Below are 57,671 nucleotides of genomic sequence, written 5' to 3' on the forward strand. Positions count from 1 at the left end.
TGTGCTACAAAAATTAAGGACGTAGCTAACATTAGTTTAAGTAATACCATTGTTTTTAATCCTCCTATGGAGTATAAAGAAGCCTCTTTTAGAACTTTAATTCAAAATAATCTTAATAGAAATTCCTGGGGAAGTTTAGGTATAGATATAGCCCTTGGATCGGTTATAGACAAAAAAGCAACTGCAGAAGAACATATGTTTTTACCAGAAAATATATTCAAGTTTTTCGAAAATGCATCAATAAACAACAATGACATACCTTTAGTTAAAGACAGTCGCATTTTATATTCTAAAAAAGAAACTCCAAAGCCAAACACTTTTTTTACCAGTCCTCTTTTCATTTTAAGCATTATAGGAGGGGTAATTCTTTTTATAACCTATCAAGATTTCAAAAAAAAGAAACAGAGTGTCTGGCTGGACACTGCACTCTTTAGCATCACAGGAATTATAGGTATCTTACTATTACTTCTTTGGTTTGCAACCGATCATAAAGGAACGCATCAAAATTACAACTTGCTGTGGGCCTGTGTTCTTAACATTTTTATTATTCGACAATTATTTAAGAAAAAAGTAAGTACTTGGTTTATTAAATATTTAAAATTTTTAATAATCTTATTATGTCTATTAACACTGCATTGGATTATTGGTATTCAGGTATTTGCTATTGGATTAGTTCCCTTATTATTAGCCTTATTTATTAGATATTTATATTTAGTTTCTTACTACAATAGTCAATAATTTTATCTAGAGAAACTAAACTGCTATCTACCATAAGATAATTTAAAAACTGAATACCATAACAGTAAACTGAATACTGCAAACTAAGCTACTGCCCTCTAAAGTAAATCATTGTGCTTATCGTTTTAACTAAGATATTTATATCTAAGAAAAAGCTTTTGTGTTTTATATAATATAAATCGTATTGTAGTTTTAGTAGGCTATCATCAACACTAGAGCCATATCTAGTTTTAACTTGTGCCCAACCCGTAAGACCAGGTTTAACAATATGACGCGTTTCATAAAAAGGTAATATTTGTGATAGTTCTTTAACAAAAACAGGGCGTTCTGGTCTGGGACCAATCAAACTCATTTCCCCTTTTAATATGTTAATGAATTGAGGCATCTCGTCTAATCTAGAATGCCGCAAAAATCTGCCAAAAAGAGTGACTCTTGCATCCTTTTTTTCAGCCCAAACTGCTCCAGCTTTTTCAGCATTTCGAATCATGGTTCTATATTTCAAAATTCTAAATACTTTTCCATTTTTTCCTATTCTATTTTGAGAATAAAAAAGTGGTCCCCGATTAGCGATAACATTACCTAGCAAAATTATTGGTAAAAATAGAATGCCAATTATAACTCCTGCAAAGGAAATAGTAATATCAAAAATCCGACGAAAAAATAAGTATAATTTATTTTTATTACTTCTACTAAATGGAAAATACTTGTAAAAATCTTTCCCAACGAATTGTACGGGAATACGCTGTGCCATTTCTTCGTATACCTGCGTATATTCTTTTATTGGAAACCCCTCCTCTAAAAGTGAAATAAGGGAATAATAAATTTCTGAAGTAATAGATTCTGAGTTATAACTTGCTATAACGATCTCCGAGATATTTTCGTCTTTAATTACCTGACGTATTTCATCTGGGTTATACTCCAAAACGCCACTAAATCTAACAGATTCAAGACTATTTAATTCACAATTAATAAAACCTACTATTTTATAATTAGGGTCTGAATTATTAAAAGCTTCAACGATGGTTTCAATATTAGATGTTTCCCCAATAATTAAAACTTTTTTATAAAACCTTGGCGAAACAACAAAGGTTATATATGCTAATCTCCATAGAAATAAGGCAATAAACATTGCAAAATAGAAGTATACTATTTGCAAACGATTATCTGGTAATATAGGTGTGAAAAATGGTGTTAAAAAATAAAACAGAACAGTTATTGAAACTGTAAAAACAATACTCGCAGAAATCTTTTCAATTTTGCTGGATTTCTGCAAATCGTAAAGCTCAAAGATGGTTCCAAATATTGAGACGTATAAAATAAGTATAAAAACCCATGTCCAATTCTCTTTTGTTATAGTAAAATAATCAAAATCAAATGTATTACTAACAAAATATAGCACAATCAATATTGAAATAATATCGAAAATGCGTAGCAGAATTTTACGTTCTGAAATATTAAAATGAATGCTTTGGTTAGACATTGTTTAGAACAAGTTGACAGCGTATAAAGATAATAAGTATATTCAAATGTTAAAATTATTTCAACACTTTATTCCATTGATTTTTAATGATTTCCCAATCTAATTGTTCTACTCTTTTTCTAGCATTTAAAGTCATAATATTTGATTTTTTTGGTGAATTTAGCAACTTTTTAATAGCCACAATAAACGCTCTTACTGAATCTGGTTCTACTAAAACACCAGTCTCCCCATCTTCTATTAGAAAAGGCATACCTCCTACATTAGTAGATATAACCGGTAATCCTAAGGCCATAGCCTCAATAACACTAACAGGCATATTGTCAAAATTCGTGGTATTAATAAAAATGTTATAATCTTTAGATATTTCTATCCATTCTTGTTTTGATAATTTTCCTGTAAAGCTTACTTCCACTTTTAACTTCTTTGCATAATCCATACTTTCCTGCATGCTTCCATCACTATCTGGGCCAACCATGCAAAGTTCTGCTTCTATATTAATGTCTTTTAAGCTTTTTAAAAGCTTAATTGCTAATATAGGGTTATATATTTTCGAGAATGAGCGCACCCATAATAATTTTACTTTATCAAAAGACCTTTCTTTAAACACATAATTACTAAGCTCTATTGAATTTGGGATGCAAACTATATTAGTATAGCCTAAATTTTCAAAATTTAACTGCATATATTTTGATGGGGCTATATTTTTATAGGCATGATTAAATAGTGCTTTACATAACCTAGAAGACTTTTTTAATCGAGCTGGTAGATTCCCTCCATGTAGAATAGGTATATATTTTAATTTAAGAAGTCTACACAATTGACTTACAAAAAATGCGTAATAAAAATTTAATGTGCTGTAGGTATCAATTAATACAAAGTCTGTATTTTTTCTATGCTTAAAACATGTCCAAAGCATTTCTAAAAGCCTTAATACTATGTTTTTTTTATTTGAAACTGAAAGAATTTTATACCCTATATTATTAAGTAACGATCCTAAAACATCTACAGAAGACATATTAGTATTACTTTTTAAATTAGATTTATTTCCTATATAAATTAGGTGTTTCAAATGCTAAAATTTCATTAATTATTAATTCGTTGATGTTTTATGTTTTGCTCTTGATTGATTTTTTTTATCTAAAATTCTTGTATTATGAATTGCATATTTTACATCCAACAAACACAGACCATATAAAAATGCTGGTGCAGCAATACGCATAGAGGAATGATTAATAGTCAAAAACCAGAAAAAATAGCACGAATAAAAAAAGACGTTTGATTTATTTTGTATTCGAAATATCAAAGGTGTTAATAATAAAATTAATAAAGCCATCATACCAAACAAACCATGTTCAGACAAAATACGACTCATCTCATTATGCGATGCAGCTAGAACCCCCTTATTCTTTAGCCTTAACTCCTTTATTTTCCCAACACCAACACCTAAAATTGGATTTTTAAAAAACTCATCTAACTCAAAAGAAATTAAATTACTTCTACCTGTAGAAATATCTTCCTTTGCTCTCCCTAAAGCATCTTGATTTGCATATCGTTTTTCAATAAATCCGCTTGTTTGTAAAGAAGAAAAGGACCAAATTAACAAGCCAAGGGCAATGAATACAAATAGCATTCTACTAATTCTAAATTTGCTTTTAATATTTACTTTCTTAAAATAAAAATATATAAAAGCTATAATCATAAACAAAGCTGTAATAATACCTCCTCTGCTAAAAGTAACAATACCTCTATAGCTTACCACAGCTAACAATACTCCATTTATTATTTTAAGAAATAACGACGGTGAGAGCATAAAAAATCTAATAGTAAAAACAAACATTCCTAAACCTAAAACAGTAGAAACTTGATTAGGACCAAAGCCTCCTGAAGTAGCAAAATTAGACCCTGTACCTGTTATAACGTCTCTAATATCTGGAGTGAATAGAAAAAGGTAAGTTGTATTCGCTATTAATGGGAGTGCCATTACAAAAAACATTTTATGAAAGTCTTGATACGCTATTTTTCTCTTATAAAAAAAAATAGCAACGACACCTAAACACACAGGGCCACTTAAATTAAATGCAATTGCAGTTCTTATAGTAGTTTCTTCTGTTATGTTAAATCCAGCAACTAATATACCTGGAATTAATAAAAAAACATATAGTATGTATGGTATGGGTTGTTTATACGATTTAACATTAAACATACCTATCAAACAAAATACGATAACAAGATATTTTGAAGTTTCGTATAAAAAACTACCTCCTGTCATCCTGAGAAAAACCTCAGAGCCTACTGTATAAGCACAAGCAATTAAAACTTGTAATACTTTTTGCGATGGTTTAGCTTTAAATATGGCATTAACAAAATAGACAAAAATAGCTATTAGGTAAACTTTAGATAGTACTGGTAGAACATATATTAATATCCCTATTACAATATGTAAAACTATTAGTTTTATATAATTTAAGTTTTTCAATTTTAGCTAATACAGTTTATGTAGGTTTTTAAAATAGTTTGTAATTGTACTTTTTCAGAATAATTTTTCAGAATATGTTTATTATAATTACTTGCATGAGTATGCCTCAATTCTACATTTTCAATATACAAAGATATAGCTTTAGACAATTCATCTGGTTTTGTTGCTTCAACTAATAACCCATTATCATTATTTGTAATAAGTGTTTCACATTCTCCAACTTTAGTTGATATAACTGCTAAGTTAGACAAACCATATTCTAATAATGCTAATGGTAAGCCTTCAGACTTTGAAGACAATATACCTATCTCGCATTGACTTAAAATATTAAAAACATCTGATTTACTACCATATATAGAAACAGAATCATTTAAATCAAGTTCATCTATTTTATTTTTTACTGATTTGGAATAATCATCATTAAAATCTTCACCAACACAATGTAGCGTCCAATCTGGATACAGTTCAACCACTTTTTTAAAAGCATTAAGTAAGGTGAAATGATCTTTTTGAGGTCTTAAATTTGCTAAACAGACTATGCGTTTGCCTGAAAGGTACTTTAAATCTGTAACCGCCAAAGTTTTATTCATTATGGCGAAATTTGGTAAATAAGAAACGGCTTTAATTTTAAGTTTTTGTTTTGCCCACGCTTCTAAACTCCTATTAACACTAAAAATATGCGAAAAATATTTTGAACAAAACTTTAAGGTATCGAATTTGCGATTCTGTAAGAAATCGCTATTACCATAATGATCATGCCAAATAATAGAAATATCCCTATTAAATAACTTCATTATTGCTGCTAGAAAAAACGACGTTGAATGCGCATGAATAATTTGTATTTTATTTTCTTTGATAAATTTATTCAATCGTTTTATTGCCCCTACATCAACCGTTTTTGTTTTATTTAAAAACAAATAGTTAACAGTATTTGAAAGGTTTTCTTTTAAAAGGCCTTCCTTTCTGGTGGCACACAAAAAAGAAGCTTCAATTTTATTAGATAATGCATTCGCTAAATTTACTGCAACGCGTTCTGCACCACCAGCATTTAAAGAATCTATTAATTGTAATACGCGCATTTATGGCTTTAATAATTTAACTATTTCTGTTTCAAAAGCATCTAAAGTATAGGTTTGAGACCAGCTTGATGCTTTTTCAGACATCAATTTTAAATTCCCTAAATTTTGTAATTGTTTTTTAATGGTATTAACCGCTAATTCTAAATTAGGCTCTATTAAAACCCCTCTGGCTCCATAATCTAACATAAAAGGCACACAAGAAACTGATGTAGCAATTGGAATAGCACCAAAAAACATAGCTTCAGCAATTACTTTTGGCCAACCTTCAGACTTTGAAGGTAATATTAAAAAATGTGTTTCTTTTAATACTTCTTTCACGACTTCTTTTTGTTGATTCCCTAATATATTAACAATGGCTTCTAACTTATTAGTAATAACATAGTCTTGTAATTCTTCATTTAAAATACCATCTCCATATAAATCCAAATGCACCTTTTTTCCTTGCTTATATAATGCTTCAACAATTTTAATAGCTAATAAAGGACGTTTACCTATTACTAGGCTTCCAACAAAAACAAACTTTAAAGTCTCTGAATAATCTCGTGTTTTGGGAGTTACTATTTCTTGTTTTGTGTATGATGCCGTAAAAAAGGTTTTTATATTTTTAGTTTGATCTGGCCAATTTCCATAAACTAAAGTAGTTATATTTTTAGTAAAAAAAGTGCTACTTAACAACCACCTTTGAAATCGATAACTCATTGGTTGCTTTGCTTTTGGATCCCAATTTCCTGCATATTTAGCAGTTTTAACTTTTTTTGGAAATAAAACCTGAACTAAACAACCTAATAAGCCCATGTTACCAGGACAACGCAAGTGGATATGGTCTGCCTTTTTACAAACTTTGAAAATTGTATAAATTATTATGGGAAGTTTAAAAACCGATTTTATAAACTTTGATAGTGATGTAAATACGACTTCTGGTACCCTGTTAAAATTTATATTATTATGTTGGTAAGCACTATCAATAGTGCTTTTTTTAGAATTTAATAGCGGTGCTATAATTGTAACCTCATCAACATATTTAAACCAAATATTCATTTCCCGAACATAAGGCGCATAGGCAAAAAAATGTTCATCTTCCCTTATATGCTTAACATGAGTGATTATTACAAAATTCATTTTTTTAACGAATAGAATTCATTTAATAATTCTTTTGGCCTCCTATTTATCTCATCTTTTTTAAATGTAAAGGCATACCCTATTGGCATGGACACTGTTCTTCTATTAAGGCTTGTTCTCAGTTTATCTAAATATTTTAACCAACCAAATAATAGTCTTGTTAAGAATAAAAAACTGCTTCTAACTATTTTTTTTGAACTAAGGTTAACAAAATAATTTGAAACAGCTACTGCTACCATAGAGGCACTTCCTTCCGTTATTTCTGTTTTTAATACGTCACATTTTGGAAATAGACTTCTCATACCTGTATAAGTAAATCTAAAAAAGTCATACGGTTCTGCATGGTAAGGAAAATTTTGAGGTGCTTCAATTTGGAGTACCCCTCCAACTTTTGTTACTCTTTGCAATTCCTTACAAAACTTCCAAGGGTTTATAGTATGCTCAATAACCTGAGCTGCTAAAACAATATCGAAACAATCTGAAGCAAAAGGAATAAAATGACCATCAAAAATGTAATCGGGTTTAAACTGGTTGTGAACATCAGAAGTTACAATATCGCAATTGGGAAACATTTTTCTGTAATAAGCACTTTTTTCACCAACGCCTATAATTAACATTTTACTCTTTAATGGAAGCGATTTTGAAAGGTCTTCATACCGCTTATTCATATTAAAATCTTTATTAAGCGCAGGAAGTAATTGTCTTCTTATATAATTTTTTAGATTCGTTTTATCTAAATGAGCACTATTCTGAGTCGTGGTTTTTGAATTAACAATATCCGCTTCATCAAATATAGACTCATAACTAAACAAAATAGGAGTACTATTAAATACTGGTAATTTAGACTGATCTTCAAACAAATAATAACTCTCTGTGATTTTAATTAATTTTGACTGCGAGTCTGGATGTATTATATAATCAAACATATGTTTATTTAACTTATTAAAACTTTTAACCAACCTACTGTTCTTCCTAAAGCTTCACTAAATGCTTCCTTTTTTTTAGATGTAGTAAAGGTATTGGTAAATCTAATTATAATTAATAAAACAGTAATAACATGCCATTTAATTTTCGTTTTTAAAGTTGGTTTAGGGTTTTTAGTTCGCCAAATATAGTAACCATTCTTAACAACCATTTTACCATATTTATATTTATCAGGTCTTCCAGATTCTTCATGATAGTGGTACACTTTAGCCGCAGTATTTAAATATAATTTACCTGTTTTAGCTACGCGAATTGAAAAATCGGCATCTTCGTATAATCCATAGCCTTCAAAAAATGTTGAAAATTGATGTTTCTTAAAGACATCTTTCTTAAAAGACGAAACGCCTCCCATTAGTAATTCTACTTCATAAACCTTATTACTTGGCGGCAAAAAACTAACACTTCTTGCATGAGAGAATAATGGTGAAACCCCTGGTGGACAATCGCAATCTAAACCAAATTTCTTTCTGAGTACAAACCGTTTGCTATCTTTACGTTTCCATCCATCAAAATAAAACTCTTCAATTTTGGGGCGGTAATTATCCCCTACGAATTCAAAATTAGTTTCATTAATAATATAGCCTCCAACACCTAATGCCTCAGGATATGATTTGTACGTGTTTAATATATTTTCAAAATAGTCTGGTACTAAAACAGTATCATCGTCTAAAAAACAAACAATGTCAGACGTACTTGAAACTAAATTAATACCGTAATTACGCTGTTTCGTTAAACCTCTATCTGCATCTTCAACCCTAAAATATTTTAAGTTATCAAAGTTGTTTTTATCTAATAGTAATTTTGTTTCATTATTAGTAGAGCCATCAACAATTAATATTTCATTCGGATATAAAGATTGTATTTTTACTGAATTCAACAAATTCAGTAATGCTTCAGAACGCATGTAAGTACATACTATTAATGAAAAACTATGATAAACCATCGTCTTGTAATTTACTTATAAAAACATCATGAATATGTTTAAAGAAAAACTCCCTTCTTAAATATTTGTTCCATAAAAGTCTATTATTTTCTTGAAGTTTAATAAAATTTTCTTCATTAATTTTTTTATGAAAATTCAAAATTTGTTGTTCTAAGGTTTTAGTTTGCTCATCATCAATGATCAAACAATGCTTTTTCCAATCAATTTTATTAGACAACGGTAATTGACAATCTGTATTTATTAATACAGGAATTCTTCCTACTGCTAAAGTCTCATAAAACCTAACTGAAAAATTCCCTGCGCCTCTAATACAAAATGTATAAGGGTTTTTAACTATATTTTGATAAAACGTTTCAGTTGTTTTTTGCTTCTCTATTTCTGTTTTTACTCCTGCCCTATAGGTATCTCTTAAAATAAAATTGGTTTTCAGTTTATCACTTTTTTTTAAAGTCTTAAGATATTTTGCTCTTTTTATACTTGATGGATAAAAAGGCTGATAATCTTTAAGTTCTTTTTTTAAAATCCTTTTTAAATTTATTTTTATAAAAGCTAAAAACTCTTTGAGGTATTTTAAAACACCTGTTTTTGCATGACCAACAAAGCCTATTTCTGGGATTTTATTTTTTTGTAAAGGGCTAAAATCTTTTTCTAAATTAATCTGGTAAGGATCATTTATAAAAGAAGGTATTATAATAGTTCTTTCATTCAGTTTACTTTTAAAACCACCCAACCTAAAATTAAAAATACTTTTATCTTGTAATGTATAGCCAAAATCGCCTCCTGAATATACCCATATAGGCTTATCCAATTGTTTTGCTTTATCTAAAATATTATCTATAGTAGACTTATAAAACTTTAGTGAATACACATACTCTAAAGGCAATACTATAACGTCTGAATTATTTATATCGTTAACAATTTTATAATAGGTACTTAGGTATTCATTATTTCCATAGAATAAATCGAATAATAACGGAAAAACAAGCTTGCGATTTTGCTCTGTTAATAAATTTGTATCTGTATAAATCTTAAGCATTAAATCTTTCTTTTAATTTATCTGCCCAGAGAAGGCTTACATACCATTCTTTCTTCATATTAGCAATATACTTAAACGGGTTTTTAATGGATTGAGATTTATAGTATTTAATAAAAAGCAAGAGTTTGTATAGTTGGTTTTGTTGTTTTGTTAAATGCGTAAGATTAAATAACATAATTGTTGGAGAAGGTTTAGGTTGACATTTTTCATGATCCCAAGGATGTTCAACCTTAATTCTGTAGCCTCCAAAAGGCGCTTTTAAATGCGTTATTCTTATGTTAGAATAATATATAATATCTTCTCCTAAATTGCGTAATTGCATCCCAAAGTCTATATCTTCCCCATAATTATGCTCGTATTCCATACCGAATTTCACATCTTTTATTAAAGAGGATTTCATAAAACTATTTCCACCTCCAAAAACTGGCGTTTGAGACGTTTTAAAATAAGTTTGTTTCTCTTCTGGTTTTAAATATATGGTGGTACCTACTTTGGTTCCTGTTTTTTCAACTGCTTTTAATAAGTTTTTAATTAAATCTGGTTCAAACCTATTATCATCATCACCTAAAAGCGTCCATTCACTTTCCACTAAATCCAAAGCGATATTTCTTGCATTACAAACCCCACTCTGGTGAATAAATTTATGCTTTATATTAAATGGCCATTCTTCATTAGTTAAATAATCTAAGCTGGAGGTTGCATTCTCTTGAGGGTTTTGTTCAACTATGATTACATTCTTAGGCAAAATAGTTTGCTTAGATAAATCTTTTAATACATCATACAAATATTGTTTTCGACCTATTGTAGGTATAATGACATCCACTTCTTTTTTATCAATAACTTGTTTTGAGGATTTCAAAGGGATTGAAGTAAAATCAAAATTTACTTGTTGTTTTTTGATTAACAGGCTTTTTATAAACGGGATAAAAGGAATCTTTTTTAAATAAATTATAAAACACAAAAATAATAGATATCCCCAAACCCATTTATAATGAGTTTTTACAAATCTGAATAATTCTGACGTTGAAGCTTGATTATCTGCCATAGACTCAGGAACGTTTAACAATAACTGGGGTTCTGAATAACAAAACAAGCCTTGCGACATACCAGTTTTTGCCAAGGAGTTAATGAAATAATTAAAATTAGCATGCTTTTTAAAATCCTTAAAAACAGTATTTAAAAGTGCTGCATGTATACCTCCAACATCGCTACTCATCAACCAAGTAGGATAACATACTTTTTTATTAACTTTTAGGTAAACAGATTGATCTACAAAACCAATATGTTCTGGAATGTAATTTTTATGAAACACAGAATATGAAGCTAAAATGTGTTTATGGTGAAAAACATTAGGTATTTGTGCTTTATTTATATTATCAATATAAGCCTCATGACACCAAATAAGTATTTCTTCTGGAAATAATTTAGCTAATTCAAATAAAGTACTAGTAATAGATGATTTAACCTCAAAAGGAATTGTTTTAAACTCATTGTTAAGAATTCTGAATGGTTTATTATTTTGATGTATTAAATAAATCATGAAATGATGGATTTATAATAATCAATATTAATATCTGCATTCTTTTCAATATCAAAAAGTGTTTCTACTTTTTCTCTTGCCGCATTACCCATTTGGGCACAAAAAGTTTCGTCTCCGAGTAATTTAAGCAATTGGTTTGCATATGCATCAATCTCTGTTGGATGAACCAAGTAACCATTAATACCATCGTCTATCAGTTCTTGTGCCCATCCAATACTTGTATTAACAACTGGCTTTTGCATCGCCATAGATTCTATTGTTACCATACCTAAAGTTTCTGCAAAAGAAGGATAAGTACATACATGTGTGCGTTTTATATGCTCTTTAACTTCAGAATATGGAATCTTGCCTAAATAGTTAACACGTTCTTTGGCTTCTTTAGAAAAAATTTGTTCCATTAGTTTATAAGTAGACTTTTCTCCCGTTTTAATATCTGAAGCATCATTTCCAATAAGAGTTAATTTTGCTTTTGAATTTTGTTTTAATACCTTATTAAATATTTCTGCCAATTCTAAAACTCCTTTTTTTCTTATGATGGTACCAATGTATAATATAGTATTTCTATCATAAATTTCTGGAGTACTATTTACAAAATTTTCTAATTGTAAACCGTAATGAATGGTTTTTATCTTATTCTTATTTAACCCAAAGATTTTCGCAGTTTCAATACCAGCATAAGTTGTTGGAGCTATAAAAGCTGTTGCTTTATTTAAACCCATTTTTTCAAACATAAAGTTTTTAAACTTTTGTTTTCTGTTTTCTAATTTGCAAAAATAAGCATCGCTCCCATGAAACCTAATAACCAAAGGAACTTTAAAGTTCATAAAAGCAGTGATTCCTGTCCAATCTGCCGCTTCTAAAATCTCTATTTGTTTTTTATTTACTATTAAGTTTACATACTTCTGAATATGCTTTCTGTAATAATACCAAGTAAATAGTTTATAAGTTTCTTTTTTAATAAGATGAATTTCCACACCTTTATCATCAATGATTTCAGATTCGTTTTGGTGATATACAAATACCGTAACCTCAACACCTTTTTTAACCAAAGCAATAGCTAGATTTTTAATACTCGTTGCTATTCCTGCCGCATGCTTTACTTTAGGATGTGGATATTCGGATGTGATGAAGCCTATTTTTAATATTTCCCCCATATTATTTAAACAGCTAAAATTAAGTTTAATATACTTCTTAAATTAAAAAGAGTAATAACTATTAATGACATAGAAAAAACGGTGTTTTTGTACATAGTATCAACAGCAAACGGCTTTCGACTTATATAACTTAATACAGCTGCAGGTATTAAAATTTCATAGCCAATAAGCCATCTATGTTCTATAAAAGTAAAACATACAAAAGACAGCGCTAACGTAATAATCAAAAATAAATTTGAAGCTAAATTCTCTTTATTAATAAATGATTTCAATACCATTTTTTTGTTTAGTAATGGTACAAGTAATAAAAAGAACAAAAATCCCCAAAATCTAAAAAACCTCAATATGCTAAAACCAACATTATAGGCAAACATTTTTAGCACAATTACTGGATCCCTGCTAATGACTTCAAAAAAAGATTTAGGCAAACTATCCTCTCCATTTTCATCTAAATACTTTATGACAACATCAAATTTGGTATGCTTCCAAATGGCGTCTCTGTTGGGTGCTTCCTTACCTTGTTCAATTTTTTTTAATCCTAAATAATTTCGTTGCACCCAATTAGCATTAATATTTTTTGGTGCTTTATCATAACTACTCAATTTATTCTTTTCTATAAAGGAAGGATAATGAAAGGCACTCACCAATACTATAAATGATATAAGTGCAACGGCAATTTTTAATATCTTTTTTGGTATACTATCGTTTGAATCTACAAACCAAATAATAAAAGTAAAGGCAACTAATAGAATCCACAAAAGGGCAGTCATTCTAATTGAAATTCCTATTGCAAGTAACAAACCTATCAAAACAAAAGACATGTATTGATCTTTTTTATTGAATAATCTTTGGGTTAAAACATATAGTAAAACAATAATAAAAACACCTAAAAAGGTGTCATTTGAAGCTCCTGAATACGATTTTAAGTTGATCGTAAAAAAGAAATACAGACCAAATAGAATGATAAAGTAAATATCTATTTTTTTTGTTTTTTTTCTTAAAAAATAGAATCCAAAAACAATTAAAAATATTTGGCTTAAGAAGTTTAACAAGAAAAAAGAAATCTCCACATCATTTGTAAACCAGTATAATCCTTTTAAAAATAAATTATAAAGTATGGTCGTTCCTTCAGAAACCGCATCATAGTGGCCTAAATCTAAAAATCTTAAAAAGGCTCCTTTATAGTCGTCATTATTATGAAAAACAAAAATTTTTGGAGTATTTACTGCAATTAGAAATATATAAACTAATAAAGCTATAATAGACAAACCATATAATAGTTTCTTATTACCTGTTATTTTCCAGATTTTATCCATACATCAATATTTTACTTATAACCTCCGTTACATCCAATTCGTAAAACATTGGTAACCTTAATAATCTGTTGGTAAACATATCACTGTTGGTTAATTTCTTACCCTGGTATTTAGCTTGATAATATGGACTAGAATGCAAACTAATATAATGGAAAACGGCCAAAACGTTATTCGCTTTTAAATGTTTTATTATTTTAGATCGTTGGTCTTCAGACTTGCAAATAATATAAAACATATGGGCATTATTTGTCGCGTAATCTGGTATGCTCATGAGTTTGATATCATGCTTATCTGACCAATCTTTTAGTGATTCTTGATAACGATTCCAATGCTCTAATCTCTTTCTTTGAATATCTTCTAAATTTTCAATCTGTGCCCATAAAAATGCTGCTATAATTTCTGAAGGTAAAAATGAAGATCCTGTATCTACCCATCCATATTTATTTACTTCTCCTCTAAAAAACTCAGCTCTATTAGTGCCTTTTTCCCAAATAATTTCAGCTCTATTAACAAAACGGTCATCATTAATTGCTAATAATCCTCCTTCTCCAGAAATAATATTTTTTGTTTCATGAAACGAAAAAGTAGCCATATGACCAATTGCCCCTAATGCTTTTCCTTTGTATTTAGAACAAATTGCTTGTGCTGCATCTTCAATAACCAACAAGTTATGCCGTTCAGCAATACTCATAATTGTATCCATATCGCATGAAACTCCAGCATAATGGACAACAACTATCGCTTTTGTTTTAGAAGTAATTAAAGCTTCAATTTTAGTAGCATCTATATTTGGATTGTTAGAATAAGAATCAGCAAAAGTTATGGTGGCACCTTGGCGAATAAAAGCCAGTGCTGTTGAAACAAATGTAAAACTTGGTATGATAACTTCGTCTCCCTTTTCAATATTTGCTAATATAGCGCACATCTCTAAAGCATCTGTACAAGATGTAGTAAGTAAAGCTTTTTTAAAACCAAAAGTGTCTTCAAAGTAATTTTGACATCGTTTTGTGTAATCACCATTACCAGATATTTTGCCTAATTTTACAGCATCTTCTATATACTGCGTTTCTTTGCCTGTTAAATATGGTTTATTAAATGGGATCATCTTATAAATCTTGATGGATTACCTACATATAATCCTGATTTTTCTATTTGATTTATTACGACTGTGCCAGCTCCTATCTGCACATCATCAGCAACATTAATATTATCTATTATGGTTGAATTAATGCCTATATTACAACGCTTCCCAATATTTACAAATCCAGCAATTGCAACTCTTGGTGACAAAAATGTATGTTGAGCAATTATAGAATCGTGTGCAATGGTGCAACTTATATTAATAAAAACGTTGTCTTTTATAATCGCTTGCTGGTCAATAATAACTCCTGGAAATATACAAACCCCACTTCCTACAACACACGAAGCATCAATATAACACGATGAATGTATAAATGTAGCAAAGGGAACAACAGCTTTTAAAGAAGTATATAGCTTTTCTCTAAAACCTAAATGTTTATAGCCAATTCCAATGATAACTTCGTCAAATAACTTATTGGTAAAACCATTTTCTACATCTTCAACTTTACCAAAAACTTTGATTTGATTTATTATCGTATTCGGAGTAGCAAAATCATCAAAAAATCCTACGACTTCAAATTGATTATCTTGAGCAGCATGATAGGCTATTTGTTGTCCTAAATCTCCAGCGCCTATAATCGCTAATTTTTTCATGTGTTATCATTCAAATTAGTAAGTTCTTTAATTGAAAACAAAGGTCTCCCTTTAGATTCTTTATATATTTTACCTACGTATAATGCAGCAATACCTATAAAAAACAACTGTACTCCTGTTGCAATAATTAGCGAACCTATTATAGAGGGCCAGCCTGACTGAAAGTCTACTAAATATAATTTCAGAAATACAATAACTGCAAGTACTATAATCCCAATTAATATAAAAGCAACTCCTAATTTTACTGCCAATTTTAGCGGTAATTCAGAGAAATCAAAAATCGCATTAAAGGCCAATTCCATTTTTTTCTTAAAATTAAATTTACTGGTACCCGCATAACGTTCTCGCTGATCAATTTCTATAGTGGATTGTTTCATCCCAATATGCATAAAAATACCTTCAATAAACCTGTTTTGTTCTTGGTATTCTAAAAATTTATTTGCGAATTTTCGATTAAAAATACGCATAACCGCCAACCCTTTAGGTAATTTCAATCCTGTGAACTTTCTTAATACCCCCCAAAATATTCTCGAAAATATTCTATTTATAAATGAATCCTTCTTTTCTTTTCTAACGCCAAAAACTAAATCGTATCCCTTTTCAATTTCTGTAATAAAACGTCCAATCTCTGAGGGTGGATCTTGCAAATCAGGATCCATATACAATAAATAATCTCCTGAGGCATGCGTGATTCCTGCTGTTAAAGCTGCTTGCTTTCCATGATTATATGATAACTCAATAAGTTTTATACTGGAATTACTTAAGGCCTCTTGCTTAATAATTGAAACTGTATTATCGGTACTACCATCATCTATAAAAACTATTTCATAATCAAATGAAAACGTTTCAAGCACTTCTGTCATTTCTAAAATAAATCTGGAAATAACAGCTTCTTCAAAATAAACAGGAACTACAAATGACAATTTTTTATTCACAATAATTTTATTAAATAAGTATATCCTTAAACGATTCTATTCTATATTTTGAAGCGGTATAAATATGTTCCCGGTCTATTAAATGTACTTTAAACCCAACTTCTAATGCTGGCTTAATATCCAATTTTAATGAATCTCCAATAAATAAGATCTCATTAGGTTTTAATCCTATTTTTTTTAAAGCTATATTATAAAATTCAATACTAGGTTTCGCCACTTTTTCCTCTTCAGAAATAATGATATGTTTAAAATTCACATGGTGTATTTTTTCTTTTAAGACCTCTGTTAATCCTGAATTAAAATTTGACAATACGCCATATTCGCAGGAACTAAAATTAGATATATATTTAACATCTTCAAAAACTTCCCAAGGTAAATATTTGCAAGCATTAAATATACAATCTAACAACTCTGAAGTTTCAATTATTCCTAAAGCATTAATTAACTCTTTATTAAATGAATTGTAAAATTCTTTTGAGGTAATATCTGGAAACTTAATATATTCTGATAATAACTTATGTTTTTGTTTCAATTCCTTTTCTGAAACATTATAGCCAAAATCTTTAAGAACTTGCAAATATTTTGTCCACAAACTTGGTTTATGAATTAAGGTATTTGCAGCGTCAAATAATATGTATTTGATTTTACTCATTAAAAAATACGGTGTTTTGCTGTGCTATCTTGTGCATGAATAAAGTCGGTTACCTCAGTATAAATAACGTCCATTAAAACCCTGGTGGCTACACCTTTTTTTATATTAGGTTTTGAAGGCGGTTTTTTATACAACCATTCTTCAAGTGTATACTCTACATCTTTAAAACCAAAATTGGAGCGTATTGAATTGGTTCCTGAAATACGACAATTTATTTCGAATGGGACAATTTTGCCTTCTTTTGTAACGATAGATTGAACATTTGCTGATCCTTTTATTTTAGACACAGAAATGATTTCCCGAAGTAATTTTTTTATTTTTTCATCATAATTTGTTATAACCTTACAATGCGTTGTTGTACCATTTTCTAAAATACGTTCAAAAGTTATAAAACCATGTAATTTCTGTGATTTGGTTACATAAAAAGCTGTTGTAATCTCTATACCTTCGTGCAGTTCTTGAATCATATAGTCCTTATCTGAACATGTACTATATTCCTTTGGGTTTATTTGAATCCCACGCGAGCCTCTACCCTTCCTTGGTTTTAATATAATATTCTGAAATCTTGCATCGTATTCACTTGGTAAAAATGAACTGGCAAAAGGAATATTATATTTACTTAAATGTAAATAAGTATTGTATTTATCTAAATAGTTCGATGCTGTTTCTTCTTCTGACACAGCAATATCACAAGTAATTTTATTTTTATACTTTGCAAGATAATAAACCTCAAAATCTGTTGCTGGAAGAATTAAGTCTATAGCTTCTTTTTCTACGATCGATTGGATTGTTTTAATATAATCATTATCATATGCGTAGGGAACCTTATAAAAGACATCACACAAATGGTTGCCCGCAGAAAAGGCTTCAACATTTGCACCAATCACCTTTATATTAAATTGTGATGCTCTAATATTCCTTATAATGCCCTGACCAACATTACCTCCAATACCAGTAATTAATACATTTTTCTTATCCATTCAATACAATTTAATACTTCTTTTTTAAACACCTTTTCTGGTAGCATTTTTAATGTTTTATTAGTAAAACTATTGTCATAAAGATAAGATTTTGAGTTATCTATGCCTTTAAAATTAATTTTAATATCTGGCAAGTATGTTTTAATAAAGTTAACCACTTCAAAATTAGACAATTCATCTTTAGATGTTGCTAAAAAAACATCATTACCATTATATTCTGCAGCCGAATATAAATAATTAGCAACGTCACTAACATGAATATAATTTTGCTTTCTCTTACCGTCTCCAAACAATGTGATCGTATTTTTAATGATCGCATTTTTAATAACTAATGGCACGAAAGTCTCTACTTTCATATGAACCCCATAAATAGAAGAGATTCTAACAATAGCATACTTATCATGTTGTTTTACAATAGCTTCTCCTTTAAGCTTGGATTCAGCATATTTAGATTGCGATTCTAAAACACTTTTCTCTGTGATTAATTTCGTAGTATGTTTATATACTGAAACACTCGAACAAAACACTATTTTTGCACTTTTAAACTGTTTGCATAAATCATTTACCAGATCAACATTAACAGCTTTCAGCTTATTATCGATATTTACAGATGTGCCATTAGGGATAAACGCACTTATAATATAAACCACATCAAAATGATCTTCTAAATCTTTTAATTTAGTAATAGGTATGTGAGCTATTTTACTATATAAATTATCTATATTTTCATGATAGACACCAAGAACATCCATACCAAGCATGGCTATTTTTTTAGATAATACGCTACCTAAAAAACTATTTGAGCCAATTATAATATGTGATTTTTTTTTCACTGATCTATGTCCTTTAAAACAACCTTTGCTTTATTACCTTTCCATTTTATTGTACCTGCTTCTTTCCATGGATTACTCAAATTTTCTTTTAAAAAGTTTTCTTTCCATTCAAATGTTAAATTTACATCCTTCATATGTACCTTAAATTCTGCTGTATTTAGATCTATTCCATTTTTATGAGCCCAAAAGGACGCATATCTAATCAATCCACTCTTTAATACATCAAGTTTATCTAAAACATAAGGTCCATTTACTCTAAAATTATAATTTGCCCATATACCTCCTTTTAAATAATAATCTGGCATACCTTCCTGATCATATAACGGCAACAGTTCTCCCTGATAAGATATATTGAAAACTTTATTAAAACCTTTATAATGTGAATCAATAAAAACGCCATGTCCAGTAATACCAAAAAATCTTCTGATATTTTTATTTAAGACCTTGTCTTTGTAATTTTTTAATTTTTTAATTGGTTTTTCCAAAGATGAATTTGCCTTAACAGCTTTTATAACTATGCTTTCACTAAATGGAAAACTAAAACTCACACTAAATTGAAAAAAAAGTAGCGCTACAAAAACCACCTTGGCTGTTCTTATCTTAAAACTTCTATAACTAATCGATTTATATAAAATATCATCATCAGAAATATTTCTATTCGTATTAGTTATTAGACTACGTGAAGGCTTTGTAAACTTTTCAAGATCACTATTGTCAGATATTATTAGTTTAAACAAAAATTTTAACAAGTTAAAAACACCAGGTATGTAAGCTAGTAAAGCTATTGGATAAAAAAACGGGATTAAACTAGTTACTTTTTTATATGCGTTATTTCCTAAAAACTGCTTTCCTTTTTTATCTATAGCATAAAAGGTCCTTGATATGTTTTGTTTTGAAGTATTTTCTTGAATACGTATAAAATCTATAGCTTTGAAAATATCGAAATGTGATATGCAAATTTTCATACTTAGACAAAACCGACATTCTGCATTATAAAAAAGTTGCAACTTAGATTTTTTATATGCTATTTTTTCTATAATGATTTGCCACAAACCAACAGGAACCATTAACAAATAAATGGCAATATAACCTAGAGCAAAATATGGTATAGGAAACTCAAAGAAAATACCAATGTGCAATCCCAATCCGGCTAATAAAAAATATGGTCTGATTTTTTTAATAAAAAAGACAATTGGAAAAATGATTTCAAAAACCAACACAAAATATCCTAAAAACTTAATAAAATATTCTTGGTTCAAGATCCATTGATCGTTTAAAATAGTGACTTGAGGTATTGATGCTGGCAACCAAATCCCCAAACCATTCATCCAAGCTAACGATTGAAATTTATAAAAAATCGATCCAAAATAGACCAAAGCAATACCAACAAAAACTATTATAAAATAATTCAATACTGAAGTTGTCTCAACTGGTTTGTATAACTGTACGGAATTTGAGTGTTTTATCTTCCTTCTTAAGTTATCTATAGAAATTGATCTGGATAATGGTGTAAAAATTATTACAAGGGATACTCCTAAATAGACGTAATCCATATGATATTCGTAAACTCCTACAGCATTAAAAACCCAGAAGACAAATAGATAGTTAAAGGTTGTCATCAATCGTGTAAAAGCACCAAAGACTATAAATAGCAAAACGACCATCCAGATAAGAAATGGGATGGTATAGTCTATATGAGATTCATTTAAATAAGGAACAGTATCAAAATATAAATGCCTATATCTAAATATTCTATTAACCTCAAAAAAGAGGTTTAACGCAAAACAAATTCTAAATATGGCTAAGCCTTTTGAAGAAATCTTCTTATCGTAAAGTCTATCTACAAATCTTAAAAGCCTCATTAAGTTTTATTTTTTTAGAATAAATTCTATAGCTTCCCATATATGTTGTGATGCTTTTGTGGGGTTTTCACCAACAACTATTTTGTACCATTTACTCCCTGCTTCAACATTTGATAATTTTCCATCTAAAATTTGCTTCACTAAATCTTTTAAATGGTTTTTATCTTCACAGAACACCGCAGCGTCTTTACTTGGCATACTTCTAAAGTGTACATATTTATAGTTCTGCCCTATATCTCGAATGCCTTTTTTTAATTGTGGTTGTTCGTAATTATAATAAATACAAGGTTTGTTATGTGCTACAAAATCAAATACTGTGGATGAACATACATTGGTTACAAATTCACTATGTTCGCACACGTTATATAGCATTTTAAAATCTTCTTTTGTTGGCAAAATCTGGTTCCATTGCCCTCCTACTTGTTTCCAAATAGGATCTAAAACTTCAATAATATCTTTGTTTGCCTCAATAACGGCATTATATCTGGGCGTAAAATCCACAGGACATTTTCTATAAATAATGCCTAAATTTTCACCTTCTGCATTTAAGCTTCTAACAGCATTTGTTAAATCTTCTAAGTAGTATTGATCCAGAGGAGATGTCGTTTCATCATCCCCAGAATAGCAAATATATTTTTTATTCGTATCCAAATTATACGCCTTAAAAAACACGTCTCTTGTTTGCTTTAATGAGGTATTATAATGTGGTTCAAATTGTGGTGTTCCTGTTACAAAAACTTGTTCTTCTTTTACAAAGGGATAATATTGCAGTACCTCTTTCTTCATTAAATCGCTCCATACACAATAATAATCGGTTTCTACTACTTGCATAGCTTTTGGCACATTATCCCAAGAATATACAAAGGCTACGGTTGGAATTCCTAAATCTTTAGCCGCTAATAAAGCACTAATAGATTGTGTTGCTCGTTGTGTTGTGCAAAAAATTAAATCTGGTTTATGAGTTTCTAATTGTGTTTTACAGTACTTATATTTTGACGCAGAACGCTCTAATTGATTAATCTTATTTCTAAGTTTAATGATTCCTTTTTCAGACGAATATAAACCAATTAAACACTTTATATATATACTTTTAAAAATGTTTTTTAGCCCTTTATAATTAAATGGAAACTTATACGTTGGATAAACAGCATCATTAAATTTATCTCTTGACACATTCAATTCTGCACGTTTTCTTGCCCTTGAATACAAAGGTAATAGTGGATGACTTGTATGGTCCTCAATTTTTACTTCATCGAAATCTAAATTATCTTTTAGCGAAAAAATAGTATTATTCCAATACGTAATATCAAATCCCTTTTCCTCACCTATGCTCTTAAAATCTGTAAAGGCAAAGTTCCTTAAACCAACACCGTCTGGAAAAAAAACGAAAACTTTTTTACTCATTTTAGTTTTAACCTTTTTGGTTTTTTAGCTTGTCGCGTTGTACTTGTTCAATAGGTAATATATCCTGATGTTTGAATTTTAAAGCTCTATAAACCGCATTCGCATCTCTGGATAATTTTCGTAAGCCCATTGGCTCTAAAGATGCTGCATGGTCTGTACCTTTCCATGTTCGATCTATGGTATAATGCCTTTCTATAATATTTGCTCCTAAAGTATAAGCAGCAACATCTACTGCGATTCCTAAATGATGTCCGGAAAACCCAATGTATTTCACTTCATTTTCATACTTTTCTTTTAATAAATTGATATCTAAAAGACAGACATCTTCAAAAGGTACTGGGTATCCCGAAGTGCAATTATAAAGCACCAGATCTTTGTTTCTATTATGTTTTTTAAAGAAGTTTACTAAATCTTCGATTTCGTCTTTAGTAGTCATCCCTGTTGAAATATGCAATTCGCCTTTGTAGTTTTCACACAACCATTGCAACATCTCAACATTATTATTACATGCAGATGGTATTTTTATAAATTCTGGATTTAACGATGTAATTTCCTTTGCTGATGTTAAATCCCAAACTGAAGTAGAATAAGTGATACCAATATCTTCACAATATAACTTTAATTCACGGTGTTGGCTAATATTAAATTCTAAAAACTCTCTATGCGCTCCGTAAGTTTCTCCATAAGAGTTTGCTGGATTTGGATGCGGTTGGTTGTATTGTGCCTCTGTTAATAACTCTTTGTTATTACGTTTTTGAAATTTTACGGCATCGACATTGCAAAATATTTTAGCTACTTTAATGAGTTCTTTTGCTATTTCTATATCTCCTTTATGATTGCATCCAATTTCTGCTATTATATAAGGCTTTAAATATGTATTCATAAGATGTAAGAACTTATTAAAATCTTTTATTATAATTCATTATAAACTGGCAAGCTTCTCGAATAGCGCCTGCTCCAGAATCTTTAGAGAGTACTATATCTGCATGTTCCTTAACAATACTTGTGGCATTATTTGGTGCTAAAGACCAACCTACACTGCAAATATTTGTAAGATCGTTAACATCATCACCTACGTAAGCAACATTACTTAAAGCAATGCCTTTATCTAATATAATTTTGTTAAGCAACGTGTATTTGTCTTTTACTCCTAAAAATACATTTTCTATTTTTAGTTTTTCCATCCGTTTAGCAACGAGTTGCGAATCCTCAGACGTCATTACCATAATCTCGACATTAAATTGTCTCAAAATTTCAAGCCCCATGCCATCTCGCATATCGAAATTTTTAGAAAGCTCTCCATCTTTAGTGTATGCCACTGTTCCATTGGTAAAAACACCATCAACATCTAAAACAACATGTGTTATTTTCTTTGATTCTTTTTCTCGTTTTTGCCTTTCAATTAATAAACTTTCTATAGCAATCCAATCTGATTCTGTATCAATTTCCATTAAAGACTCGTCTGCCATTTTCACAATAGCAGTTTTATCTCCTAATCTACTTTTATTCTTTTTAAAGGCTTCTTTGGTAACAGTATAAACAGCGCCATTTTCTATTAATAAACCCTCAAAATCCTGACGCCTTGGCCTTTTAAGAGGATTATAATTTATAGGTGTTCCATTTTCGTTCCACAAAAAACGATGCGTATTTACAACGGTTAGAGCTGAATCGTATTCATTCCCTAGTTTATTTAAACAAGTATTTATGTCTTCTCTTTTTGTAAAAGGAGACGTAGCTTGTAGTAAACAAAAAGTATCAAAATCGTAATTTATAGATTCACTAAATTCTAACATGGCAAACTCGGTTGACGCATTATCGTTTGCACTTTCGTCACTTCTTAACAGCCCTTTCACCTTATCTGTCCAATGGTATTCTTTAGCTATAAATTCAAGAATACTTTCGTCATCTGTATAAACATAAACGACATCAAGATTAGAGAAAATAGCTTCTCCTAAAACCCATGTGAATAACGGTCTTCCAACCATTTTACGTTTATTTTTATTTGGTATTCCTTTTGATCCTTTTCGTAATGGAATAAAACCTATGCGTTTCATTTATTGTTAGTGTCTTTTTGTTACTCTATTTATGCTAAAATACAGGATGTTTTTAAAAAATTGATTATACAGTGAAAACAATTTAATATTATTTAATTTACATAATGTTTTAAGATCTTAGAAACATATATATTATTCTCATTTATACATCATTAAAATAGTATAACAAGGGCTATTTAATATTTTAAATCTCTTAATGTTAATCTATGCTGTAGTGTGCTTTTTTTAATAGGGCGCCTATATTTTAGAATGTTAAATATTTGAAAAAGTGTCGAGAAACATACCTTAAAAAATAGCTTAAAATATTTAAAATCTGATAAAGCATACTTTCCAAAATTATGAACCAGCAGCTTTACTATTTTTATTATAGGATTAGGATAGTAGACCAAATAACATCGTATTGAATTTCTAAGTTGCTGCTCAAATCTAAAATAGTTTCTACCTTTTAACTTTCTTTTTTCAATATCTATCCTATGATTTACAACAATATTATGACAAAATAGAATTTGATAATTTAAGTTTAAGACCTCTAAAGCCAAAGCAGGCTCTTCTCCATAAATATTTATCCAAACTGGAAAACCATTTGTAATATTATAAACAGACTTTCTTATAGCAAATCCACAGCCAATAAAATCATTTGTAAAATAGGATTCGTTTAGTTTAGCATATTGTAATGCAACACCATCTGTTTTAAACAAACCTCTAACTTCCTGAAATGCTATAATACCAAGCCTTTCGTTATTACCGAACTCTTTTTCAACGTTATTAATAAAGCCTTCACTTATTGGGTGTGCATCATCGTCTAAACCTATAAAAACGGCTCCTTTAGCTTTTTTATAAAGGACACTTCTAGAAGGCGATGCGCTTAGAGGTTTTTTAGAAATAGTCCAATTTACCCAATCAAACTGATGGACGATAGCCTCTGTAGTTTTACAATCATCAATAAAAACTAAAACCTCATGCAAAGACAAGTCAATCAGGCTTTTTAGTTTATTTAATGTAAAACTTAAATCATCTGGTCTGTTTTTTGTAACAATGAGAAAAGACAGCTTCATTAATTTATTTTTGTTTTTGCAATGTTTTCGTAAATGTTTACTATTTGAGGTTGTAATATTCCTCTGTTGTAATGTTTATTTATAAATTTCACATTAAAATCTTGCGCCTTTTTTCTTAATTCCAGATCGTTTAAAGCTAATTTTATTAATCTGGATATTTCGTTTATATCTAAAGGATCATTTATTAATAACCCGTTTTGATGATGTGTTATTATTTCTTCTGAAACACCTCCTGGGTTAGATTGAATAGGAAAGCTCCCCATAGCCATAGCCTCTAATAGAGCATTAGGCATACCATCTGAAATACTATTAGCTATATGGATACAACTTTTCCCCATATACTCTAAAATTAATTGATTGTCAATAAATTGACTTCTTTCATGTACAGTAATATTTAATACTTTTAACTTAGTCGAGTTGTTAATAAAGTTTAAAACTGATTCGTCTGCACTATAAATAACAATTTGCTTATTATTTAGAATAGTATCCTGAAGTAATTCTATAGCCTGTAAAACCTTAACGGCTTGCCCAACACCATCATCATAACCTTTTATGAGTATACAGTTACGCTTATTAATGTCTTTTATTTTAGAGTCGTTAATTTTTAAACCGCCGTTGCCAGGATAAACTCCTAAAAACGTTGAATTAAATCCATTATTTTTTGAAATGTTATAATCACGTTTACAATCTGTTATTAGATAGTTTGTTCTTTTAAAAAATTGCTGAACTTGTTTTTTTATTACCCCCATCTCTTCAAAATAAAACATATCACTACCCCAAGATGAATATATTAAAGGTATTGTATTCCGTTCCATAACATCCAATATAGGCAATCCTGATAATTTCATTTCAAAGCAATGTACTATATCAGGTTTTATATCTCCTACTGTCTTTTCAAAAACTTGAGACGTGTCTCTTTCGTTAATTTTCTGAAAAAAAGCATATAATTTAGGTGCATGTTTTTTTATAGAAGATCTAAATATATAATCTTGTTTTAGCTTCCATCCTTTTATTTGAGTCACCCAATTAATACGTTCTACTTCTGGCCCGCCATCTGTAATATCAAACCAATAGACATCATGTCCTGATTCTTTCAATTGGTTCACCCATTGAAAAAAATGATGATTTGGTATGGCAACCATGAGTATCTTCATATTTAATTATTAAATAGATTTTTATAGTGAAGCATTACGAACTGCATCTAAATAATTTTTACCAATCGTTTTTCTTGAATATTTATTTTTATAAACAGTCCTCAATTCATGTCTAATATTTGCTAGTATTTTTTCATTTAAATTTTCTATCTCAAAAATAGTGTTTACTAAAGATGCTCCTTCTTCAATGTTAAACCAAAATTGGTTATCTGTCTTATCTAAACGATCCATCATGGCACCAACTTGAGTGGATATTATAATTTTACCAGCTGCCATGGCTTCTATACCAACCAAAGGACCAGCTTCTTCAAACGACGGAATGATTAAAACATCTATTCTATTAAAAAAATCGATTATTTGCTCACTGGATAATTCACCTAAACAATCTATAAACTTATTGTTTTTAGTTAATCTGATCACCTCATTTTGTAGTGGTCCACTACCTGCTACTATTAATTTTTTATTGAGATTCTCAAAAGTTTTGAGCAATTCAACAATGCCTTTTTCTTTAGAAAATCTGCCTAAATAACCATAAATTAATCCATTAGTGACCTCATTAATTTTAATATTAATTAAGTCTTCTTCTAGTAAAGTAGTTTGGTCTATAATTTTTATGTTTTTTTTAGAAACACCAATCAATTTTTCATAATTAGAATTTGAATGCACTAAAATAGCATTGGCATTTTTCAATAACTTAACTATTGCCTTTGGTATAATTGTTATTGTACCTGTTGTTCTGACTATAAGTGGTCTATTTAGTTCTTGACATAAAACTATAACTTCTTCCAACCATTTGGTTGTAAGTTCACAACTAAATATAATTGTATCATACCTAGCTATTTCTTTCTTTAGAGTACTAAAATACCTTTCATCAAACGAAAAACACTTACTATTTAATTTATTTCCTATAAATCTATAGGCAGGCTCTTTTCGCCTGTAAATTAGTTTACATGCTATACTTGTAAGCTGTATGAATATATTAGAGTTAAATATTTTTTTATCGATTGTACTCCACCTATTAACATTATCTCCTAATAAAGCAACAGATTTTTTTGTCATTGGTATGGTAGAAAGAAGATCTACTCGAAAATCTTTAGTTAAAGCATCTACAATGTTTTTCGCCTCAATTTCTCTTCCTCCAAAATCACTAATGGGACCTACAATAAGTATTTTCTTTTTTAAATTCATCTATCTAATCAACCTTAATATTCAGGAATTTTAAATTTAAAATCTTCTTGTTTTTATATTCCAATGCTTTTTTCTCAATAAGATGCCAAGATAAATAACCAAATGTTACCGATACTAAAATGGAATATATTATTAACTCATAAAGATCAAAATTAAAAAAATACATGAGTGTTTGTTGAATAGGGAAGCTATAAATGTAAATACCGTAAGACAAATCTCCTATTTTTTGAAAATTCTTTAAAACTGGAATTGGCATATACCCAATTAGCAAAATAACAATTGGAAATATTATATGCTTAAAATTATTATAATAATTAAAATAAATTAACACGAATACAACCAAACATGAAATAAAAATACTGGAGGTGAAAAACAGAGTTCCTTTACTTATTACCTTATCAAAACCTAAGCTAGCCAAAAGACTTCCTGAAATAAAAAAAGCACTAAAATTCAAAATATGATAGCCTTGCATTCCAAAAACGAAAGCACCCGAAAACCGATCTAAAAATAGTGTATAAGTAAAAAACAATATGATAAACGACATGAAAAGCATCATTTTTACAATTAATTTATTTTTTCTAAAAAAGAATAAAATTGCAAGCAAGACATATAATGAAAACTCATAACGAAGCGTCCATAATGAACCATTTATTGAATGATATGGATTGTGGTCGAAAATACCTTTTATAGATGACTGAAAGTTATACAAACTCATATTATTAGGTATATAAGTATAAAACTCCGCATTACTAAAAAGCGGAATACTTTGTTCGTATATAAAAGGAACTAATAAAACAGACAATAAAAGCACTACGAATAAGCCTGGAAAAAGTCTTAAAAAACGTTTCTTAAAATAGATTTTTAGATTAGTACTCCTTTGAAGACTTTGAAAGATAAAAAAGCCACTAATAACAAAAAAACCATTTAAGCCTATGCTTGCCAAGACTATTTGTCCGTTGGTAACTTTATAAATCCATTGAGCACTTTCACTACTGCCTGATAATGGGTACGAATGAGATATAACCACGAATATGGCAAAGAGAAACCTTAAAAAATCAAAATTATTATTCTTATACGTTTTCAATAATTATTATATCAAGTAACTTTAGGTCTGTATTATGAAATAAAGAATTTCTTGAAACCAACTATCCTCGGGGCAGAGTCATAGAGGTATTTTGCTGGTTTCATACCCAATCAAGTTGAGCACAGGTTTTGACCTAAAAGGTCAAAAACCAAAATTCTGTATTTAGATTCCCGTTTTATTCATTCTTTAATATTTTATAATAATGAATTCATGAATCTTTCGATTTCACGGGAATGACAATTTCAACGAAAACCCTGCCTTTGCCGGCAGGCAGGCTCGAGGCAGAGCCTAGGGGAATTCTTTTCGATTAAAACTTATCTGGCTTTTTAGAAATAAATTTAATTAGATAAGCATATCGCGATATGGCATACCATAAATCAATAAAAAAATACTTTATCAGGTTAAACACAGACATTAAAAAACCCTTAGACGCCTGTAAAAAACTTATATCCTTATGCCAAATTTGGTAGTTCCCCAACACATCATTTTTAAACCTAAAAAAAAGCTGTTTTCTGGTTCTTTTGATTTCATAACTAAATATAGATTCTACAAAATCAATGTCATACCCTTCTTTTAAAACACGTTTAGTCCATTCTTTATCTTCAAATGTAGGAACATCTACTTTAAACGGATGCTTCTCCCAAACTCTTTTACTAAATGCAGATCCAGAAAAAATTAATCCAGATTTATTAGGGTCTACAGTTGCAGAAACTTTATTAATAAAATTTCTATAATCATTGGCTCCATGTAAGCATCGTAAACCAGCTAAATTAGGGTTTTCTTCAAATTTCTTTTTTATTAGTTTAAAAAAGTCATGACTTACAGGAAAAGAGTGTGCACTAAAAATAACAACTACTTCATTTTTAGCTTCTTTAGCACATATGTTAGCACTGCCCCCAAAACTATAATTTTTAATAGTTACAAATCTGGCTCCGAACTTTTTTGCTACTTCATTACTATTATCTGTAGACAAATTATCTAAAACAATGATTTCCTCAATATCAGCAAGATACCTTTCTGTTAAATTTTTCAACAAAAAAGTTAAAGCTTCAGATTGATTTTTATTTCTAATTACAACGGAAATCATTAATCGTATTTTAATTAACTATAAAGCTTTTTTACTAGCTTAAAGGGTTTGGTTATTATTTTGGCTATTTTATATTCTATAGAATTTTTAATTTTAATTTCACTGCTCCTGTATGTCCTTAATTGATGAAATAAAACAGTCATGCAGTTATCAAAATCTTTAATGTAAATATCACTATGTTTTTTAAAAACATATTCTTTAGTAGTTTCAAAATGATTATTAATAGTATCTACTAACATTGATTTTTTCGATTTTCGATAATAAAACAAAAACTCTTCTATTACTTTATATTTCCAACCTTGTTTTGTAATTGCAAGCCAAAATTCCCAGTCTTCAAAACCTGTTTTCATTTGCTCATCATAACCACCAACTTCAACCCAGCATCTTTTTCGGTATAAAGACGTTGCAACTAACTGATTTACATAAAGTAAATAATGATATGTATCTCCTTTCGGCTTTAATTCATTAACAATATTTGAAGTGTTTTCAATAAAAAATTTGCTATAACAAGATACGATTGCCAAAGATTTATCTTCTATTAGTTCGGAAATTAATGTTGCTAAAAATGATTTCCCTATGATATCGTCTGCATCTAACGGTAAAATATATTCACCTTTGCTTATTTTAATACCAGCGTTTCGAGCACTTGAAAGTCCCCCATTTTCCTTATATAAATATCTAAATCTATTATCTTTTTCGCACCATTCCCTAGCGATTTCTCCAGTGTTATCTGGACTTCCATCATTAACGATAATACATTCCCAATTTGAATAGGTTTGTTTTAAAACGGAGGATAAAGCTTCTTCTAAAAAATGTGCTTGGTTATAGCAGGGCACAATGATTGAAATGTTTACATCCATTTTAAATCTTATTTAAGAATCCTAGTTTAACAAGAAGGTTTATAATCCTAGATTGTCTTAAACCTGAAATTATCCCCCGATACTTAATAACATCTTCAAGGTCTTGCACAAAGACAGCATATTCAGAATTTAAAACGCCTTGCCTTTCGTTTACTATAACGTTTTTATTATTCGAATTTGAACTCATCCCATCTAAATAGAATGTTGACAATGGTGCATTAATCTTTTGATAGCTTATATTGTTTTTACAAATACTGTCCATAAAAAATTTCCAATCTGATACAATTTTTAAACTCTCATCATATAACCCTACTTTATCAAATACTTCCTTTTTTATAAATGTAGCTGGATGTGGCAAGGTATCTTTTACAAAATAAGAGAAAGATAATACTTCTGGATATTCTTTTATAAAATTATCTTTTTCGCCAATAACCTGAAGGTTAAAATATATAATATCACTTTTCCCTAAACAATCTATATTTTTTTCTAATACTTTATTGTTATAAAAATGATCTCCGCTATTCAAAAAAACCAAATAGTCTCCTGTTGCTTTTTTTATACCTTTGTTCATAGCCTGATACACACCATTATCTGGTTCGCTTACCCAATAGCTTACTCTATTGTCTAAACTTTCTAAGTAAGCTCTCGTTCCATCATTTGAACCGCCATCGATAATAATATGTTCGTAACCTTTCCATGTTTGAGAACACACGCTATCAAAAGTTTTTTTTAACCCTTCTAGATTATTATAAGTAATAGTAATTATGGATATTTTTGATCTCAAAATTATATTTCAAAATAATTATAATTCTTAATTAAGCTCTTTTTCTTCAACGATTTTAATGAATTCTTCAATTTCAAAAAAGTTTTTTTCAATTAAATATAAATTTTCATCATTAAAATTCCACCATTTTATTTCTAATAGTTTAGTTATAATAGCATCTTCAAATCTATACTTAATAACCTTAACAGGGTTGCCTACCGCAATAGCATAAGGAGGGATATCTTTTGAAACAACTGCCCCTGCCCCTATAATTGCGCCATCTCCAATTGTAATACCGTCTAAAACCGTGACGTTCATTCCTATAAAAACATCATTACCAATAGTAATTGGTAAAAATTCCTTGATTTTATCATCTTTACTCAATGTCATTCCATTTTGATTTGCTACAGAATAAAACATGGGGTGCGTAGAAACACTATTTGTTGGATGAACACCACGACCAGCCATAAAATTAGTTCCTATAGAACAAAACTTACCAATAACAGTATTATTTATTATTGATTTTTCAGATATGTAAGTATAATTACCAATTATAGTATCTGATAATCTTGAAGGTGGATATATTTTTGTTGATTTCCCTAAATAACTTCTAACGTTTAAGATTTGATGGTTTAATCGTATTACTTTTTTTAAGTTCGGAAATATTGAAAAAACAAAACTTCTTATTTTCTCTTTTATTACTTTTTTAAAATTTTGCTTTATTGTTTTTTCTCTTAATGCCTTATAAAAATTCCTGATGATGTTTTCAGCATCTCTATTCTCTAATATTTCAATGCGCTCTACGTTAATATTGTTTTCTAAAACACTATTCTTAAATTCAGTATGAACTCCATTATGAACCCCAGAATTATCAAAACCTATATTTTCAACTAGAGATTTTTTAGGATACAGAGTAAAGCCATTTTGTAACAATACTGATGCGTGCCATTTAATAAACCACGTATTAAGTTTTCCTGAAATATTATGAGCTAGCTGACTGCTTAAATAATCATATCCAAATTTATCTAAAGAGGTATATGATTTTTTGTTTTTAAGTACATTTAACAAATCTAAGGGGTCGCTATTAAAATGCTTCCAAGCGGAGCTCCATGTTGCCCATCCCCAACAAAGGGGTACGTTAAAAAAGAAGGTTTCTGGCAATTCTTGCTCATGCGGGTACATGTAAGCAGAAACATGCATAACTTCGTTATTATTCTCATAAAAAGTTAAAGCATCATTCATATACTTTAGAAAGCCTGAAGACGTCTCTAAATCGTCCTCTAATACAATTATACGTCCATGTTTTTCAACAACTTCAGTTACACCAGTAATAATTGAATTAGCTAATCCTTTGTTTTTTTCGTTAGCTCTTACATGTACTTTTTTAAATCGATCTTCTTTATTTATAATTTCAAGAACTTTATGTACTTGACCTAAATTATCAACATCTGTTTTTGATTTTGGACCATCACAAAATATATACAATTCGCTTTCTAAAGCTTCTGGATTCATTGCTAATGCATCCAGTGTTTTTTGAGTGTGGATTGGGCGATTATAAGCAAATAAAACTATAGGTGCTAATTCCATATTATATAAAAATAATGTATTCCTGTTGATTTTTATTTACAAGCATTGACCAAATTATTTTTGTTTGTATAAAAATGGAAAAAGTTTTTGTCTAAGCCTAATTATAGGAAAGTATTTTACACTTAATATTGAAAACAAGCTTTTTGGGTTATTTATAAATATAAATGCCCAATAACCTATGTAACTATGTAACCTCTGTTTTTGTTTATATTTTAAAAGCCATAATACATTCAACAATTTATCTATACTTTGTAATGGTACTTTCTTTTTATTCCCCCAGAAAAACAACGATTCATACATATTTACCCTATACTTTTCGTATAAATTTTCTTGGTTAAAAACATTTGCTTCATGAACACCTCTAATGGCCACAGGCTCATTAATTATACCCGATTCTAGCTCGCATTTTAAAGCCATTTTAAAAATGAGTTCTGTGTCTTCAGATATCAACATAGACTCTGTAAAATAGCCTATTGTATCAAAAACTGATTTCTTTACAGTTAATCCGTCTATTGAAAAATGACCGTTTGTACCAAATAATAAAGCGTCAAAAAGTGCTTCTGGTTTAATTCTTTTATTAACAGTGGTCAACTTTAGCTTCTCTTTTTCTAACTTAGTAGTGTTTCTATAAAAATGAGCTCCAATAGCATTGTAAACACCATCTGTTTTATTGTTATTGATAAATACCTTTTTATCGTTTACAAATCTATTTGGTAAGTAAAAATCATCTGCATCTAGGAAAGCAATATAATTACTGGTAGCTTTTTTAATTCCTAAATTTCTACTAGAAGAACGCCCTTGATTAGAATTGTTTTTATGATAGTAAACTTTAATTAACGAGTTTAATTCTTGTAATTTTTTAAGAATATCTTGAGTTTTATCTGTACTGCCGTCGTTAACTACAATTATTTCGGATACTTCGGGTTGTTCAATAGCCGAATTGATCGCTTTTTCTATAAAGTTTTCCGCATTATAAACTGGAATAATTACTGATACTGAAAATTGCATAGTTTAGGCTAAGTTTGAATATTTAAAACTTATTTATCAATCCTAATTTGATTAATATTTGCATTTTTTTTGATTTCCTTAAGTTTCTCAAAATCCGTTCTAATTTAAATTTATACTTTAAATCATTCATCTGAATTGAAAACTCGGTATTCAAAACCGATGTCCTTTCAGCTTTCACTATTTCAAAATTTTCTTCTAAAGAGCTTAATCCTCCTCTATAAAAATTTGAAAATACATCATCTATATATTTATAAGTAGCATTAAATTTACATAATGCTAAAATGAGAAATTTCCAATCTGATACAATTTTCAAACGCTCATCGTAATACCCTATTTTTTCAAACAAACTTTTTTTTATAAAGGTTGATTGATGTGGCGGTAAATCTTCATGAAGGAAAGCAAATGTAAGTACTTCAGGGCATTTTTTTACGCGTGTTTCATTTAATCCAACATCATTAATATTAAAATAAACTATATCATACTCATTCAAATGAATTTTCACTCTAGTAAGCGCTTGAGAGTCTGTGAGATCATCCCCACTATTTAAAAAAAACAGATAGTCACCTTTAGCTACTTTAATACCTTTATTCATAGCATGATAAATCCCCTTATCTGGTTCGCTAATCCAATAACTAAAACTGGCTTTATTGGCCTCTATTAATTCTTTACTACCATCTATGGAATTCCCATCAATTATAATATGCTCAAAATTAATAAAATCTTGATTTTGAACGCTTTTAATTGTGGTTTCAAGACCATCTACATTATTATAATTGACAGTAATTATTGAAATTAAAAGATTATTTAGCATGTTTGGTTAATATTTATACTTTAGGCTAATCTTAATTTTTATTTTTTTCATTAAACTTTTTGTTGAAAAACACTTTTTCTGTTACCTTTTATAAAAAACATCTTTAAAATAATAATATCGTTTTAATAGATATTCAAAATTATTTTACAACTTAGTAACTAATGCAATTAAATCCACAAACTTAAGAGCAAATTTATTGATATCATTTTTATAATTTGAATCAATTGTTTTGGGTTTTTCTTTAAAATACTTTTCAATAATTTTTGCTAAATCATTTTCATCATAGGGATCAAAAAAGTGTACATTTTCCTTAATTTGCTCTTTATGAACATTTAAATTAGAAAGTATTATAAACTTGCTAAGCGCTTTTGCATCTTCTACGACAGTACTCCACCCTTCAAATAAAGAGGGTTGTATAACAGCTATTGAATTACTTAATAAACATAATTGCTCCGCTCTTTCTAAAAAGCCTAGAAATTTAATATTATCGTTTAATTTATTCTCAGTAATATAAGCTTTTAATAAACTAAAATTCTCTAAATTCCTATAATCGCTCTCTTTCCCAGAAAACGCCACTACTAAATCTACTCCTTTTTGTTTTAATAAATTAACCGCTTTCAAAATAACCATATGATTTTTATGAGCCCAAAACTGATTCGGCGCAAAAAAATAATCATTTGGTAGTTGATGTTTTTTTAATAAATCTTCAATTTTTTCATTAGAAAAATCAGGGTGCGTTACTGCAAACTGAAGCACAAACTTTTCTGCTTTTGATTTAGGATATAATCTTTCAAAATCGTTTTGAGCATCGAAACTACTGAAGACAGCTATATCACTTTTTACAAGAACATTTTGTTGATGTTTTTTTCTTTCATTTATTTCTTCTTGGGAAAAAAATTGAGGCAAGTGATCTTCTTGAAAATCTGGGATCCAATTTACCTTTTTTAGATTATTAGAGAATGTTTCTATTTGTCGTGGATATAAGAAATCTATCTTTGGTAGTTTTGGTTTTTTTTTAATGAGCTTTTTATTTAAAATAATTCTAGATATTTTATTTATACCTCTCTCAAAAATATTATAATAAGTTTTAAAAGATCCGACACTGTACTTTAAGTAAGGATACTGTGTTTCGTTTTTTAATTTATCAAAGCTCTCCTTTGAATTGGTTAAAACAATAATCTTTGGCTTAAGAGTATCCTCTAACGTATTTAGTGCATGAATTATGTTTAAAATATAATAAGCCCCAGCAACCCAATTTTCATTATAAAAATAAAATAAACCTACGCGTTTTCTTCTTTTAGCCATTTTATATAATATTCTATTCCTTCTTTTAAACTAACTTTTTGAGTATAATTTAATGCTTTCAATACATTTATATCTGCAGACCAATTTATTGGATCTCCTTGTCGTTCTTCTCCTCCAAAAGCTATGGTAACATTTAATTCCTCAAATGTGTCAAAAAACAACTGAGCAATATCTTTAATCCTAACCTCTTTTCCATTAGCAACATTTATTATATCACTTTTAAAAGCACCATTATTTATAACACATTCAATAGCATTTATTATATCTGATACATGAATAAAATCTCTTGATTCATTACCTGTACCATACAAAACAATATTCGAATTCCTTTTTCCCTTTTGGTATAAATCCCAAAATAATTGTTTTTTTAAACCTTCTCCATAAGCCGAAAAAACACGTAGGGAACAGCATTTAATCTTATATTGCTTATAAAATAATTCACAAACATCTTCAGCCATTTTTTTATGTACTCCATAAGGTGATATGGGGTTTGTAATTTGGTTTTCGTTAATAGGTAATTGTTCTGGATTACCATAAACAGCAGCACTAGATAAGTTTATATATTTACAATGTGTATTATAACGACGTATAGCATCTAGTTGTTTGTGCACATTGAATGTGTTCAATGTAAAATCTCTTTGAGGTTTCACTAAAGAATCTGATACACTACTAGCTCCAGAACAGTTTATGCAAACATCAAACTGTTGCTGTTGAAAAATATCACTATAATCAGCATTAGTCGCATCAACTATAAAATAGTTCTCATTTACATAATCGGCAACCACATCGCACTCCCAAATCTTATAAAATTTTGAAAAATGTTTCACAGCATGTGAACCAATAAATCCTTTTGATCCTATTATAAGTATCTTCATTTTTTTATAGCTATATAAGAGTACATTCTACCAGGAATAAAAGCTTCATTTAGAGGTTCATATTTACTTAAAAAACAATATAAATTCCAAACAAACCAACTATTACCAATTTTACCAATCTTTTTTACCAATCTCTTCTTTTGGTTTAACTTGTTTGTTTCTTTCAAACTATTTACCTCGTTATTTGTACTTGGAAAATAATTTATTATGCTATCATAATATCGCAATTCATTTAAAATTTCTGCTCCAGCATTCGTTATTGCATCCTTATATTCTTGAGCAGTAAAAGCATTTTCTCCGCCATAAAATTTATGCAAAGGGTGAGCTTTCAAAAACCATTCTTTATCTGTTTCATTATAGATTACATGATCTCTAATTGTTAATAGTAATCCATTTGGTTTTAAAACCCTAACACACTCTTTTAAAAACTTTTCTAAATTATTAGCATGGTGCATAGCCTGCCTTACGTAAACAATATCAAAAGAATTATTCTTAAAATTAATATCTTCGGCATAGGCCTCATATACATCTAAATTATCTAGAGCATAAAAAGTTTTAAGTTTTTTAATGGCACCCGCACCTATAGTAAAACTTGGGTCAGGCTCTACAGCTGTTACATGATACTTTTGTAATGCAAAATTGACTGAGCTTATGCCATTGCCGCAACCAATATCTAAAATAGATGATGCTTTTGGTGCAGAAGATCTAATAATTTTTAAAGTTTCTTTAAACTCTTCACTATTACCAAAACGATTTACATTGAGTTCAAGGTCTTCATCAAAATAAGCTTTCTCAACTAACTCCTTAAAAGCGTCCTCTTTTCTTATCTTTTTTATAGTATCCTCCCAAGTCATACTATCTTTCATTTTCGGGAATTTCTCGAATAACTTGTGCTGGATTTCCTGCCACAATTGTCCATTTAGGAACATCCTTAGTTACAACACTTCTAGAACCTATAACTGCTCCTTCACCAATTCTGACTCCTTTTAAAATGACTACTTCAAAACCAATCCAAACCTTATCTTCAACAACTATTGGTAAACTCTTAACATTACTCCATTTCTTATAATGACCTACTCTATTTTCATCTAGACCTTTTTTCCATTCTATAACATCGTCTTTTCTCTCATTCCAAATTAGAGAATGACCATCATTGTCCATAAAAGTACATCCCCATGAAATTAAAACATCATTTCCTATTGATATATTATTAATTGAAACAAACTTTCCTCCCCCTCCAATAAATGTTCTGTCACCAATACTTATAACTCCTTTTTCATTTTCAAAAAAGAAACTACCGCTTATAACACTTTCCGTTCCTATGGTTAAGAATTGCTTATTGTCTATTCTTTTTCTTATTTCAACATGAACATTTTTAGTATCCGAATTATTTCCTATATGAATTAATCCTGTTTCTCTAAACAAATCTAACTTCTCTTTAACAATAGGCTTTTTTTTATTAAAAGAAAAAGCAATTTTTTTTATTGTTTTTTTGATCAATCTCATTATATCTTGTTCCATTTACAATCTAAAACTACACAACCATAATCTAAACCCGCATATTTATATAGTTCTGAACCTGTCTCTTCTATATTAAAACTAACCACACTTTCTAAATTACTTATAAGTTCCTGATTAGGAATGTGAAATACAGCATGAATTCTATAATCGTTTGGAGTAAGTGTTTTATATGGTAACTCGATATTAAAACTATGCAGCCCTACAGAATTAATATAATCCTTTAAGTTTATCTCAGATGTGAAAATAGGTCTTTCAAATTGATCAATAACTCTAACACTTAAAACTGAAACTGGTAGATGTTTTTCTGAAACTCTAATTTTAATTTTTAAGTAAATTTTATGATTGAATGCAAATACACTACATAATTTATTTTCGCTATCTAAAATAGAAACACCTAAAATATCAGAGCTTTTTTCAGAGGTCTCATGAGAATAATGCTCTCCACTACTAGTAATCTCATTTTTTAAATAAAAATCAACAGCTTCATCTGCTGTCCCTTTAAATTTCACTTTTCCATGCTCTAGTACTATAGCTTTCGTACATAATGTTTTTATCGCTGCCATGTTATGACTAACAAATAAAACGGTTCTACCATTAGTTCCACTTATTTCTTGCATTTTGCCAATAGCTTTGTTTTGAAACTCAGCATCACCTACAGCCAAAACCTCATCTATAACTAAAATATCTGGATCTAAATGCGCAGCCACAGCAAATGCTAAACGCACCGTCATCCCTGAAGAATAGCGCTTTACTGGAGTATCAATATAACGTCTACAACCTGAGAATTCTATAATTTCGTCCAGTTTATATTGTATCTCTTTTTTAGTCATTCCTAAAATAGCACCATTTAGAAATATATTTTCTTTTCCTGTCATCTCAGGATGAAACCCAGTACCTACTTCTAATAATGAAGCTATTCTTCCTTTAGTCTTAATTTCTCCTGTAGTAGGCGTTGTTACTTTTGATAGTATTTTTAAAAGTGTTGATTTTCCAGCTCCATTTTTTCCGATTACTCCTAAAACCTCACCTTGTTCTACATCAAAGCTTATATCTTGTAAAGCCCAAACATAATCTGAATACCCATTAGTACTACGATCATTACTATCTCCAACCTTTAAATACGGATCTTCTTTTCCTCTAATTTTATACCACCATCTATTTAAGTCATGACCAATGGTACCCGTACCAACCACACCTAAACGGTATTGCTTAGAGATGTTTTCTGTTTTTAGTATTATTTCTTTCCCCATTAGATCGTATCTATAAAACTTTTTTCCGTTTTGTTAAATATAACAAGTCCTAATAAAAACAAAATGACACTTATTATAATAGCATAAATCATTTTTAACAAAGAATAATCCCCAACACCCATAGTCATATATCTAAATGCTTCTATTATTACAGTCATTGGATTGTATTCTACAGCCCATGATAGATCTGGAAGTTTCTGCTTAAAATACGATAAAGGGTACATAACCGCAGAACCATACATTAATAATTGTACTCCAAAAGCAACTAAAACTTTTAAATCTCTGTATTTAGTTGTCATCGAAGAAATAATCATACCTAAACCTAACCCTAAAAGCCCCATTAAAATCACTAAAATTGGTAAAAAGATAATCGCTTTTGTTGGAGCCACATTTGACCCTTGATCTGAAAAAAAAGCATAATAAATATAAAAACCAACAAAGACTAACAATTGTATTCCGAACTTAAATAAATTGGTAATAACTGTAGACAATGGTACAATGACTCTTGGAAAATATACCTTCCCAAATATGCCTTGATTTTGTGCAAATGTATCGCTTGTACCTGTTAAACACTCTTTAAAATAATTCCAAGATGTAATACCAGCAAGATTAAATAAAAATGAGGGCACCCCATCTCCCGTTGGTATACTAGCCATATTATTGAATATTAAAGTAAAAATAACAGAAGTAAAGAGCGGTTGTATAAAATACCACAACGGTCCTAAAACTGTTTGCTTATATACAGTAATAACATTACGCTTTACAAATAAAAAAAGTAAATCGCGATAATTCCAAACCTCTTTAAGGTTAAAATTAATTAATTTTTGATTTGCAGAAATGGTATAAAGCCAATTTTCGTTTTTAGTACTCAATAGTCTATATCGTTTATTTATTTTATTTCTATATTTTTTTAGTCTCTCTATTTAAAAAAAGATTTAATCTTAGATATATATGATTTTTTAATTGGGTTATCATCATTATAACCATTAGCATAATTACCGTAGCCATAACCGTAGCCATAGCCGTAACCGTAACCATAGCCATATTTACCTTTTTGATTATAACCGTTATATACAAAACTTAAATTTTGTATTTCCCCTTTGTTATATTTAGAGTTTATAAGATTTATCATTCCTTTTTTTGTATAATCCTGTCTTACTACATAAATGGAAGCATCTACATATTCTAAAAGCTCAAAAGCATCAGCCACAAGACCAATAGGTGGTGTGTCTAAAATAATATAATCATAAGATTCTTTTAACTTTTCAATCAAAACATCCATTTTTTCTCCTATCAGTAACTCTGAAGGATTTGGAGGTATAGGTCCAGAGGTAATAACATCTAGATTAGGTACTTTTGTCTGTTGCAAAACTTCATTGATGTCTTTTTGTCCAATTAAATAATTAACAACACCTATATCATTTTTAATATCAAAATCTCCAAATATTTTAGGCTTTCTTAAATCCAAACCAACTAAAACTGTCTTTTTTTCACTCATAGCAAAAACAGTAGCGATATTAATAGAACAAAAAGTTTTTCCTTCACCACTAACAGAAGATGTTACCATAACTGTTTTAGCACCTTCTAGATTATGTTTTTTATAGAAATATTGTAAACTAGAGCGTATGGATCGGAAAGCCTCTGCTATTGTGGATTTTGGTTTTAAATGAACAACCAGATTATTAGATAAATCGTTTTTCCCAACCACACCAAGTAATGGAATACTTGATATCTTTTCCAGCACTTGAGGATTATGTAACTTATTATCAAAAAAAGTTAATAAAAAAGCAAGTAATAATGGTGGCAACAAACCACCGATTATAGCGAATAAATACCGTGAACTTAACTTCAAATCTATAGGTGTTGCACCTGTATCTTTTGCTGGGTCAATTATTAAAATATCAGATACACTTGCAGATTTTATAATATCTGCTTCACCTCTTTTTGCTAAAAAAACATTATAAGTTTGTTCACTAAGTTTAAATTGGCGTTGTATATCAAATAGTTTTTGTTGAGCCTTTGGTAATTTTCTTATTTTAGCATCTTCAATAGCTATTTTTGTATTGGCAAACTGCAATTCTCTTTTTAATTCATTACTGGCAGAACTAATGTTTTCTAAAAGCACTTTTTTTAAGCCTTCTATTTCTCTATTTAAGTCTGCAAAAATAGTAGCGCCTTCTCTAACAGTAGAACCATATTTAGATTTTTGTACTGATAAATCATTTATTTTTCCAACGTTTGCAAGTATATTAGAATCTTCTATTCCTGCAACAGATGGCGCAGGGACTTCAGTAAATGTATTACTGTTTTCTAGGTATGTTTTTAAACTGGCATAATAAGCTAGCTTTTTATTCATACCATCCTTTTCAACTTCTAATGATGAAAGTTTACTATTTATAGAAACACTTTCTTCATCAATATTAAATATCTTATTTTTTTGTCTGTAGTTGTTTAAAGAATCTGAATTTAAAGTAAGCTGAGATTTTACCCTATCTAATTGTTCATCGATAAATTTAATTGTATTTGTAACAAATTGATTCTTTCTGTTTAATTGATCTTCACTTAAAACTTTAACCGTTTCATTTAAATAATCTACAATCTTAGGCTTGTTAACATCTACCATACTTAAATTTAAAATGGCAGAATTTCTTGGGTTATTTATAGATAGTTTATATCTATATTTAACAACAACAGCATCAAAATCACTAAATTTAATAAAATATTCTTCGTTTGGTGTAACTGTTCTTCCCTCTGCCAAATATAGTATGCCATTTACATAAGGAAGACTTATAGTATCTCCTAAGCTATATTGTTTTTTAAATTCTCCAAGAGGGGTATCTATATTCGCTATTTCTTTATTAGTAAAATTTTGGGTTCTCCCTAAATTAGATTCAAAATTAATAGAAAGCTCATAATTACCATTCTCAAGAAAGGTAACTTTAATAGGCACGTCTAATAACTGACTTGTATTAGGTGTTAAATTAATTCTAAACGGAGCATCTGTATAAATATCATCTTTTCTAAATCTTGACTGCTTTAAATAGGTTATATAAAACCCAATATTATCTACTACTTTCTCATGAATGGACCGTGATTTTAACGAGGTAACCATCGTCTGAACCTTACCAGAAACCCCACCCCAATTAAAGGTTAAACTTGTCGTTGAAGTAAATAACGGATTAGATTCCTCTTCTACAGAAATCTGCGTGCTTAATCTATAAGATTGCTGAGTTCTAATGTTTTGTTGATAAACAATAAAAACACCTATACCAATAAACAAAACAAATAATTTCCAATAACTTAAAACTCTAATAAAAAAAGCTTTAATATCAAATGATGGTTGCGGTTGTGATTCTGTAACATCGAATTCTTCTTCCATAGTATAAACTTTAAAGATTTCTTGTTAAAAAATAAGTAGACACCAGTACAGCCAAAATGGAAGAAACTGTTGTTATATTTTGTATTGCTGTTTGTCCAGCTCCCAGAGCTTTTCTTTTTAAAGGCTTAACTAAAATAATATCATTTGGTTGTATGAAATAAAATGGTGATTCCATAGCTATAATGTCGGTTAAATCTATATGGTGTATTTTTTGTCCATTAGGGTATTGCCTAATCACTAAAACATCCTTTCTATCCCCTGTTTGAGCAATGTCACCTGCGTTTGCCAAGGCTTCAATAATATTTACGCGATCTTGAAATAAAGTATATACTCCTGTACCTCCAACTTCACCTGTAACTGTATAACGTAATCCTGCCAGTTTTACAGTAACAAATATTTCTGCTGTTTCTTTAAAATATTGTTTTAAAAGCTCCTTTTCAACTTTATCTTTTATTTCGGCAATTGTAAAACCCAGTACATTAATTTCTCCTAAAACAGGAAACTCAATATTCCCATGCAAATCCACTGTAAAACCATTAAAATAGAGACCCGACTGGCTTTTTGTAGAACTATTAGAATTTTCTATAGGATTAAATATACCTACAAGTTCTTCATCTAGTGCTTTTACATTAATACTCAAAATATCATTCACCTGAACTCGGTATGGTTTTGATAATTGTCTAATCATTAAGGAATCATTAGTCTTTGTTCCTTTATCTTGTAAATAGACAACATCTTTATTGGTTATGCACGAAGTACATAAAACACCAAAAATAAAAATGCAACAAAAAAAAAGTCGCTTCATATTAGGGATTTGATTTGTCACAAATATAAGTTTTCGTTCTGAACAATAAAACTTATACTTTATTTTTTGGTTTTTTATCCGTTATTTGCACAAAAAACATCCTTTGAATTATTTAACAGTTGAGAACATATCAAAATCTTACGGAGAGCTAACGCTTTTTGAAAACATTTCTTTTAGTGTACATAAAGATCAGAAGATTGCTTTTGTAGCAAAGAATGGAACAGGAAAAACCTCCATTTTGAATATCATTTCGGGAGATGACGAATCCGATTCTGGATCCGTTATTTATAGAAAAGGAATCGCTGTATCAGTTCTATCACAAGACACTAAGTTTGATAACAATTTAACTATTGAAGAAACCATTTTTGCGAGCGACAATCCTATTTTAAAAGTTATTGCTAATTACGAAAAAGCACTTTTAAACCCTGAGGATTCAGAAGCATACCAAACGGCTTTTGAAGAAATGGAACAGCACCAAGCCTGGGATTTTGAAACACTTTATAAGCAGATCCTATTCAAACTAAAATTAGATGATCTAAGCCAAAAAGTGAGTGTCCTTTCTGGTGGACAAAAGAAAAGGCTCGCTTTAGCTAATGCTTTAATAAACAAACCTGATTTATTAATTCTTGACGAACCTACCAATCATTTAGATTTAGAAATGATCGAATGGTTAGAAGCTTTTTTTGCCAAGGAGAATATCACACTATTTATGGTAACTCACGACCGTTACTTTTTAGAACGTGTTTGTAATGAAATTATCGAATTAGACGAGGGCAAATTATATAGCTATAAAGGTAATTATTCTTATTATTTAGAAAAAAGAGAAGCTAGGATCGAGCAAGAATCTGTTGAAACAGGCAAAGCCAAACAACTGTTTAAAAAAGAGCTGACCTGGATGCGTCGCCAACCCAAAGCCAGAACGACTAAATCAAAGTCGCGAATTGACGATTTTCAAGATATAAAACACCGTGCACATCAACGAAGAAACGACCATGAAGTACAACTCGAATTAAACATGGAACGTCTTGGAAGCAAGATTTTAGAATTCCATAAAGTATCGAAAGCATTTAAAGACAAAACGATACTCGACAAGTTTGATTACACATTCCAAAAAGGAGAACGCGCAGGTATTATTGGAAAAAATGGCACTGGTAAAACAACTTTTTTAAACATTTTAACACAAACAGGGCAGCCAGATTCTGGTAAAGTAGTTAAAGGAGATACCGTTAAATTTGGTTACTATACCCAAAATGGTATTACAATAAAACCCGAACAAAAAGTTATAGATGTGATTCGGGAATTTGGCGATTACATTCCACTTAAAAAAGGTCGACAAATTAGTGCACAACAACTTCTAGAGCGCTTTCTATTCAGTCGGAAAAAGCAATATGATTTTGTTGAAAAATTAAGTGGTGGTGAGCGCAAACGCTTGTACCTATGTACGGTTTTAATTCAGAACCCTAATTTCTTAATTCTTGATGAGCCAACTAACGATCTAGACATCGTAACACTTAATGTTCTTGAAAATTTCTTATTAGATTTTCCAGGATGCGTTATTGTAGTATCTCACGACCGTTATTTTATGGATAAGGTAATTGATCACCTTTTTGTATTTAGAGGCGAAGGAGTCATAGAAGATTTCCCTGGAAATTATACCGATTATCGCGTTTACGAAGATAGTCAACCCGTAATTTCAAATACTCAAGAAGACAAAAAAGACAAAAACGCCTGGAAGAAAAAAGATGCTAACAAATTATCTTATAACGAAGAAAAGGAGCTTAAAAACATTGAAAGCAAATTAAAGTCTTTAACATTTGATAAAAAAGAATTAGAAAATAAGTTTAATAATCCAGAACTTTCTCAAGATGACATTAATAAATTGTCTAATGATTTACAAAAAATCATAGATACTATTGAAGCAAAAGAAGAACGCTGGTTTGAGTTATCATCGAAACTAGAGGATTAAAACATTATTTCGCTGAGACTCACAGAGGACACTCAGAGTTTCACAAAGTTTTCTCCGAGAATCTCTGCTACAACCCTGTGAATCTCTGTGTTATTTTTTTATCGAATACTAAAAATGCTATACCAAACCAAAACTAGAGAATTAAAACATTATTTCACTGATAATCACAGAGGATACTCAGAGTTTCACAAAGTTTTTCTCTGAGAGGTCTTTGTGTTATATTTTTTATCGAATACTAAAATGCTATACCAAACAATTCAATACATAAAATTTTTAATAAAATCGACCAATCAGCATGGTGTACACTCTCCTTTTGTCTATAATTTAGTTACTAAATGTTTTTATGATAAAACCTATTATGATGCTTATAAGCACATTTTAAACTATAAAAAAGAGCTACTAAAAAACAAGTCAAGTATAAAAGTAACCGATTTAGGTGCTGGATCCCAAGTAATGAAACAAAAAGAACGTAGCATTTCGGCCATGGCTAAAAATGCGGGTTCAACCATTAAAAAAGCAAAGCTCATTTACCGATTAGTAAATTATTTTAAGCCTGAAGCTATTTTAGAACTGGGTACATCACTTGGAATTGCAACGCATGCAATGCGTTTAGCAGATCAAAAAACTAAAATCACGACTATTGAAGGCTGTCCTAATATTTCAGAATTTTCAAAAGTAAATTTCAAAAAGCACCACTTAAATAATATTGATGTGCAAATTGGCAATTTTAATAACATCATAAATCAATTAGCACCCAACAATTATGATCTTATTTTTTTTGATGGCAATCACCAAAAAGAGGCTACCTTAGAATATTTCGAAACCCTTTTACAGACGACCAATAATGATTCTGTATTTATTTTTGACGATATATATTGGTCTAAAGGAATGACCGAAGCTTGGGAAGTTATAAAACAACACCCTAAAGTTACCGTAACAATTGACACCTTTTTCTGGGGATTTGTATTTTTTAGAAAAGAACAAATGAAAGAACACTTTATAATTCGTTCCTAACAAATAGTATTCTTAAATTTTGAACTATACCACCCCTCCTATGTTTCCTTTCACAGACTTAAATCCTGCTTCGTAACATACCGAAATGTAAAACCAAATTCCTGTGAATTCATAAAATTTGCGTTAAAAGTTTTTAGAAGAGGTCAATAAAAAAATCCCAGAGTTTGCACCCTGAGATTTTAAATTTTAAACTATTAAATAAAACTACTCCTTCACTAAATTAATCTCAACACGTCTGTTTTTAGCTCTACCTGCTTTAAGCATATTACTAGCTATTGGCTTACTTTCACCGTAACCCAGAGCATCTAATCTAAAAGCATCAATACCACTATCAACCAAAAACTTTTTAACTGAATTTGCTCTAGAATCAGATAATCTTTGGTTTAAAGTTTTAGAACCTATACTATCGGTATGTCCTTCTATCCTAAATTTAGCTGTAGGGTATTCATTTAAAATTTTAATAATTTCTTTTAAAACTTCATTAGACTCTTTTTTTATAGAAGATTTCCCTGAGTAAAACAATATTGTTTTTGCATATTTATTTAAAGTCTTTTGAACCTCTACTGTAACTTCTGGCTCTGGACAACCATTATTAGCAACAGTACCAACAACATCCACACATGTATCATCTTTATCTAGAACACCATCACCATCAGTATCAGGCCAAGGGCAACCATTATTAGCAACAATACCAACAACATCCACACACGCATCATCTTTATCTAGAACACCATCACCATCAGTATCAGGCCAAGGACAACCATTATTTTCTTGAGGTCCTGCTACATTAACACATGTATCAACATTATCTAAAACAGAATCTCCATCCGCATCTCCCCAAGGGCAACCTTTATTTTCCTCAGGACCTGCTTCTTCAATACACGCATCAACATTATCTAAAATAGAATCTCCATCGGCATCTCCCCAAGGACAACCATTATTGTCAATCGGACCAGCCACTTTTGGACATGCATCTAATTTATCAATAACACCATCGTCATCTTTATCTCTTGGTTTTCCTTGATAAACTGGTATTTTCAAACCTGCATAAACATCGGCTCCTTTTGAATTGTCACTAGTTAAAACTGAAAGTACAGAACCAGAACCAATATATAATGGTCCAGCCCTTAAACCCGCTCCTGCTTGAAATCCGTTATTTTGTATAACACTTAATGGCAGATAAAAACTAAGCCATTTACTCTCAAAACGAGGCGTTAACGAGACCACATTAGAAATACGACTTGTATTTTCTGTATCTTTAGATCTAAGAGAAAGATCTGTATTTAAATTCACATACAATTTACCTGTAAAGCTCCAATCGGCATTGAAATGAAATGCCGTTGGCAACTTTGCTTTAAAACCATTTCTAGAACTTGTTTTAGTATAAAAACTATTTAAAAGATCATCAATATCTTCTGCATTTTCTATATCTTCCTCACTTACACCTGAGTTATTAATGCTATAAGTATCTATAAAAGCATTATCATATTTAATACTTCCTATATCTGTAATAGATAGCCCTAACTTTAATTTATATTTATTTTTATCTTTTAGAACATACGAATCACCTTTAGAATTTGTTTTTATGTAATCTGCATGGTTTGGTCTCCACTCGTACACAAAACCTATATCTGCACCAAAACCAGTAGCATCAGGAAGATCATAATCGTAATCATCATTATCAAAATCATCAAAACGAGCATAAGTTACATCGCCACTAGTACTAATACTCCCAGTGGTTACTCCACCTCCTAGATTCGTTCCATCAGCATCATAATCAATAGTAACATTTTCTCCTCTAGCATAAGCACTACCACCGCCTTGTAAATATTTTAGTGTAAGACCTCCTTTTAAAAAGTGTTCATCGTTGTTCATTAAGATTCTTGCATAAGAAAGACCAAGTTCTGCCCAAGCATGACCAAAAATACCAAAATCACCTTCGTCTACAATAAAATTATCTGTAACATCATCTTCAATAGACTCTATCGTTTCTCCATTAATTTCATTAACATTAACAAAAGAACGCGCTCTGGTAAATATTGCAATGGAGCTATTATTGTTTAAATTAAACATAAACGCTGGCCCCATAACATCTATATTTATAGCTATATTATTTTCTGTTGATGGCGATTTTTTTGATTCCGTATCAAAATCATAGTCATCTTTGATGGCATCTAGCACATTAAGACCATAATAATTATTCCCTGCAAAAACGCTAAACCCTACAAGGTTTATATCTGTTTTAAAACGGGAATCAACAATGTTTGCTGGATTGGATATCACACTATTTACACCACTATAGTTATCTGTAAGATACCCTATATAAGACTGCGCTTCAGTACACATAGAACTTATAATGAGTAAAAGTAGTAAAGTAATTTTTTTCATAAATTGTAAGTTAATATTTTAAATTTCTGCGCAAAAGTAAATCTTTTATATTGAAAATTGATAGGAAACTACAGCTCAACCATTAAACTTTTCTAATAATCCTCTTGCCCTTTGAGTATTAACTTGTTAAATTCGTAGTATAAATAAATACAATGGTATTGTGACCAAAATCGTAAACACAATTAACATGATACATCTAGCATTTAAACAAATATAATTGGATGAAAATCTACACAAAAACAGGAGATAAAGGCACCACTGCATTATTTGGAGGCACCAGAGTACCAAAACATCATATTCGTATTGAAAGTTATGGAACTATTGATGAGTTAAATTCACATTTAGGCTTAATTCGGGATCAAAATATAAACGAACACTACAAAAATTTATTAATTCATATTCAAGATAGACTTTTTACAGTTGGCGCTATTTTAGCGACCGATCCAGAAAAGGCTATTTTAAAAAACGGAAAAGAACGCTTAAATATTCCTAAAATTTCTGACGAAAATATAGAACGTTTAGAAAAAGAAATGGATGCTATGAATGACGAACTTCCTCCAATGACACATTTCGTACTTCCAGGGGGACATCAAACAGTGTCATTCTGTCACATAGCTCGCTGCGTATGCCGTAGAGCCGAGCGTTTAACCACAGCACTTAACGATATTGAAGACATTGAACCTAGTGCTTTAATGTATTTAAACCGCCTTTCTGACTATCTTTTTGTGTTGGCACGAAAGTTGTCGTACGATTTACAAGCAAAAGAAATTAAGTGGATTCCTGAGAAAGAATCTTAATAAAAAAGCTTATAATATTAACAAAGCAACCATAATTTCAACTGTTTAGATTACAAATAAAGATACGTTCTTAAAATTTAATGATTAAATAATTCATTTTTTTCTTGTCTGTTTAAACTAAAAAATTATTTTTGCAAAAATTTAAACACAATAGAAAATGTATTGGACTTTAGAATTAGCATCTTATTTAAGTGATGCACCTTGGCCAGCAACAAAAGACGAATTAATAGATTACGCTATTAGAACGGGAGCTCCGCTAGAAGTTGTTGAGAATTTACAGTCAATTGAAGATGAAGGAGATTCTTACGATTCAATTGAAGAAATTTGGTCTGATTATCCCACAGATGAAGATTATCTCTGGAATGAAGATGAATATTAATAGCAAAGTATAAAGAAATAGTTAAAAGTCTCGATTTTGAGACTTTTTTTTTGTCTTAATATTTATAAAACATCATAACAAAATGTATCTTTGAATGCTTTACAAAAAAGCAATTAAATTAAACATAACGAAAGTTACTTATAGAATAACCCCAGGTAACTACTAAATAAAAAAAAACATGAGTTTTTTAAATTCTGTACTTAAAGTATTTGTTGGTGACAAGTCCAAACAAGACGTAAAAGCCATCTTCCCTATTGTAAATCAAGTTAAAACCTTTGAAGCTGCTTTAGAAGCCCTGTCACATGATGAATTACGTGGCAAAACAGATGAGTTTAAAGGAAAAATAGCCGAAGCTACTAAAAGTATTAATGAAAAAATAACTAATCTTTTAGAAGAAGCAGAAAACACGGAAGATATAGACAGACGGGAAGATATTTATCAAGATATTGATAAACTAAAAGACGATGCTTACCACGCCACTGAAACGGTTTTAAACGATATCTTACCTGAAGCTTTTGCCGTTGTTAAAGAAACCGCAAAACGTTTTGTAAATAATACAAGTATTTCTGTTAATGCAAACACGTTTGATAGAGAACTATCTGGAACTAAAGAATATGTAGTTTTAGAAGACGATAAAGCCATTTGGGCAAACTCTTGGGATGCAGCTGGAAAGCCTATCACTTGGGACATGATTCATTACGATGTACAACTTATTGGTGGTATAGCCATGCACCAGGGTAAAATTGCAGAAATGCAAACTGGTGAAGGTAAAACCTTGGTAGCCACATTACCTGTGTACTTAAATGCACTTTCTGGAAGAGGCGTTCATTTAGTTACAGTAAACGATTATCTGGCAAAACGTGATAGTGCGTGGATGGCTCCTATTTTTGAATTCCATGGTTTAAGTGTTGATTGTATTGATTACCATCAACCAAATTCCGATGAACGTAAAAAAGCCTATAATGCCGATATTACTTATGGTACTAATAATGAATTTGGATTCGATTATCTACGTGATAATATGGCACATTCGCCAGACGACTTAGTACAACGCCCACATAACTACGCGATTGTAGATGAGGTCGATTCTGTTTTAGTAGATGATGCCCGTACACCGTTAATCATATCTGGACCAATTCCACAAGGAGAACGTCATGAATTTACAGAGCTAAAACCTAAAGTAGATGATATTGTAAACGTACAACGTAAGTATTTAACTGGCGTTTTAGCAGAAGCAAAAAAATTAATTAAAAGTGGTGACACAAAAGAAGGTGGTTTTCAATTACTCCGTGTATATCGTGGTATTCCTAAAAACAAAGCACTTATTAAGTTTTTAAGTGAAGAAGGTGTCAAACTACTACTTCAAAAAACTGAGAACTTCTACATGCAAGACAACAACCGTGAAATGCCTAAGGTTGATGCAGAACTCTACTATGTTATTGAAGAAAAAAACAATCAAGTTGAATTAACCGATAAAGGGATTGAATATATCTCTGGAAAAGATAATCCAGACTTTTTTATCTTACCAGAAATAGGACTTGAAATTGCTAAAATTGAAAAACAAAACCTTTCTTCAGAAGAAGAAGCAAATTTAAAAGAAGACTTATTTAAAGATTTCGGTGTAAAGTCTGAACGTATTCATACACTTAGTCAACTTTTAAAAGCCTATGCTTTATTCGAAAAAGACACCCAGTATGTGGTTATGGAGAATAAGGTCATGATTGTTGATGAGCAAACAGGTCGTATTATGGACGGTCGTCGTTATAGTGACGGATTGCACCAAGCGATTGAAGCAAAAGAAAATGTAAAAATTGAAGATGCCACCCAAACCTTTGCTACTGTAACACTTCAAAATTATTTCAGAATGTACCGAAAACTATCTGGTATGACAGGTACTGCGGTAACCGAAGCTGGTGAGTTCTGGGAAATTTATAAATTAGATGTCGTAGAAATACCTACTAACAGACCCATTGCCAGAGATGATAGAGAAGATTTGGTTTACAAAACGAAACGCGAAAAATATAACGCGGTTATAGACGAAGTAACAAAATTATCACAAGCAGGTCGCCCAGTATTAATTGGAACGACATCAGTTGAAATTAGTGAGTTATTAGGAAAAATGCTGAGCATTAGAAAAATAACACACAACGTATTAAATGCAAAACAGCATAAAAGAGAAGCAGATATTGTTGCAGAAGCAGGAAACGCAGGTCAAGTAACCATAGCAACCAATATGGCAGGTCGTGGTACCGATATTAAATTAAGTGACGAAGTAAAAGCCGCTGGTGGTTTAGCCATCGTAGGTACCGAACGTCATGATTCTCGTCGTGTAGACAGACAGTTACGTGGTCGTGCAGGTCGTCAAGGAGATCCAGGAAGCTCGCAGTTTTATGTATCTCTAGAAGATAACTTAATGCGTTTATTTGGTAGCGAACGTATCGCCAAAATGATGGATAAAATGGGTCTTAAAGAAGGCGAAGTTATTCAACATTCTATGATTTCGAAATCCATTGAACGTGCTCAGAAAAAAGTGGAAGAAAATCAATTTGGTGTTAGAAAGCGTTTGTTAGAATATGATGATGTTATGAATGCACAACGTGAGGTCGTTTATAAACGCCGTCACCATGCTTTATTTGGAGAACGTCTTCGTGTAGATTTGGCTAATATGATTTTTGATACTTCTGAAGGTATTGCCGAAACTAATAAAGGTGCTGGCGACTATAAAAATTTCGAGTTTGAATTAATTCGTTATTTCTCAATGAATTCTCCTATTTCTGAAGAAGAGTTCAATAAACTATCTGCTCAAGAAATTACGTCTAAAATATACAAAGCAGCTTTCGAGCATTACAGAGAAAAAATGACACGTAATGCAGATATTGCATTTCCTGTTATTAAAAATGTATATGAAACCCAACGTGATAAATTTAAACGTATCGTTGTACCATTTACAGATGGTATTAAAAGTTTAAATGTGGTTACCGATCTTGAAAAAGCTTACCAAACCAATGGTAAACAATTAATCACCGATTTTGAAAAAAATATCACACTTGCTATTATTGATGATGCTTGGAAAACGCATTTACGTAAAATGGATGAGTTAAAACAATCGGTACAATTAGCAGTACACGAACAAAAAGACCCACTACTTATCTATAAGTTTGAGTCGTTTGAGTTGTTTAAAGACATGATCGATCAAGTAAATAAAGAAGTTATCTCATTCTTATTTAAAGGAGAATTACCTCAAGAAACTCAAAATACCATTCAAGAAGCGCGCACTCGTAAACGGGAAAATTTGAATACTCAAAAAGAGGAAATTCCTAATTTAGATGAACGTTCTGCCCAAAATAGAGCTGCAGGAAACACGCAACGTCAACAAGAAGTAATAGAAACTATTGTTCGCGATAAACCAAAAATTGGACGTAACGATCGTGTTACTATAAAACATGTTATGAATGGAGAAAACAAAACGCTTAAATATAAACAAGCAGAACCATTAATAGCCAAAGGCGAATGGGTGTTGGTTGAAGAATAAATCACCACAAAACTTTAACAAATCATAATTAAAACCATCATTTTTCAATGATGGTTTTTTTATACTTTAGCACAAACTCTAAAACGAATCTACTAATGAGAATAAAAACCCTTTTACTCTCAGCTTTTGTTGTCTTTATTTTTAACTGTAAAGAAAACAAAGCTGAAGCTATTGAAACTATCAAAATAAATACTGAAGAAGTCACTCGTTTTAATACTTGGTTGAACAAAGTCTATGAACGAAACTTAGTAAGCTCCCCTCAAAATTTAACCAGAAGAGGACGAAAGGACAGACAAAGTGAATTAAATGATTTATCTGATGCATTTGCATTAAAACAGATTGAGTTTGCAAAACAAGATTTAGAAGATTTATTAAGTTTTGACACCTCTAAACTTGATGCAGATAGTAATCTATCCTATAAATTATTTAAACGACAATTAGAGCGTAAAATAAAATATGCTAAATATCGTCACTACACCTATCCAGTAAATCAAATGCGCGGGACACATTCAAGCCTACCCGCATTTATGATAAATATGCATAAAGTTGAAAACAAAACTGACGCACTAGCTTACATAAGTAGATTAAATGCTGTAAAACCTATGTTTGATCAGCTCATTGACAATTTAAAGATTAGAGCAGAAAAAAATATTATAGCGCCTAAGTTTGTATTTAAGCACGTATTAGACGATTGTAATAACATATTAGGAGATCCTAATAATCTAAACGAGAATATTTTTATAAAAGACTTCAGCAAAAAACTAGAAAGCATTGACCTAACAGAGAATGAAAAAAACGATCTCTTAAAAAATGCAAAAACAGCTATTAAAACATCTGTGCATATAGCCTACACAAATTTGATAAATTATGTATCTATTTTAGAAAAACAAGCAATAGCAGATGCAGGCGTATGGAAATTTGATGATGGTAATAACTTCTACAGTTACAGATTAGAAGAAATAACAACAACGACTCTTACCAGTGATTCTATTCACAAAATAGGACTAACAGAAGTAGAACGAATTCATAATGAAATGAATGCCATTATGGATCGTTTAAACTTTAAAGGAAGTTTACAGGACTTTTTTAAGTTCATGAAGCATGACAAACAGTTTTATTACTCCGATACCCAAGAAGGAAAAGATAAAATGCTTTTAGGGTATCAAGCCATCATAGACAGTATGGAATCTAGATTAGACGAAGTATTTTATACAAAACCAAAAGCAAGAATGCAAGTTAAGGCAGTAGAAACATGGCGTGAGAAATCGGCAGGAAAAGCATTTTACCAAAGAGGCACACCAGACGGTTCTCGTAAAGGAACATTTTACGCTAACCTATATAAAATGGCAGACATGCCTACTTACGAAATGGAAGCATTAGCGTATCACGAAGGCATACCAGGACACCATATGCAAGGCAGTATTTCTCAAGAATTAACAAATTTACCAGAGTTTAGAAAATATAGTAGTTACACTGCTTATAGCGAAGGATGGGGATTATACTGCGAATTTTTACCAAAAGAAATGGGATTTTATGAAGATCCGTATTCAGATTTTGGCAGATTAGCTATGGAAATATGGCGAGCATGCAGACTGGTAGTCGATACTGGTATACATGAAAAAAAATGGACCAGAGAACAAGCTATCAAGTATTTAACAGACAATACACCAAGCTCTGTAAATGCTTGCACAAAAGCGATAGAACGCTATATAGTTATGCCAGGGCAAGCTACAGCCTATAAAATAGGTATGCTACATATTTTAAAAATGAGAAAAAAAGCAAAAAAGGCGTTAAAAGAAGAGTTCGATATAAGAAAATTTCATGATATCTTTTTACGCTCGGGGGCTGTACCTCTTAGTATTTTTGAAGCACAAATTGACAATTGGATTTTAGCCAACAAAAACAAATAATCTTAATAAAATCAAAATCCTGTCTTTTAGTTTTACTTAAAATAAACTTAGATAGTGATTCCAGAATATAAGAATCCTGATAGAAAACTATCAGGATTTTTTTATGCGATAATTTCAATAGAATTGAATTTACGCAATAAAAAAATGATGATTTAATCAAAAAAGTGAATGCTTTTCAAAAAGCAATATATTTTATCATATTCGGAATTAACAAACGCCTTAATTCACTATCTTCCTGTTTTTTGCGTAAAAAAAAGCGAAATAATCATTATATAATAAAAATCAACCAAAAGAATAACCAATGGAAGAAGTCACAACCATAGCTCTCGAACAAGCAGAAATTATTAATGCAATTGATACCGTTTGGGTGGCTATTTGCGCCGCTATCATATTTTTAATGGAAGGTGGTTTTGCCCTTTTAGAAGCTGGGTTTGTAAGAGCAAAAAACACTATGAGTATTATTGCTAAAGTCATTATAGATATCACCTTTGGAGGTATTGCATTTTATTTAGTTGGTTTTGGTATAGCCTATGGAAATTCTAATGGATGGTTTGCTTTTGATACGGGCATAACGACCAAAGATCTAGGCTTAGGCCTTACCGTCTCAAATAAATTATTTTGGTTTATCCAACTAGGATTTGCCATTGCAGCCATATCTATTGTTTCTGGTGCTGTTGCAGAACGTATGAAAGTGTGGAGCTACGCACTATTTGTATTTATCTTTTGTGCTGTAATGTACCCTTTAGTAGCAAACTGGGTCTGGAATCCAGATGGTTGGTTAGCCGTTAGAGGCTTTAACGATTTTGCTGGTTCATCGGCAGTGCATGCTATGGGTGGTTTTGCTGCGCTCGCCTCTGCTATTGTACTAGGGCCTCGTATTGGTAAATATCAAGCAAATGGTATGCTTAATCCTATTCCAGGTCACAATTTACCATTAGCAGCCGTAGGAGGTTTTATTTTATGGTTTGGATGGTTTGGGTTTAACCCTGGCTCTACACTATCTGCTGTAGGGAATTGGGAGTTAATAGGTACTGTAATCACAAATACCTTTTTAGCATCTGCAGCTGGCGGAATTGCCACAATGGTTTACACGTATTTTAAATACGGACAAATTGATATTACCATGACCATTAATGGCGTATTAGCTGGACTGGTTGCCGTTACTGCTGGATGTAATGTTGTAGACTCCAACTCGGCTATTATCATTGGACTAATCGCAGGTGTTATAGTCGATATTGCTGTTATATTCTTTGACAAAATTAAAATTGACGACCCGGTAGGAGCTATAGCTGTACATGGTGTAAATGGATTGTTCGGAACCATAGCTGTTGGATTATTTGCTTCAGAAAAGGGTCTTTTCTTCGGTGGTGGAAGCGATTTGCTTATAACGCAAGCATTAGGTGTATTAGCTATTGGTTCTTTTTCTTTTTTAGTTACTTTTATAATCATGATAATCATGAAAAAAACCATCGGTATTCGAGTATCCCGTATAGAAGAAACTGCTGGTATAGATGCCGTATCATTTGGTGTAGAAGCTTACTCAACATTCGAATAACCTAACTTAAATAAAAACATTAAACATATTATATTCTCATGAAAAAAGTAGAAGCTATAATAAGACCGTCAAAATTAAA

49 protein-coding genes (2 of these 49 cut by a window edge) are annotated in these 57,671 nt (G+C 30.3%); 9 read left to right on the forward strand and 40 right to left on the reverse strand.

The genetic code is table 11. The annotated features are described in order from the left end of the window. Positions 1-738: the 3' portion of a lipoprotein N-acyltransferase Lnb domain-containing protein gene (locus Q4Q40_RS20760; RefSeq protein WP_303303949.1), read on the forward strand. It extends 435 nt beyond the left edge of the window; 738 of the gene's 1,173 nt are visible here — the last part of the coding sequence; its start codon lies beyond the left edge, outside the window; the stop codon is at positions 736-738. Positions 739-826: 88 nt separating this feature from the next. Here Q4Q40_RS20760 and Q4Q40_RS20765 read toward each other — a convergent pair whose 3' ends face one another. The 39 genes from Q4Q40_RS20765 to Q4Q40_RS20955 all read right to left on the reverse strand — a co-directional run bounded on the left by Q4Q40_RS20765 (position 827) and on the right by Q4Q40_RS20955 (position 44,051). Then, positions 827-2,218: a sugar transferase gene (locus Q4Q40_RS20765; RefSeq protein WP_303303950.1), complete on the reverse strand. Its 1,392-nt coding sequence runs from the start codon at positions 2,216-2,218 to the stop codon at positions 827-829. 55 nt (positions 2,219-2,273) lie between these two features. Continuing rightward, entirely contained in the window at positions 2,274-3,287 is a 1,014-nt protein-coding gene (locus Q4Q40_RS20770; protein ID WP_303303951.1) for a glycosyltransferase family 4 protein, read from the reverse strand. 21 nt (positions 3,288-3,308) lie between these two features. Next, positions 3,309-4,694 carry an O-antigen ligase family protein gene (locus Q4Q40_RS20775; RefSeq protein ID WP_303303952.1) on the reverse strand — a complete coding sequence of 462 codons (1,386 nt, stop codon included), beginning with the start codon at positions 4,692-4,694 and terminating at the stop codon, positions 3,309-3,311. A 2-nt stretch (positions 4,695-4,696) separates the two neighbouring features. Further along, positions 4,697-5,773 carry a glycosyltransferase gene (locus tag Q4Q40_RS20780; protein ID WP_303303953.1) on the reverse strand — a complete coding sequence of 359 codons (1,077 nt, stop codon included), beginning with the start codon at positions 5,771-5,773 and terminating at the stop codon, positions 4,697-4,699. Beyond that, the gene (locus Q4Q40_RS20785) at positions 5,774-6,892 is read right to left on the reverse strand and encodes a glycosyltransferase family 4 protein (protein ID WP_303303954.1); all 1,119 of its coding nucleotides are present in this window, start codon (positions 6,890-6,892) and stop codon (positions 5,774-5,776) included. Continuing rightward, positions 6,889-7,818, reverse strand: coding sequence for a methyltransferase domain-containing protein (locus tag Q4Q40_RS20790; RefSeq protein ID WP_303303955.1), 930 nt, complete (start codon positions 7,816-7,818; stop codon positions 6,889-6,891). Before Q4Q40_RS20790 ends, Q4Q40_RS20785 begins: the two co-directional genes overlap by 4 nt. Before the next feature lie 8 nt (positions 7,819-7,826). Continuing rightward, positions 7,827-8,819, reverse strand: coding sequence for a glycosyltransferase family 2 protein (locus Q4Q40_RS20795; RefSeq protein WP_303303956.1), 993 nt, complete (start codon positions 8,817-8,819; stop codon positions 7,827-7,829). After that, complete coding sequence (locus tag Q4Q40_RS20800; protein WP_303303957.1) at positions 8,806-9,855, reverse strand: exostosin domain-containing protein; 1,050 nt, start codon at positions 9,853-9,855, stop codon at positions 8,806-8,808. The genes Q4Q40_RS20795 and Q4Q40_RS20800 overlap by 14 nt, the downstream gene beginning before the upstream one ends. Further along, on the reverse strand, positions 9,848-11,395 hold the full coding sequence (locus Q4Q40_RS20805) for a glycosyltransferase family 2 protein (protein WP_303303959.1): 1,548 nt from the start codon (positions 11,393-11,395) through the stop codon (positions 9,848-9,850). The genes Q4Q40_RS20800 and Q4Q40_RS20805 overlap by 8 nt, the downstream gene beginning before the upstream one ends. Next, the gene (locus Q4Q40_RS20810; RefSeq protein WP_303303961.1) at positions 11,392-12,549 is read right to left on the reverse strand and encodes a glycosyltransferase family 4 protein; all 1,158 of its coding nucleotides are present in this window, start codon (positions 12,547-12,549) and stop codon (positions 11,392-11,394) included. Before Q4Q40_RS20810 ends, Q4Q40_RS20805 begins: the two co-directional genes overlap by 4 nt. A gap of 5 nt (positions 12,550-12,554) precedes the next feature. Then, complete coding sequence (locus tag Q4Q40_RS20815) at positions 12,555-13,865, reverse strand: hypothetical protein (RefSeq protein WP_303303964.1); 1,311 nt, start codon at positions 13,863-13,865, stop codon at positions 12,555-12,557. Continuing rightward, positions 13,858-14,970, reverse strand: a complete 1,113-nt coding sequence (rffA, locus tag Q4Q40_RS20820) for a dTDP-4-amino-4,6-dideoxygalactose transaminase (RefSeq protein WP_303303966.1) — start codon at positions 14,968-14,970, stop codon at positions 13,858-13,860. Before rffA ends, Q4Q40_RS20815 begins: the two co-directional genes overlap by 8 nt. After that, positions 14,967-15,599 carry an acetyltransferase gene (locus tag Q4Q40_RS20825; protein WP_303303967.1) on the reverse strand — a complete coding sequence of 211 codons (633 nt, stop codon included), beginning with the start codon at positions 15,597-15,599 and terminating at the stop codon, positions 14,967-14,969. Before Q4Q40_RS20825 ends, rffA begins: the two co-directional genes overlap by 4 nt. Next, the gene (locus Q4Q40_RS20830) at positions 15,596-16,534 is read right to left on the reverse strand and encodes a glycosyltransferase family 2 protein (RefSeq protein WP_303303968.1); all 939 of its coding nucleotides are present in this window, start codon (positions 16,532-16,534) and stop codon (positions 15,596-15,598) included. The genes Q4Q40_RS20825 and Q4Q40_RS20830 overlap by 4 nt, the downstream gene beginning before the upstream one ends. Positions 16,535-16,544: 10 nt before the next feature. Continuing rightward, on the reverse strand, positions 16,545-17,186 hold the full coding sequence (locus Q4Q40_RS20835) for an HAD family hydrolase (RefSeq protein WP_303303969.1): 642 nt from the start codon (positions 17,184-17,186) through the stop codon (positions 16,545-16,547). Then, positions 17,186-18,166 (reverse strand): ATP-grasp domain-containing protein, encoded by a 981-nt coding sequence (locus tag Q4Q40_RS20840; protein ID WP_303303970.1) that lies wholly within the window; start codon positions 18,164-18,166, stop codon positions 17,186-17,188. Before Q4Q40_RS20840 ends, Q4Q40_RS20835 begins: the two co-directional genes overlap by 1 nt. After that, a complete protein-coding gene (locus tag Q4Q40_RS20845; protein WP_303303971.1) occupies positions 18,145-18,999 on the reverse strand; it encodes an NAD-dependent epimerase/dehydratase family protein in 855 nt (284 codons plus the stop codon). Before Q4Q40_RS20845 ends, Q4Q40_RS20840 begins: the two co-directional genes overlap by 22 nt. After that, positions 18,996-20,861, reverse strand: coding sequence for a hypothetical protein (locus tag Q4Q40_RS20850; protein WP_303303972.1), 1,866 nt, complete (start codon positions 20,859-20,861; stop codon positions 18,996-18,998). Before Q4Q40_RS20850 ends, Q4Q40_RS20845 begins: the two co-directional genes overlap by 4 nt. Positions 20,862-20,867: 6 nt before the next feature. Beyond that, the gene (locus Q4Q40_RS20855; protein WP_303303973.1) at positions 20,868-22,265 is read right to left on the reverse strand and encodes a CDP-glycerol glycerophosphotransferase family protein; all 1,398 of its coding nucleotides are present in this window, start codon (positions 22,263-22,265) and stop codon (positions 20,868-20,870) included. A 7-nt stretch (positions 22,266-22,272) separates the two neighbouring features. Then, on the reverse strand, positions 22,273-23,148 hold the full coding sequence (locus Q4Q40_RS20860) for an N-acetylneuraminate synthase family protein (protein WP_303303974.1): 876 nt from the start codon (positions 23,146-23,148) through the stop codon (positions 22,273-22,275). A gap of 16 nt (positions 23,149-23,164) precedes the next feature. Next, positions 23,165-24,319 carry an acylneuraminate cytidylyltransferase gene (locus Q4Q40_RS20865; RefSeq protein ID WP_303303975.1) on the reverse strand — a complete coding sequence of 385 codons (1,155 nt, stop codon included), beginning with the start codon at positions 24,317-24,319 and terminating at the stop codon, positions 23,165-23,167. 176 nt (positions 24,320-24,495) lie between these two features. Then, positions 24,496-25,374 carry a glycosyltransferase family 2 protein gene (locus Q4Q40_RS20870; protein WP_303303976.1) on the reverse strand — a complete coding sequence of 293 codons (879 nt, stop codon included), beginning with the start codon at positions 25,372-25,374 and terminating at the stop codon, positions 24,496-24,498. Beyond that, positions 25,374-26,528, reverse strand: coding sequence for a glycosyltransferase (locus Q4Q40_RS20875; protein ID WP_303303977.1), 1,155 nt, complete (start codon positions 26,526-26,528; stop codon positions 25,374-25,376). The genes Q4Q40_RS20870 and Q4Q40_RS20875 overlap by 1 nt, the downstream gene beginning before the upstream one ends. Before the next feature lie 21 nt (positions 26,529-26,549). After that, the gene (locus Q4Q40_RS20880; RefSeq protein WP_303303978.1) at positions 26,550-27,716 is read right to left on the reverse strand and encodes a glycosyltransferase family 4 protein; all 1,167 of its coding nucleotides are present in this window, start codon (positions 27,714-27,716) and stop codon (positions 26,550-26,552) included. 4 nt (positions 27,717-27,720) lie between these two features. Continuing rightward, positions 27,721-28,800 (reverse strand): acyltransferase family protein, encoded by a 1,080-nt coding sequence (locus Q4Q40_RS20885; protein WP_303303979.1) that lies wholly within the window; start codon positions 28,798-28,800, stop codon positions 27,721-27,723. Positions 28,801-29,107: 307 nt separating this feature from the next. Next, positions 29,108-29,887, reverse strand: a complete 780-nt coding sequence (locus Q4Q40_RS20890; protein ID WP_303303980.1) for a glycosyltransferase family 2 protein — start codon at positions 29,885-29,887, stop codon at positions 29,108-29,110. Between the two features lie 14 nt (positions 29,888-29,901). Further along, positions 29,902-30,747, reverse strand: coding sequence for a glycosyltransferase family 2 protein (locus Q4Q40_RS20895; RefSeq protein ID WP_303303982.1), 846 nt, complete (start codon positions 30,745-30,747; stop codon positions 29,902-29,904). 1 nt (position 30,748) lies between these two features. Beyond that, the gene (locus Q4Q40_RS20900; protein ID WP_303303983.1) at positions 30,749-31,531 is read right to left on the reverse strand and encodes a glycosyltransferase family 2 protein; all 783 of its coding nucleotides are present in this window, start codon (positions 31,529-31,531) and stop codon (positions 30,749-30,751) included. A gap of 27 nt (positions 31,532-31,558) precedes the next feature. Beyond that, complete coding sequence (locus tag Q4Q40_RS20905) at positions 31,559-33,097, reverse strand: DapH/DapD/GlmU-related protein (RefSeq protein ID WP_303303984.1); 1,539 nt, start codon at positions 33,095-33,097, stop codon at positions 31,559-31,561. Positions 33,098-33,151: 54 nt separating this feature from the next. After that, positions 33,152-34,105 (reverse strand): glycosyltransferase family 2 protein, encoded by a 954-nt coding sequence (locus tag Q4Q40_RS20910; RefSeq protein WP_303303985.1) that lies wholly within the window; start codon positions 34,103-34,105, stop codon positions 33,152-33,154. A 22-nt stretch (positions 34,106-34,127) separates the two neighbouring features. Then, positions 34,128-34,916 (reverse strand): glycosyltransferase family 2 protein, encoded by a 789-nt coding sequence (locus Q4Q40_RS20915; protein ID WP_303303986.1) that lies wholly within the window; start codon positions 34,914-34,916, stop codon positions 34,128-34,130. Between the two features lie 144 nt (positions 34,917-35,060). Then, on the reverse strand, positions 35,061-36,221 hold the full coding sequence (locus Q4Q40_RS20920; RefSeq protein ID WP_303303988.1) for a glycosyltransferase: 1,161 nt from the start codon (positions 36,219-36,221) through the stop codon (positions 35,061-35,063). Then, the gene (locus Q4Q40_RS20925) at positions 36,197-37,096 is read right to left on the reverse strand and encodes an NAD-dependent epimerase/dehydratase family protein (protein WP_303303989.1); all 900 of its coding nucleotides are present in this window, start codon (positions 37,094-37,096) and stop codon (positions 36,197-36,199) included. Before Q4Q40_RS20925 ends, Q4Q40_RS20920 begins: the two co-directional genes overlap by 25 nt. Then, on the reverse strand, positions 37,093-37,962 hold the full coding sequence (locus Q4Q40_RS20930; protein ID WP_303303990.1) for a class I SAM-dependent methyltransferase: 870 nt from the start codon (positions 37,960-37,962) through the stop codon (positions 37,093-37,095). The genes Q4Q40_RS20925 and Q4Q40_RS20930 overlap by 4 nt, the downstream gene beginning before the upstream one ends. After that, positions 37,952-38,602, reverse strand: coding sequence for an acyltransferase (locus Q4Q40_RS20935; protein WP_303303991.1), 651 nt, complete (start codon positions 38,600-38,602; stop codon positions 37,952-37,954). Before Q4Q40_RS20935 ends, Q4Q40_RS20930 begins: the two co-directional genes overlap by 11 nt. Continuing rightward, complete coding sequence (locus tag Q4Q40_RS20940) at positions 38,602-39,867, reverse strand: ABC transporter ATP-binding protein (RefSeq protein WP_303303993.1); 1,266 nt, start codon at positions 39,865-39,867, stop codon at positions 38,602-38,604. Before Q4Q40_RS20940 ends, Q4Q40_RS20935 begins: the two co-directional genes overlap by 1 nt. Then, positions 39,867-40,739 carry an ABC transporter permease gene (locus Q4Q40_RS20945; RefSeq protein WP_303303994.1) on the reverse strand — a complete coding sequence of 291 codons (873 nt, stop codon included), beginning with the start codon at positions 40,737-40,739 and terminating at the stop codon, positions 39,867-39,869. Before Q4Q40_RS20945 ends, Q4Q40_RS20940 begins: the two co-directional genes overlap by 1 nt. A 47-nt stretch (positions 40,740-40,786) precedes the next feature. Beyond that, a complete protein-coding gene (locus Q4Q40_RS20950; RefSeq protein ID WP_303303995.1) occupies positions 40,787-43,246 on the reverse strand; it encodes an exopolysaccharide transport family protein in 2,460 nt (819 codons plus the stop codon). Positions 43,247-43,256: 10 nt separating this feature from the next. Beyond that, positions 43,257-44,051 carry a polysaccharide biosynthesis/export family protein gene (locus Q4Q40_RS20955; RefSeq protein WP_303303996.1) on the reverse strand — a complete coding sequence of 265 codons (795 nt, stop codon included), beginning with the start codon at positions 44,049-44,051 and terminating at the stop codon, positions 43,257-43,259. Positions 44,052-44,154: 103 nt separating this feature from the next. On the opposite strand from Q4Q40_RS20955, the gene Q4Q40_RS20960 reads away from it, so the two are divergent. Together Q4Q40_RS20960 and Q4Q40_RS20965 are read left to right on the forward strand one after the other, a co-directional pair. Then, positions 44,155-46,017, forward strand: coding sequence for an ABC-F family ATP-binding cassette domain-containing protein (locus Q4Q40_RS20960; protein WP_303303997.1), 1,863 nt, complete (start codon positions 44,155-44,157; stop codon positions 46,015-46,017). A 240-nt stretch (positions 46,018-46,257) separates the two neighbouring features. Continuing rightward, a complete protein-coding gene (locus tag Q4Q40_RS20965; protein WP_303303999.1) occupies positions 46,258-47,031 on the forward strand; it encodes an O-methyltransferase in 774 nt (257 codons plus the stop codon). 204 nt (positions 47,032-47,235) lie between these two features. Here Q4Q40_RS20965 and Q4Q40_RS20970 read toward each other — a convergent pair whose 3' ends face one another. Beyond that, on the reverse strand, positions 47,236-49,419 hold the full coding sequence (locus Q4Q40_RS20970; protein WP_303304000.1) for a DUF5723 family protein: 2,184 nt from the start codon (positions 49,417-49,419) through the stop codon (positions 47,236-47,238). Between the two features lie 221 nt (positions 49,420-49,640). On the opposite strand from Q4Q40_RS20970, the gene Q4Q40_RS20975 reads away from it, so the two are divergent. The 6 genes from Q4Q40_RS20975 to Q4Q40_RS21000 form a co-directional block, all read left to right on the forward strand. After that, entirely contained in the window at positions 49,641-50,216 is a 576-nt protein-coding gene (locus Q4Q40_RS20975) for a cob(I)yrinic acid a,c-diamide adenosyltransferase (RefSeq protein ID WP_303304001.1), read from the forward strand. Positions 50,217-50,373: 157 nt separating this feature from the next. Further along, positions 50,374-50,595, forward strand: coding sequence for a DUF2795 domain-containing protein (locus tag Q4Q40_RS20980; RefSeq protein ID WP_019387375.1), 222 nt, complete (start codon positions 50,374-50,376; stop codon positions 50,593-50,595). A 178-nt stretch (positions 50,596-50,773) separates the two neighbouring features. Continuing rightward, positions 50,774-54,127 carry a preprotein translocase subunit SecA gene (gene secA / locus Q4Q40_RS20985; protein ID WP_303304002.1) on the forward strand — a complete coding sequence of 1,118 codons (3,354 nt, stop codon included), beginning with the start codon at positions 50,774-50,776 and terminating at the stop codon, positions 54,125-54,127. A 95-nt stretch (positions 54,128-54,222) separates the two neighbouring features. Beyond that, positions 54,223-56,037 carry a DUF885 domain-containing protein gene (locus tag Q4Q40_RS20990; protein ID WP_303304003.1) on the forward strand — a complete coding sequence of 605 codons (1,815 nt, stop codon included), beginning with the start codon at positions 54,223-54,225 and terminating at the stop codon, positions 56,035-56,037. Between the two features lie 301 nt (positions 56,038-56,338). Further along, entirely contained in the window at positions 56,339-57,592 is a 1,254-nt protein-coding gene (locus Q4Q40_RS20995; RefSeq protein ID WP_303304004.1) for an ammonium transporter, read from the forward strand. Positions 57,593-57,630: 38 nt separating this feature from the next. Beyond that, positions 57,631-57,671, forward strand: partial view of a P-II family nitrogen regulator gene (locus tag Q4Q40_RS21000; RefSeq protein ID WP_303304005.1) — the 5' end (the start) only. 301 nt of this gene lie beyond the right edge of the window; only the first 41 of its 342 coding nucleotides appear in the window; the start codon lies at positions 57,631-57,633; its stop codon lies off the right edge, out of view.

This window comes from Flavivirga jejuensis, from assembly GCF_030540765.1.
GTDB lineage: Bacteria > Bacteroidota > Bacteroidia > Flavobacteriales > Flavobacteriaceae > Flavivirga > Flavivirga jejuensis.

What these genes read in the sequence shown, in the direction of transcription:
- Q4Q40_RS20765 (WP_303303950.1), bottom strand. Translation starts at nt 2,218, where the DNA reads ATGTCTAACCAAAGCATTCATTTTAATATTTCAGAACGTAAAATTCTG.
- Q4Q40_RS20780 (WP_303303953.1), bottom strand. Translation starts at nt 5,773, where the DNA reads ATGCGCGTATTACAATTAATAGATTCTTTAAATGCTGGTGGTGCAGAA.
- Q4Q40_RS20785 (WP_303303954.1), bottom strand. Translation starts at nt 6,892, where the DNA reads ATGAATTTTGTAATAATCACTCATGTTAAGCATATAAGGGAAGATGAA.
- Q4Q40_RS20790 (WP_303303955.1), bottom strand. Translation starts at nt 7,818, where the DNA reads ATGTTTGATTATATAATACATCCAGACTCGCAGTCAAAATTAATTAAA.
- Q4Q40_RS20795 (WP_303303956.1), bottom strand. Translation starts at nt 8,819, where the DNA reads ATGGTTTATCATAGTTTTTCATTAATAGTATGTACTTACATGCGTTCT.
- Q4Q40_RS20800 (WP_303303957.1), bottom strand. Translation starts at nt 9,855, where the DNA reads ATGCTTAAGATTTATACAGATACAAATTTATTAACAGAGCAAAATCGC.
- Q4Q40_RS20805 (WP_303303959.1), bottom strand. Translation starts at nt 11,395, where the DNA reads ATGATTTATTTAATACATCAAAATAATAAACCATTCAGAATTCTTAAC.
- Q4Q40_RS20810 (WP_303303961.1), bottom strand. Translation starts at nt 12,549, where the DNA reads ATGGGGGAAATATTAAAAATAGGCTTCATCACATCCGAATATCCACAT.
- Q4Q40_RS20815 (WP_303303964.1), bottom strand. Translation starts at nt 13,865, where the DNA reads ATGGATAAAATCTGGAAAATAACAGGTAATAAGAAACTATTATATGGT.
- rffA (WP_303303966.1), bottom strand. Translation starts at nt 14,970, where the DNA reads ATGATCCCATTTAATAAACCATATTTAACAGGCAAAGAAACGCAGTAT.
- Q4Q40_RS20825 (WP_303303967.1), bottom strand. Translation starts at nt 15,599, where the DNA reads ATGAAAAAATTAGCGATTATAGGCGCTGGAGATTTAGGACAACAAATA.
- Q4Q40_RS20835 (WP_303303969.1), bottom strand. Translation starts at nt 17,186, where the DNA reads ATGAGTAAAATCAAATACATATTATTTGACGCTGCAAATACCTTAATT.
- Q4Q40_RS20840 (WP_303303970.1), bottom strand. Translation starts at nt 18,166, where the DNA reads ATGGATAAGAAAAATGTATTAATTACTGGTATTGGAGGTAATGTTGGT.
- Q4Q40_RS20850 (WP_303303972.1), bottom strand. Translation starts at nt 20,861, where the DNA reads ATGAGGCTTTTAAGATTTGTAGATAGACTTTACGATAAGAAGATTTCT.
- Q4Q40_RS20855 (WP_303303973.1), bottom strand. Translation starts at nt 22,265, where the DNA reads ATGAGTAAAAAAGTTTTCGTTTTTTTTCCAGACGGTGTTGGTTTAAGG.
- Q4Q40_RS20860 (WP_303303974.1), bottom strand. Translation starts at nt 23,148, where the DNA reads ATGAATACATATTTAAAGCCTTATATAATAGCAGAAATTGGATGCAAT.
- Q4Q40_RS20865 (WP_303303975.1), bottom strand. Translation starts at nt 24,319, where the DNA reads ATGAAACGCATAGGTTTTATTCCATTACGAAAAGGATCAAAAGGAATA.
- Q4Q40_RS20870 (WP_303303976.1), bottom strand. Translation starts at nt 25,374, where the DNA reads ATGAAGCTGTCTTTTCTCATTGTTACAAAAAACAGACCAGATGATTTA.
- Q4Q40_RS20875 (WP_303303977.1), bottom strand. Translation starts at nt 26,528, where the DNA reads ATGAAGATACTCATGGTTGCCATACCAAATCATCATTTTTTTCAATGG.
- Q4Q40_RS20880 (WP_303303978.1), bottom strand. Translation starts at nt 27,716, where the DNA reads ATGAATTTAAAAAAGAAAATACTTATTGTAGGTCCCATTAGTGATTTT.
- Q4Q40_RS20890 (WP_303303980.1), bottom strand. Translation starts at nt 29,887, where the DNA reads ATGATTTCCGTTGTAATTAGAAATAAAAATCAATCTGAAGCTTTAACT.
- Q4Q40_RS20895 (WP_303303982.1), bottom strand. Translation starts at nt 30,747, where the DNA reads ATGGATGTAAACATTTCAATCATTGTGCCCTGCTATAACCAAGCACAT.
- Q4Q40_RS20905 (WP_303303984.1), bottom strand. Translation starts at nt 33,097, where the DNA reads ATGGAATTAGCACCTATAGTTTTATTTGCTTATAATCGCCCAATCCAC.
- Q4Q40_RS20910 (WP_303303985.1), bottom strand. Translation starts at nt 34,105, where the DNA reads ATGCAATTTTCAGTATCAGTAATTATTCCAGTTTATAATGCGGAAAAC.
- Q4Q40_RS20915 (WP_303303986.1), bottom strand. Translation starts at nt 34,916, where the DNA reads ATGCTAAATAATCTTTTAATTTCAATAATTACTGTCAATTATAATAAT.
- Q4Q40_RS20920 (WP_303303988.1), bottom strand. Translation starts at nt 36,221, where the DNA reads ATGGCTAAAAGAAGAAAACGCGTAGGTTTATTTTATTTTTATAATGAA.
- Q4Q40_RS20925 (WP_303303989.1), bottom strand. Translation starts at nt 37,096, where the DNA reads ATGAAGATACTTATAATAGGATCAAAAGGATTTATTGGTTCACATGCT.
- Q4Q40_RS20930 (WP_303303990.1), bottom strand. Translation starts at nt 37,962, where the DNA reads ATGAAAGATAGTATGACTTGGGAGGATACTATAAAAAAGATAAGAAAA.
- Q4Q40_RS20935 (WP_303303991.1), bottom strand. Translation starts at nt 38,602, where the DNA reads ATGAGATTGATCAAAAAAACAATAAAAAAAATTGCTTTTTCTTTTAAT.
- Q4Q40_RS20940 (WP_303303993.1), bottom strand. Translation starts at nt 39,867, where the DNA reads ATGGGGAAAGAAATAATACTAAAAACAGAAAACATCTCTAAGCAATAC.
- Q4Q40_RS20950 (WP_303303995.1), bottom strand. Translation starts at nt 43,246, where the DNA reads ATGGAAGAAGAATTCGATGTTACAGAATCACAACCGCAACCATCATTT.
- Q4Q40_RS20955 (WP_303303996.1), bottom strand. Translation starts at nt 44,051, where the DNA reads ATGAAGCGACTTTTTTTTTGTTGCATTTTTATTTTTGGTGTTTTATGT.
- Q4Q40_RS20965 (WP_303303999.1), top strand. Translation starts at nt 46,258, where the DNA reads ATGCTATACCAAACAATTCAATACATAAAATTTTTAATAAAATCGACC.
- Q4Q40_RS20970 (WP_303304000.1), bottom strand. Translation starts at nt 49,419, where the DNA reads ATGAAAAAAATTACTTTACTACTTTTACTCATTATAAGTTCTATGTGT.
- Q4Q40_RS20975 (WP_303304001.1), top strand. Translation starts at nt 49,641, where the DNA reads ATGAAAATCTACACAAAAACAGGAGATAAAGGCACCACTGCATTATTT.
- Q4Q40_RS20980 (WP_019387375.1), top strand. Translation starts at nt 50,374, where the DNA reads ATGTATTGGACTTTAGAATTAGCATCTTATTTAAGTGATGCACCTTGG.
- secA (WP_303304002.1), top strand. Translation starts at nt 50,774, where the DNA reads ATGAGTTTTTTAAATTCTGTACTTAAAGTATTTGTTGGTGACAAGTCC.
- Q4Q40_RS20990 (WP_303304003.1), top strand. Translation starts at nt 54,223, where the DNA reads ATGAGAATAAAAACCCTTTTACTCTCAGCTTTTGTTGTCTTTATTTTT.
- Q4Q40_RS20995 (WP_303304004.1), top strand. Translation starts at nt 56,339, where the DNA reads ATGGAAGAAGTCACAACCATAGCTCTCGAACAAGCAGAAATTATTAAT.